General features: G+C 37.3%; 59 protein-coding genes and 1 riboswitch (2 of these 60 cut by a window edge). Of the genes, 14 read left to right on the plus strand and 45 right to left on the minus strand.

Annotated features, from left to right (window positions below; all coding sequences use genetic code 11):
- A protein-coding gene (gene rpsO / locus RV17_RS05615; RefSeq protein ID WP_010734375.1) for a 30S ribosomal protein S15 crosses the window boundary here: on the minus strand, positions 1–99 show its 5' end (the start). Its footprint begins 171 nt before the window's first position; only the first 99 of its 270 coding nucleotides appear in the window; it begins with the start codon at positions 97–99; its stop codon lies off the left edge, out of view.
- A 251-nt stretch (positions 100–350) separates the two neighbouring features.
- On the opposite strand from rpsO, the gene def reads away from it, so the two are divergent.
- From def to rsiV, 3 genes are all read left to right on the plus strand, one after another.
- Positions 351–914, plus strand: a complete 564-nt coding sequence (gene def / locus RV17_RS05620) for a peptide deformylase (protein ID WP_067483402.1) — start codon at positions 351–353, stop codon at positions 912–914.
- 256 nt (positions 915–1,170) lie between these two features.
- A complete protein-coding gene (locus tag RV17_RS05625; protein WP_067483404.1) occupies positions 1,171–1,674 on the plus strand; it encodes an RNA polymerase sigma factor in 504 nt (167 codons plus the stop codon).
- Between the two features lie 18 nt (positions 1,675–1,692).
- Positions 1,693–2,580 carry an anti-sigma-V factor RsiV gene (rsiV, locus tag RV17_RS05630; RefSeq protein WP_071868730.1) on the plus strand — a complete coding sequence of 296 codons (888 nt, stop codon included), beginning with the start codon at positions 1,693–1,695 and terminating at the stop codon, positions 2,578–2,580.
- Between the two features lie 65 nt (positions 2,581–2,645).
- On the opposite strand, the gene RV17_RS05635 is transcribed toward rsiV, so the two are convergent.
- From RV17_RS05635 to RV17_RS05645, 3 genes are read right to left on the minus strand one after another with little or no spacing between them, the layout of a single operon-like run.
- Positions 2,646–3,167: a transcription repressor NadR gene (locus RV17_RS05635; RefSeq protein ID WP_067483408.1), complete on the minus strand. Its 522-nt coding sequence runs from the start codon at positions 3,165–3,167 to the stop codon at positions 2,646–2,648.
- Positions 3,168–3,169: 2 nt separating this feature from the next.
- Positions 3,170–4,015 (minus strand): chorismate mutase, encoded by an 846-nt coding sequence (locus tag RV17_RS05640; protein ID WP_071868731.1) that lies wholly within the window; start codon positions 4,013–4,015, stop codon positions 3,170–3,172.
- Positions 4,002–4,733: an NAD-dependent protein deacylase gene (locus RV17_RS05645; RefSeq protein WP_067483413.1), complete on the minus strand. Its 732-nt coding sequence runs from the start codon at positions 4,731–4,733 to the stop codon at positions 4,002–4,004. The genes RV17_RS05640 and RV17_RS05645 overlap by 14 nt, the downstream gene beginning before the upstream one ends.
- A 323-nt stretch (positions 4,734–5,056) precedes the next feature.
- Between RV17_RS05645 and RV17_RS05650 the strand changes: the two genes are divergently transcribed.
- The 4 genes from RV17_RS05650 to RV17_RS05665 all read left to right on the plus strand — a co-directional run bounded on the left by RV17_RS05650 (position 5,057) and on the right by RV17_RS05665 (position 9,914).
- A complete protein-coding gene (locus RV17_RS05650; protein WP_071868732.1) occupies positions 5,057–5,350 on the plus strand; it encodes a hypothetical protein in 294 nt (97 codons plus the stop codon).
- A 282-nt stretch (positions 5,351–5,632) separates the two neighbouring features.
- A riboswitch (Lysine riboswitch) is annotated at positions 5,633–5,807 on the plus strand.
- 147 nt (positions 5,808–5,954) lie between these two features.
- Positions 5,955–7,547: an ABC transporter permease subunit gene (locus tag RV17_RS05655; protein ID WP_071868733.1), complete on the plus strand. Its 1,593-nt coding sequence runs from the start codon at positions 5,955–5,957 to the stop codon at positions 7,545–7,547.
- A gap of 12 nt (positions 7,548–7,559) precedes the next feature.
- Positions 7,560–8,300, plus strand: a complete 741-nt coding sequence (locus RV17_RS05660) for an amino acid ABC transporter ATP-binding protein (protein ID WP_067483419.1) — start codon at positions 7,560–7,562, stop codon at positions 8,298–8,300.
- Positions 8,301–8,561: 261 nt separating this feature from the next.
- Positions 8,562–9,914 carry an amino acid permease gene (locus RV17_RS05665; RefSeq protein WP_067483421.1) on the plus strand — a complete coding sequence of 451 codons (1,353 nt, stop codon included), beginning with the start codon at positions 8,562–8,564 and terminating at the stop codon, positions 9,912–9,914.
- Positions 9,915–9,960: 46 nt separating this feature from the next.
- Here RV17_RS05665 and RV17_RS05670 read toward each other — a convergent pair whose 3' ends face one another.
- Positions 9,961–10,569, minus strand: coding sequence for a TMEM175 family protein (locus RV17_RS05670; RefSeq protein ID WP_071868734.1), 609 nt, complete (start codon positions 10,567–10,569; stop codon positions 9,961–9,963).
- A 152-nt stretch (positions 10,570–10,721) separates the two neighbouring features.
- Between RV17_RS05670 and brnQ the strand changes: the two genes are divergently transcribed.
- Positions 10,722–12,083 (plus strand): branched-chain amino acid transport system II carrier protein, encoded by a 1,362-nt coding sequence (brnQ, locus tag RV17_RS05675; protein WP_071868735.1) that lies wholly within the window; start codon positions 10,722–10,724, stop codon positions 12,081–12,083.
- A gap of 276 nt (positions 12,084–12,359) precedes the next feature.
- On the opposite strand, the gene RV17_RS05680 is transcribed toward brnQ, so the two are convergent.
- The 7 genes from RV17_RS05680 to treR all read right to left on the minus strand — a co-directional run bounded on the left by RV17_RS05680 (position 12,360) and on the right by treR (position 17,026).
- Positions 12,360–12,734 carry a hypothetical protein gene (locus RV17_RS05680; RefSeq protein ID WP_071868736.1) on the minus strand — a complete coding sequence of 125 codons (375 nt, stop codon included), beginning with the start codon at positions 12,732–12,734 and terminating at the stop codon, positions 12,360–12,362.
- Positions 12,735–12,865: 131 nt separating this feature from the next.
- The gene (locus RV17_RS05685; RefSeq protein WP_067483424.1) at positions 12,866–13,333 is read right to left on the minus strand and encodes a low molecular weight protein-tyrosine-phosphatase; all 468 of its coding nucleotides are present in this window, start codon (positions 13,331–13,333) and stop codon (positions 12,866–12,868) included.
- 37 nt (positions 13,334–13,370) lie between these two features.
- On the minus strand, positions 13,371–13,952 hold the full coding sequence (locus RV17_RS05690; protein ID WP_071868737.1) for a TetR/AcrR family transcriptional regulator: 582 nt from the start codon (positions 13,950–13,952) through the stop codon (positions 13,371–13,373).
- A 37-nt stretch (positions 13,953–13,989) separates the two neighbouring features.
- Positions 13,990–14,991 carry a Holliday junction branch migration DNA helicase RuvB gene (gene ruvB / locus RV17_RS05695; protein ID WP_067483426.1) on the minus strand — a complete coding sequence of 334 codons (1,002 nt, stop codon included), beginning with the start codon at positions 14,989–14,991 and terminating at the stop codon, positions 13,990–13,992.
- Between the two features lie 12 nt (positions 14,992–15,003).
- Positions 15,004–15,606 carry a Holliday junction branch migration protein RuvA gene (gene ruvA / locus RV17_RS05700; protein WP_067483428.1) on the minus strand — a complete coding sequence of 201 codons (603 nt, stop codon included), beginning with the start codon at positions 15,604–15,606 and terminating at the stop codon, positions 15,004–15,006.
- 177 nt (positions 15,607–15,783) lie between these two features.
- Positions 15,784–16,233 (minus strand): peptide-methionine (R)-S-oxide reductase MsrB, encoded by a 450-nt coding sequence (msrB, locus tag RV17_RS05705; protein WP_067483430.1) that lies wholly within the window; start codon positions 16,231–16,233, stop codon positions 15,784–15,786.
- Between the two features lie 79 nt (positions 16,234–16,312).
- Complete coding sequence (gene treR, locus RV17_RS05710) at positions 16,313–17,026, minus strand: trehalose operon repressor (protein ID WP_067483432.1); 714 nt, start codon at positions 17,024–17,026, stop codon at positions 16,313–16,315.
- Positions 17,027–17,259: 233 nt separating this feature from the next.
- Between treR and treP the strand changes: the two genes are divergently transcribed.
- The gene (gene treP / locus RV17_RS05715) at positions 17,260–19,242 is read left to right on the plus strand and encodes a PTS system trehalose-specific EIIBC component (protein WP_067483433.1); all 1,983 of its coding nucleotides are present in this window, start codon (positions 17,260–17,262) and stop codon (positions 19,240–19,242) included.
- Positions 19,243–19,320: 78 nt separating this feature from the next.
- On the opposite strand, the gene RV17_RS05720 is transcribed toward treP, so the two are convergent.
- The 7 genes from RV17_RS05720 to RV17_RS05750 form a co-directional block, all read right to left on the minus strand.
- On the minus strand, positions 19,321–19,881 hold the full coding sequence (locus RV17_RS05720) for a Maf family protein (RefSeq protein WP_071868738.1): 561 nt from the start codon (positions 19,879–19,881) through the stop codon (positions 19,321–19,323).
- Positions 19,882–19,902: 21 nt separating this feature from the next.
- On the minus strand, positions 19,903–22,005 hold the full coding sequence (gene mutL, locus RV17_RS05725; RefSeq protein ID WP_071868739.1) for a DNA mismatch repair endonuclease MutL: 2,103 nt from the start codon (positions 22,003–22,005) through the stop codon (positions 19,903–19,905).
- A 17-nt stretch (positions 22,006–22,022) separates the two neighbouring features.
- A complete protein-coding gene (gene mutS / locus RV17_RS05730; RefSeq protein WP_071868740.1) occupies positions 22,023–24,641 on the minus strand; it encodes a DNA mismatch repair protein MutS in 2,619 nt (872 codons plus the stop codon).
- A complete protein-coding gene (locus RV17_RS05735; protein WP_067483441.1) occupies positions 24,589–25,008 on the minus strand; it encodes a YlbF family regulator in 420 nt (139 codons plus the stop codon). The genes mutS and RV17_RS05735 overlap by 53 nt, the downstream gene beginning before the upstream one ends.
- A 9-nt stretch (positions 25,009–25,017) precedes the next feature.
- Complete coding sequence (locus RV17_RS05740) at positions 25,018–25,815, minus strand: TIGR00282 family metallophosphoesterase (RefSeq protein ID WP_067483443.1); 798 nt, start codon at positions 25,813–25,815, stop codon at positions 25,018–25,020.
- 186 nt (positions 25,816–26,001) lie between these two features.
- Positions 26,002–26,775, minus strand: a complete 774-nt coding sequence (locus tag RV17_RS05745) for a Cof-type HAD-IIB family hydrolase (RefSeq protein ID WP_067483445.1) — start codon at positions 26,773–26,775, stop codon at positions 26,002–26,004.
- Between the two features lie 19 nt (positions 26,776–26,794).
- Positions 26,795–27,433, minus strand: coding sequence for a DNA alkylation repair protein (locus RV17_RS05750; RefSeq protein ID WP_071868741.1), 639 nt, complete (start codon positions 27,431–27,433; stop codon positions 26,795–26,797).
- 391 nt (positions 27,434–27,824) lie between these two features.
- On the opposite strand from RV17_RS05750, the gene rpsD reads away from it, so the two are divergent.
- Both rpsD and RV17_RS05760 read left to right on the plus strand, forming a co-directional pair.
- Positions 27,825–28,436: a 30S ribosomal protein S4 gene (gene rpsD / locus RV17_RS05755; protein WP_067483447.1), complete on the plus strand. Its 612-nt coding sequence runs from the start codon at positions 27,825–27,827 to the stop codon at positions 28,434–28,436.
- A 142-nt stretch (positions 28,437–28,578) separates the two neighbouring features.
- On the plus strand, positions 28,579–29,130 hold the full coding sequence (locus RV17_RS05760; RefSeq protein ID WP_071868742.1) for a biotin transporter BioY: 552 nt from the start codon (positions 28,579–28,581) through the stop codon (positions 29,128–29,130).
- A gap of 115 nt (positions 29,131–29,245) precedes the next feature.
- Here RV17_RS05760 and RV17_RS05765 read toward each other — a convergent pair whose 3' ends face one another.
- The 7 genes from RV17_RS05765 to RV17_RS05795 all read right to left on the minus strand — a co-directional run bounded on the left by RV17_RS05765 (position 29,246) and on the right by RV17_RS05795 (position 34,138).
- Positions 29,246–29,683, minus strand: a complete 438-nt coding sequence (locus RV17_RS05765; RefSeq protein WP_071868743.1) for an SLATT domain-containing protein — start codon at positions 29,681–29,683, stop codon at positions 29,246–29,248.
- 148 nt (positions 29,684–29,831) lie between these two features.
- A complete protein-coding gene (locus RV17_RS05770; RefSeq protein ID WP_071868744.1) occupies positions 29,832–30,341 on the minus strand; it encodes a QueT transporter family protein in 510 nt (169 codons plus the stop codon).
- A gap of 134 nt (positions 30,342–30,475) precedes the next feature.
- Positions 30,476–31,237, minus strand: a complete 762-nt coding sequence (locus RV17_RS05775) for a 3-oxoacyl-ACP reductase (protein WP_071868745.1) — start codon at positions 31,235–31,237, stop codon at positions 30,476–30,478.
- Positions 31,234–31,455 carry a DUF2829 domain-containing protein gene (locus RV17_RS05780; protein WP_071868746.1) on the minus strand — a complete coding sequence of 74 codons (222 nt, stop codon included), beginning with the start codon at positions 31,453–31,455 and terminating at the stop codon, positions 31,234–31,236. The genes RV17_RS05775 and RV17_RS05780 overlap by 4 nt, the downstream gene beginning before the upstream one ends.
- Positions 31,445–32,980: a helix-turn-helix domain-containing protein gene (locus RV17_RS05785; RefSeq protein WP_067483455.1), complete on the minus strand. Its 1,536-nt coding sequence runs from the start codon at positions 32,978–32,980 to the stop codon at positions 31,445–31,447. Before RV17_RS05785 ends, RV17_RS05780 begins: the two co-directional genes overlap by 11 nt.
- Before the next feature lie 62 nt (positions 32,981–33,042).
- Positions 33,043–33,744 (minus strand): LrgB family protein, encoded by a 702-nt coding sequence (locus RV17_RS05790; protein ID WP_067483457.1) that lies wholly within the window; start codon positions 33,742–33,744, stop codon positions 33,043–33,045.
- Positions 33,737–34,138, minus strand: coding sequence for a CidA/LrgA family protein (locus RV17_RS05795; RefSeq protein ID WP_067483459.1), 402 nt, complete (start codon positions 34,136–34,138; stop codon positions 33,737–33,739). The genes RV17_RS05790 and RV17_RS05795 overlap by 8 nt, the downstream gene beginning before the upstream one ends.
- Before the next feature lie 317 nt (positions 34,139–34,455).
- Between RV17_RS05795 and RV17_RS05800 the strand changes: the two genes are divergently transcribed.
- Positions 34,456–35,190 (plus strand): MIP/aquaporin family protein, encoded by a 735-nt coding sequence (locus tag RV17_RS05800; protein WP_067483461.1) that lies wholly within the window; start codon positions 34,456–34,458, stop codon positions 35,188–35,190.
- Positions 35,191–35,474: 284 nt separating this feature from the next.
- On the opposite strand, the gene RV17_RS05805 is transcribed toward RV17_RS05800, so the two are convergent.
- Genes RV17_RS05805 through RV17_RS05815 form a run of 3 tightly spaced genes read right to left on the minus strand, consistent with a single transcriptional unit; the run spans position 35,475 to position 37,346 of the window.
- The gene (locus RV17_RS05805) at positions 35,475–36,374 is read right to left on the minus strand and encodes a metallophosphoesterase (RefSeq protein ID WP_071868747.1); all 900 of its coding nucleotides are present in this window, start codon (positions 36,372–36,374) and stop codon (positions 35,475–35,477) included.
- 28 nt (positions 36,375–36,402) lie between these two features.
- Positions 36,403–36,759, minus strand: a complete 357-nt coding sequence (locus RV17_RS05810) for an iron-sulfur cluster biosynthesis family protein (RefSeq protein ID WP_071868748.1) — start codon at positions 36,757–36,759, stop codon at positions 36,403–36,405.
- A 17-nt stretch (positions 36,760–36,776) separates the two neighbouring features.
- Complete coding sequence (locus RV17_RS05815; protein WP_067483700.1) at positions 36,777–37,346, minus strand: GNAT family N-acetyltransferase; 570 nt, start codon at positions 37,344–37,346, stop codon at positions 36,777–36,779.
- Between the two features lie 231 nt (positions 37,347–37,577).
- On the opposite strand from RV17_RS05815, the gene RV17_RS05820 reads away from it, so the two are divergent.
- On the plus strand, positions 37,578–37,874 hold the full coding sequence (locus RV17_RS05820) for a hypothetical protein (RefSeq protein WP_067483467.1): 297 nt from the start codon (positions 37,578–37,580) through the stop codon (positions 37,872–37,874).
- Positions 37,875–38,111: 237 nt separating this feature from the next.
- Here the strand turns inward: RV17_RS05820 and RV17_RS05825 are convergent, their stop codons facing one another.
- The 4 genes from RV17_RS05825 to RV17_RS05840 are packed head-to-tail and all read right to left on the minus strand — an operon-like array spanning position 38,112 to position 41,739.
- Positions 38,112–39,059 (minus strand): siderophore ABC transporter substrate-binding protein, encoded by a 948-nt coding sequence (locus tag RV17_RS05825; protein WP_071868749.1) that lies wholly within the window; start codon positions 39,057–39,059, stop codon positions 38,112–38,114.
- Positions 39,060–39,083: 24 nt separating this feature from the next.
- Entirely contained in the window at positions 39,084–39,839 is a 756-nt protein-coding gene (locus tag RV17_RS05830) for an iron ABC transporter ATP-binding protein (RefSeq protein WP_067483471.1), read from the minus strand.
- The gene (locus tag RV17_RS05835) at positions 39,836–40,795 is read right to left on the minus strand and encodes an iron chelate uptake ABC transporter family permease subunit (RefSeq protein WP_071868750.1); all 960 of its coding nucleotides are present in this window, start codon (positions 40,793–40,795) and stop codon (positions 39,836–39,838) included. The genes RV17_RS05830 and RV17_RS05835 overlap by 4 nt, the downstream gene beginning before the upstream one ends.
- Positions 40,792–41,739: an ABC transporter permease gene (locus tag RV17_RS05840; RefSeq protein WP_071868751.1), complete on the minus strand. Its 948-nt coding sequence runs from the start codon at positions 41,737–41,739 to the stop codon at positions 40,792–40,794. The genes RV17_RS05835 and RV17_RS05840 overlap by 4 nt, the downstream gene beginning before the upstream one ends.
- 147 nt (positions 41,740–41,886) lie before the next feature.
- Between RV17_RS05840 and RV17_RS05845 the strand changes: the two genes are divergently transcribed.
- Positions 41,887–42,333 (plus strand): YueI family protein, encoded by a 447-nt coding sequence (locus RV17_RS05845; protein ID WP_071868752.1) that lies wholly within the window; start codon positions 41,887–41,889, stop codon positions 42,331–42,333.
- Between the two features lie 68 nt (positions 42,334–42,401).
- Here the strand turns inward: RV17_RS05845 and gshAB are convergent, their stop codons facing one another.
- From gshAB to plsX, 12 genes are all read right to left on the minus strand, one after another.
- The gene (gshAB, locus tag RV17_RS05850) at positions 42,402–44,699 is read right to left on the minus strand and encodes a bifunctional glutamate--cysteine ligase GshA/glutathione synthetase GshB (protein ID WP_071868753.1); all 2,298 of its coding nucleotides are present in this window, start codon (positions 44,697–44,699) and stop codon (positions 42,402–42,404) included.
- A 182-nt stretch (positions 44,700–44,881) separates the two neighbouring features.
- A complete protein-coding gene (gene ftsY, locus RV17_RS05855) occupies positions 44,882–45,883 on the minus strand; it encodes a signal recognition particle-docking protein FtsY (RefSeq protein ID WP_067483481.1) in 1,002 nt (333 codons plus the stop codon).
- An 11-nt stretch (positions 45,884–45,894) separates the two neighbouring features.
- Positions 45,895–46,704 carry a Cof-type HAD-IIB family hydrolase gene (locus RV17_RS05860; RefSeq protein ID WP_067483482.1) on the minus strand — a complete coding sequence of 270 codons (810 nt, stop codon included), beginning with the start codon at positions 46,702–46,704 and terminating at the stop codon, positions 45,895–45,897.
- Between the two features lie 9 nt (positions 46,705–46,713).
- Entirely contained in the window at positions 46,714–50,292 is a 3,579-nt protein-coding gene (gene smc, locus RV17_RS05865) for a chromosome segregation protein SMC (protein WP_071868754.1), read from the minus strand.
- A gap of 16 nt (positions 50,293–50,308) precedes the next feature.
- On the minus strand, positions 50,309–51,001 hold the full coding sequence (gene rnc, locus RV17_RS05870; protein ID WP_067483701.1) for a ribonuclease III: 693 nt from the start codon (positions 50,999–51,001) through the stop codon (positions 50,309–50,311).
- A gap of 301 nt (positions 51,002–51,302) precedes the next feature.
- Positions 51,303–53,081 carry an oligopeptide ABC transporter substrate-binding protein gene (locus RV17_RS05875; protein WP_067483487.1) on the minus strand — a complete coding sequence of 593 codons (1,779 nt, stop codon included), beginning with the start codon at positions 53,079–53,081 and terminating at the stop codon, positions 51,303–51,305.
- 23 nt (positions 53,082–53,104) lie between these two features.
- The gene (locus RV17_RS05880; RefSeq protein WP_067483489.1) at positions 53,105–54,019 is read right to left on the minus strand and encodes an ABC transporter permease; all 915 of its coding nucleotides are present in this window, start codon (positions 54,017–54,019) and stop codon (positions 53,105–53,107) included.
- Positions 54,020–54,048: 29 nt separating this feature from the next.
- Positions 54,049–55,011 carry an oligopeptide ABC transporter permease gene (gene opp4B, locus RV17_RS05885; RefSeq protein WP_067483491.1) on the minus strand — a complete coding sequence of 321 codons (963 nt, stop codon included), beginning with the start codon at positions 55,009–55,011 and terminating at the stop codon, positions 54,049–54,051.
- Positions 55,011–55,955, minus strand: a complete 945-nt coding sequence (locus RV17_RS05890; protein WP_067483493.1) for an ABC transporter ATP-binding protein — start codon at positions 55,953–55,955, stop codon at positions 55,011–55,013. The genes opp4B and RV17_RS05890 overlap by 1 nt, the downstream gene beginning before the upstream one ends.
- Positions 55,956–56,960, minus strand: coding sequence for an ABC transporter ATP-binding protein (locus RV17_RS05895; RefSeq protein ID WP_067483495.1), 1,005 nt, complete (start codon positions 56,958–56,960; stop codon positions 55,956–55,958).
- A gap of 301 nt (positions 56,961–57,261) precedes the next feature.
- Complete coding sequence (gene acpP, locus RV17_RS05900; protein WP_067483497.1) at positions 57,262–57,504, minus strand: acyl carrier protein; 243 nt, start codon at positions 57,502–57,504, stop codon at positions 57,262–57,264.
- A gap of 122 nt (positions 57,505–57,626) precedes the next feature.
- A protein-coding gene (gene plsX / locus RV17_RS05905; protein ID WP_067483499.1) for a phosphate acyltransferase PlsX crosses the window boundary here: on the minus strand, positions 57,627–57,671 show its 3' portion. Its footprint extends 957 nt past the window's final position; only the last 45 of its 1,002 coding nucleotides appear in the window; the start codon falls outside the window, past its right edge; its stop codon occupies positions 57,627–57,629.

Consider the following 57,671-nt stretch of genomic DNA (forward strand, 5'->3'; position numbering starts at 1 on the left):
AGTTAATACAGCGATTTGTACTTCTGGAGAACCAGTATCTCCTTCATGGCGTGCATAGTCTTTAATGATTTCGTTTTTACGTTCTTTTGAAATTGCCATTGTTTCCACCTCTTTCGAATATTTCCCTGTGACTGAGTAAAACGTTGGTGATTCGCTTAACCAAGTGACAGGACGCGTGCTTAAACACACAGCTATACTTTACCTGAAATGATGCTATAAATCAAGTAAAGAATCATTAAGAAAGAATAGTTTTCAAACAATCTAACTACTACTTTTTTTATTTTATGTTACACTATAGTGCGAAAAGTGACTTGTCATATTCAAGTCTTAGATGAAAGGAGTCATTTTCCATGATTACAATGGATGATATTATTCGTGAAGGCAATCCAACTTTACGTGAAGTAGCAAGCGAAGTTTCTCTTCCACTTAGTGAGGAAGACATCGCATTAGGAAAAGAAATGATGGAATTTCTAAAAAACAGCCAAGATCCTATTAAAGCGGAAGAATTAAACTTACGTGGAGGTGTTGGTCTAGCTGCACCACAATTAGATATTTCAAAACGGATCATCGCTGTTCATGTGCCTAGTGCAGATCCAGAAGTAGCCGAACCCACTTTAAGTACAGTGATGTATAATCCAAAAATTTTAAGCCACTCTGTTCAAGATGCTTGTCTTGGTGAAGGTGAAGGATGCTTATCTGTTGATCGTGAAGTTCCAGGTTATGTCGTTCGTCACGCAAAAGTAACGATTTCTTATTATGACGCAGACGGACAAAAACAAAAAATTCGTTTAAAAAACTACGAAGCTATTGTTGTTCAACATGAAATTGATCACATCAACGGGGTTATGTTCTATGACCACATCAATGAAGCTAATCCATTTTCTCTTAAAGAAGGCGTGCTTGTTATCGACTAAGATAGCAGATTTTAGCTAGCACTTCTTGCTTCAACAGAAAAATTTATCGTCGAAAAATAAACTCGCCTCACCTCATTTTTGGTTGACGAGTTTATTTTTTTGTCTTTTATTATCAAAGAACAAGTCTTTCTGTCCTAATGCTGCTTGGCCCGTTACATAGAATCAATTCAGCTTAAATAAAATGAAAAAATATGAAACTTTTTAGCAATCTAATTCGTCTATATAAATAGATGAGAAAGGAGGGTGACCCAGACACATGGTTTTCGATGGTTGGAAGAGAAGAAAATATATAAAAGCGTTAGAAGAACTGGCGGACACACAATATGAAAAAATGTATCGTCTAGCTTTTAACTATTCCCATTCAAAGGAAGATGCACTAGATATTATCCAAGAAAGTTTTGAAAAAGCATTGAAAGCTATTCAAAAGAAAAATTTCCATGAAATCGAAGAATTTAATGCTTGGTTTTTTCGAATCCTCATTTCTGTTTCTATTGATTTTTGGCGAAAAAACAAACGCGAAGCCGAATATCTCGATCAAAATGAACAGTCATGGTCTTTCTTGAACGACTCGCAACATAGTTATCTCGAAATAGAAGAAATCATCAATCAAATCAGCAGCCCTAATCGTGAAATTATTTTATTAAAATTTTTTGAAGGCTTTACCCTCAAAGAGATTTCTGTCATTTTAGCGCTGAATGAGAACACGATCAAAACAAAACTATATCGAAGCTTGAATGAATTAAGAAGCAAACTAGAATAATCAAAGGAGAAGATTTTCATGAAGGATTTTGTAAAAACCGTAATCAGAAATTTTTCCAAGCAATATCGTCAACAAACATTACCAGAAGACTTACACACACAAGTGACCAACCTCTTTCATAAAGAAAAGAAAAAATATTCCTGGAGACGTTTCCGAAATCGTGCCACTCAAAGTGCCTTAGCGCTCGCCCTGACATTTATACTGGCTGTCAACTTATTTCCGGGCGTTGGTGAAGCTGCTAGTGTCCTTCCAGGCTTCGATAAGTTAGTTCAGTTGGTTACATTGCAAACATTAACAGCAAAAAAAGAAGCTAGTGAGATAGCAATTGACGTACCAAAAATCGAAACAGCTACACCAACAAAAGTTGCTACTGCTTTAAACAAAAAATACTTGAAAGAAGCTCAAGCTGAATTTCAACAAGTCAAAAAACAATTCTTTGATGGCTCACGTGTTTCTGTTACTGGAGACTTTGAAAAAGTTGTGGATGACTCTCGTTTCTTAGTAGTCAAACGAACGTTGACTCAGATTCAAGGAAGCTCTGCCACAACGACCCAATACGATACGATTGATAAAAAGTTGAATGTCGTGGTTTCTTTACCATTGATTTTTAAAAATGAAGACTACCTTTCTGTAATCAGCGAGGAAATCAAGCAACAGATGAACGAACAAATGAAAGCTGATCCGAATCAAATTTATTGGTCTGAAGCAGCTGACCAACCAACTGATGTCCAACCATTCAAACAAATCAAGCCTAATCAAACTTTCTATATCAACACCAAACACCAATTGATTATCACTTTTGCGCAAGGCGAAATAGCTCCTTATTACATGGGAACACCTGAATTTGTGATTCCAACCAAAATTATCAAGCAACAATTGGCTTCACCTAATTATTTAAGTAATTAACAAAAAAGTTCGCTTAAAATCTCAACTTAAATAGTTGAGTTTAAGCGAACTTTTTTCATTTCTAACTAATCCTCATAAAGAATATGTGCAGTTGACAATGCACGTTTGATTTTTTTTAACGTGGCTTCATCAGGATAGCGAATGGTGTGTAGATGAATGCCTGCGGTTAGCTCTGATAGTAACGTTGCTTGGCTTTTTTCATAACGTTTCATGAAAGAAGCTATGTCTTGCTTCGTTTTTAAGTGCAACATACCTACAAGTTCACCATAAAGAGGATGCTCTACAATAACATCCACTACTTCTCCACCATGCTCAATGATAATTTGTAATTCCTCTTCCGTTTGTTGGCGCTCATGTTGTACAGCAATCTTGCTAACAAAGCCTGTATTTGTTTCATTTGATTCCAAAATGTACCCACGTGCTGTTGCAACCACCTCTTCTCCTGCTGCGCGGAGCAAGGCAATATCTCCTACGATGATTTGGCGGCTAACCCCAAATTTTTTAGCAAATTTGCTTGCACTAACTGGTTTTTCTGCACTTGCTAATGTCTGCATGATTTGTTGTCGCCGTAATTCTCCTTCTACCATTTTCACTCCTCCCCACGTAATTTCGCTTGATATCCGCGGGATTGCTGCATCAAATCAGTATACATAGCTACTGCTGTTTCTTCATAATCTGGATTCTTTACCCATTTTTTGACCTTTGCTAAAACTTCTCGTTCACGGCCCTCATCGAAAATGGCTTGCTGAGTTTCTTGTTTTAACTGACTGATTTCGGTAACTACATCCAATCGTTTTTCTAGCAACTCAATTAATTTTTCGTCGATAATATCCACTTGTTCACGTAAATTTGCTAATGACGGTGCTGCTTTTTCAATACTGATCGTTTTAATTACACGGGCAGGATTTCCCGCAATTACAACATCATCCGGAAAAGACTTGGTCACAACTGAACCTGCACCAACGACTACATTGTTCCCCAAAGTAACACCAGGTGTAATGATAACTCCTCCGCCAAGCCATACGTTGTTCCCAATTTTGATTGGCTTTGCGTACTCTAATCCACTATTTCTTTTGACTGGGTGTAGCGGATGCGTTGCCGTATACAGTTGAACATTCGGTGCAAACATACAATTATCACCAATTTCAATCGTACTTACATCTAAAAATGTATTATTAAAATTCGCATAAAAGTTTTCGCCAACAAAAATATTGTATCCATAGTCAAAGTTGACTGCTGGTTCAACGTAGATATTTTCACCTGTTTTACCAAAAGTTTCCTTAACTAATTGTGAACGGATCGCTGAGTCTTCTGCTTGATTAATTAATTTTGCTTGTTCTCGTGCAAAACTTCGATCTGCCACTAATTCAGGATCACCTGCAAAATAAAGTTCACCCGCAATCATTTTTTCTTTTTCTGTTTTAAACTCTGTCATTATTAATCCTCGCTTCATGAATTTTTTGAAATACTTTTGCGCCATCTTCTTGGATAAACGAATGTTCTGCGGAAAGTAAAATTGGTGTCTGGTTGATGACGATTATCTGAGCACCTTTTTTTCGGTATTGAATCAAATCACAAAAAGGATGTACTTGAAAACTTGTTCCTACAATAACGATTAAATCAGCTTGCTCCACAGCAAAAACGGCTGCGTCAATCGTCGCTTGCTGGAATCCTTCACCATATAAAACGATAGTTGGGCGAACTTGCCCACCACACGCTTGATGTCTGTCACTTTCTAAATAAGCTTGCCATGCCACATTCTTACCACACTTTCGACAATGACAATGATACAAGCTCCCATGAAAATTGACTAGCTGCTTGCTTCCTGCTCGCTCGTGCAAACCATCAATATTTTGTGATACAACAGCAACTTGCTTATTCGTCGCTAGCTGTGCCATTTCCAAATGAATAATATTAGGTTCTGCCTGAGGATGATATAATTTTTTTACAAACGAATAAAATTTTTCTGGCTCATGTTCCAACGCTTGAGTACTTAATAAATACTCTGGCTGTTCCATTCCTGCATACACACCTTTTAACGAACGGTAATCTGGAACTCCCGAAGGTGTCGAAACGCCTGCTCCTGTTAAAAAAGTAATCGACTGACTAGATAAGACTTCTTGAACTATTTTATCCATTATTTGGTCATTCATGTTCCTCACCTCATCTTTATTATACTGAATTCAACAAAAAAGAAAGCACGAGAAAAGAATGATTAAAAAATTTGTTGAATACTTATACCAACAATCATCTTTTTATCGATACACATCCGTTTTCAAAAATGTGTGCTTCTTTTATTTACAATTTGCTACATTTCACCTACCATTTTTTGATTGGTAAACAATTAAATTTTAACATGAAAACACGCACTAAAAGTAAAACGATTCCATTTCTTGCGAATTTTATCACAATGACAACTGACAAAGAAATGAAAACGTGCTACAATACAGGCTGTATAAAAGAGAGGTGAATCAATATGGTACCATTTTTCATTTACTGGGGCGTTATTTTAGCGTGCATCGCTTGGTTAGCCTTAAGCGTCTTTTTCTCTATCTTCTATTTCGTACGTAAAGAAAACGGCAATCTATGGGCATTCGCGTTATTTGACGTTATCGCTGCAATTGTTTTAGCCATTACATTAGCTGTTTATCGCACATGGGGTTGGGGAATCACTCAGTATTCTAGCCTGATTTATTTAGTGTTAGCAATTTATGGTGTAACAGTTATTTTACAAGCAATCTTAGGTCGCGAACCAAAAGCCGCAGCCTAACAATTGATAAACGATCAATTTAGTTTGACTAACTACAGCAATTTTCGTTTTTTGATGATTGCCGTAGTTTCTTTTTTGTCTCTTCCTATTCACTCATTGCATATTTATTCTCTTTCAACAACATACACCTTTCCTCCTCTTTTCATAAAACATTTAAATTCATCCTATATTCCCTATATTTATCAACAATTTTCAGAAAAATAATGGTAATTGATTGACAAAGCCCCCAGAATAACGTAAACTTCTTTTTGTATAAATAACTGAATACGGGATTACCTCAATCAATGAGGTAGAGGTCGCGAGAATCATTACCCCTGTGGAGTGAAGCAAACATGTTGAAACAGGACTAGGGAGGATCGCCGAAATGTACTCTTTTTTGCTTAAAGTTTACGTTGGGACGCAAGTTAACAGCTTGCGGACTGTCTTAGCAGTGATGCTAAGTTGCGCTATGGTTTGTGTGGGGTTTATCGACCGATAATTTTAACGACCATTTTGTATTTACAAGCTTGATGGTCGTTTTTTGTTTTTTTAGATAAGCAGCTGCAACTCATTGTTCAATCAGACCGCTCGTTCAAGATGTATCAGAAAGAAGAGGAGAAAGAACATGAATAAAAATTTTGTTTCAGTTACCGTATTATTTGCATTTATCTTTTCATTATTTAGCGTAAGCACATCTGCTTTTGCCGATGAAAAAACACCCGACAACGAATTTCGCGTTGGGATGGAGGCAGGTTACGCTCCATTCAACTGGTCTCAACAAACGGATAAGAACAACGCATTACCAATTGACGGACAAAAAAGTTACGCTGGTGGCTATGATGTTCAAATCGCAAAAAAAGTTGCTGACGGCTTAGGAAAAAATTTAGTTATCGTCCAAACAAAATGGGATGGTTTAGCCCCTGCTCTTCAATCAGGAAAAATTGATGCAATCATCGCAGGGATGAGCCCGACTGCGGAAAGAAAAAAAGAAATTGATTTCACCGACCCTTACTATGAGTCTCAATTAGTTGTGGTAGTTAAAAAAGACGGCAACTTTGCGAATGCAAAAAAACTAGCTGACTTAGAAAATGCGAAAATCACTGCACAATTAAATACCTTCCACTATAGTGTCATCGACCAAATTCCAAATGTTCAAAAGCAACAAGCAATGGATAATTTCTCTGCTATGAGGACTGCCTTAGCTTCTGGAATGATTGATGGTTACGTCAGCGAGCGACCTGAAGGTGTCACAGCTACTAGCGTGAATAAAGACCTAAAAATGTTGGAATTCACAGGCGAAAATGGTTTTGAAACAAATGCAGAAGATGTTCAAATTGCCATCGGGATGCGCAAAAATGATACTGATATTCAAAAAGTCAATGGAATTCTTTCAGGTATCTCACAAGATGAGCGTACTGCAATGATGGATCAAGCAATCAAGGACCAGCCTGCTTCAACTGACGAAGAAGAACAATCAGGAATCTTTACCGATTTCAAAAATATTTGGAACCAATATGGGGAAATGTTTCTTCGCGGTGCAGGTCTTACATTATTCATCGCATTGATTGGTACAATTGTCGGAACAACCCTTGGTTTATTGATTGGTGTTTTCCGTACAATCCCTGAATCAGATAATAAAGTTACGCAGTTTTTCCAAAAAATCGCAAACGGTCTGCTTTCAATTTATATCGAAGTTTTCCGCGGGACACCGATGATGGTACAAGCAATGGTTATCTTCTATGGATTAGCTTTAGCATTTGGTATTTCATTGAACCGGACAATTGCAGCATTATTTATTGTTTCAATCAACACAGGTGCTTATATGACAGAAATCGTTCGTGGTGGTATTTTCGCCGTAGATGAAGGCCAGTTTGAAGCCGCACAAGCAATCGGGATGACACATGGACAAACGATGCGTAAAGTTGTGATTCCTCAAGTCCTACGAAACATCTTACCAGCAACAGGTAATGAATTTGTAATCAACATTAAAGACACAGCTGTATTGAGTGTAATTGGTGTAGCAGACTTGTTCTTCCAAGGAAACTCTGCTTCCGGGGCAAACTTCCAATTCTTCCAAACCTTTACGATTGTAGGGATTATTTACTTAGTTATGACCTTTACAATTACGAGAATCTTGCGTTTTGTTGAAAAGAAAATCGATGGCCCTTCAGCTTACACAAAAATTGAAGAAGTCGAAAATTCAAACTTGCAAGAATAAGGAGGAAGAAACATGAGCGAAACAATTATTGAAATCAATCATTTAAGAAAAAGCTTTGGTGAAAACGAAGTACTAAAAGACATTAACGTGACGGTTAATAAAGGTGAAGTTGTAACGATTATCGGATCTTCTGGTTCAGGTAAATCAACCTTCTTACGCTGTATCAATCTTCTAGAAAAACCAACCGGTGGCGAAATTATTTACGAAGGTGAAAATGTCTTAGCCCCTAAATATAATTTGCCGAAATACCGTACACACTTAGGTATGGTGTTCCAATCGTTCAATTTATTCAATAATATGAATGTTTTAGAAAACTGTATGTCCGGTCAAGTGACCGTTTTAAAACGAGATAAAGAATCTGCACGAAAAATCGCCATTGAAAATTTAGAAAAAGTTGGCATGGATCGCTACATCGAAGCGAGACCCTCTCAACTATCTGGTGGTCAAAAACAACGTGTCGCTATCGCACGCGCGTTATCTATGGATCCGGATGTTTTATTATTCGATGAACCAACTTCAGCATTAGATCCAGAAATGGTTGGTGAAGTTCTAAACACAATGAAAGATTTAGCTCACACTGGGTTAACAATGATTATCGTGACACATGAAATGGAATTCGCAAAAGATGTTTCGGATCGCGTCATCTTCATGGATAAAGGGATCATCGCAGAAGAAGGCTCGCCTGAAGATATCTTTGTTCATCCAAAAGAAGATCGAACAAAAGAATTCTTATCACGCATTTTAAACAAATAAATCTTCAAACAAAAAACTAGGATCAAGCAAGATCCTAGTTTTTTTGTTGTCATCCTTCATTGAAGTCCAAAGATAGTTGATTAACCTGCGTTTTCATTTCTAACAATCAGAAAACTTTTTTGAATAGCTATACCCTATTTTGACGGAGCTTATTTGTTTATTTTAGGAACTTTTTTCCACCTATTTAGAAAACAAAGTTGTCATTTTCTGAAAACTCTCTTAAACTTAAGATAATTACTTTTTAGTTAGGATGATTATTTTATGGACGAAAATGAACAAGAACTACAGCGGGGACTTAAGAATCGGCATGTCCAACTGATTTCAATTGGGGGAGCAATTGGGACTGGCCTTTTCTTAGGTTCCGGAAAGACGATTCAGTTAGCGGGGCCTTCCATTTTACTCGCTTACTTGATTACTGGTTGTATTTGTTTTTTCATTATGCGTGCGCTAGGTGAGTTGCTTTTATCCAACACAAACAATCACTCTTTCCTAGATTTTATTGCAGAGTATCTTGGAAAAAAAGCGGCGTTTGTTACAGGATGGACTTATTGGTTTTGTTGGATTGCAATTGCTATGGCAGATTTAACCGCAATTGGGATGTACGTTCGGTATTGGGCACCTGGTGTTCCTCAATGGCTTCCAGAACTAATTGCTCTCATTTTACTGCTTGCTTTGAACATGGTCGCTGTCTCACTTTTTGGTGAACTAGAATTTTGGTTTGCACTAATCAAAGTGGTTGCCATTATTGCCTTCATTCTTGTTGGTGTCTACATGATTCTCACCCATTATCAAACAAGTGCTGGCCCTGCTGCTATTTCAACTCTGTGGTCACATGGAGGATTTTTTCCAAAAGGTGCAAAAGGATTTATTCTTTCCTTTCAAATGGTTACTTTTGCCTTCGCTGGTATCGAATTAGTTGGTTTGGTTGCTGGTGAAACAAAGAATCCGGAAAAAGTCTTGCCAGAAGCAATCAATAATATTCCAATTCGCATCATTTTATTTTATTTAGGTTCTCTATTTGTCATCATGTCAATCTACCCTTGGAACAGTCTAAACGCAAATGAAAGTCCGTTTGTGGAAGTATTTTCTGAAATTGGTATTACGATGGCTGCTTCAATCATCAATTTGGTCGTTTTAAGTGCTGCGGCATCTGCCTGTAATAGTGCAATTTATAGCACTGGACGAATGCTTCGTTCTCTTTCACAAGAAGGGAGCGCACCTAAACGATTTAAAAAATTAACCACTCATCATGTACCAGGACAATCATTGGTCTTTTCAACAATTATTATTTTTATTTCAGTTGTTCTTAATTACATTATGCCTAGTGAGGTCTTTACTTTAGTCAGTAGCATTGCAACCACTTGTTTCTTATTTATCTGGAGCATGCTTGTGTATACTCATTTAAAATATCGTCGGAGTATCTTAGGGAAGAAGTCACATTCATTCAAGATGCCTTTTTATCCGATTAGTAACTATCTTGTCTTTCTCTACATGTTATTCGTCTGTGGTGTATTGATCTTAGGTGAAGATACTCGACTGGCATTTTTCTTAACTCCAATTTGGTTTATTGCTTTATTAACCATTTATCATTTGAAATATGAACGAAAAAAATAAAGAAACTCTTTTTCCAAAAGAAATTAGATTTGGAAAAAGAGTTTCTTTATTTGCTCACTTCTTTTCTTTTGTGTAAAAAGATTTTCTGATAGTAATAGTCTGATTTTTTATAGGACAATACCCATAAACCAGATACAAGGAAACGTCCAAACAAGCCAATCAATGGTTGAAAAAAGACCCCAATAATTAAACCAATATTGATAATCATCGAAATCATGCTTCGATGATCCTTAGAAACTGTTTTGACTACATGAGAATCTTTGCTATTTGCTTTCAAAACTTGTTTGATTAAAATGCCGAAAGATAGACTCCACATTGTGTAAACAATGACATAAGACATCTCAGGCCAAAATGCTGTCGGATTTCTCCCGACCCAGCTTGTAACTGATGGACAAAGTGTCAGCCAAAACAGCCAAAAGATATTTGCCCACACTACTCGATAATTAATTTTATCTGCCATTTGAAAGATGCGATGATGATTAACCCAAATCACTGCAACAAAGAGAAAACTGATTGAATACGCAAGCAAAGTATTTCTAATTCCCCACAACGATTGAAAATTAGCAGGATCAGGAATTTCAATATCTAACACCAATACGGTCAAAACAATGGCTACCACACCATCTGTAAATGCCTCTAACCTTGATTTTGTCATTTTTTTCTCCTTTACTTCAACGCTGATTTCATTTTAGCACTGGTTCTGCAAAAATACTTACCAATAATACTGTATAAATTTTCAGAAAATTGTTGCGTACACACACAATTTCTGTTACCTTAAAAAAAATGAATTTTAAAGGAGACTCGTCTATGACAAAAAAACTGTCATTTAAAGAAAGTATATTTATTGGTTCAATGCTTTTTGGATTATTTTTTGGAGCAGGAAACTTAATATTTCCTGTTCATATGGGACAAGAGGCTGGCTCAGCCGTTTTTTGGGCAAATCTTGGATTCCTAGTTACCGGAATTGGCTTGCCTTTCTTGGGTGTTATTGCCATTGGTGTATCAAAAAGCTCTGGTGTTTATGAACTGGCCCAACGCGTGAATCGGAAATATGCAATTATTTTTACTATTTTACTTTATTTAGTAGTTGGCCCCTTTTTTGCTTTACCACGGTTAGCCAGCACTTCGTTTGAAATTGGCTTGGCACCTTTCATTGCACCAAAGCAGCAATCACTTTTTCTAGCACTTTTTAGTATCTTATTCTTCTTTACTGCTTGGTGGTTATCACGTAGACCAACCAAAATTTTAGATTACGTTGGTAAGTTTTTAAATCCAATCTTTTTAGTTTTACTAGGAATCTTACTTTTATTAGGATTTTTGAATCCACTTGGTTCCGTTGCTGATGCTCCAATCCAACCCCATTATCAAACACATGCCTTCTTCACTGGTTTCACTCAAGGCTACAATACGTTAGATGCACTTGCTTCTCTAGCTTTTGGAATCATTATCGTCACAACGATTCGTGGAATGGGCATTACCAAATCATCAGATATTGCAAAAGGTACAATCAAATCGGGTGCAATCAGTGTTCTTTTGATGGGAATCATTTATACTCTGCTTTCTTACTTAGGAACGATGAGTTTAGGTATGTTTCCTTTAAGTGAAAATGGCGGAATCGCTCTAGCTCAAATCGCTGATTATTATTTAGGAACTTACGGAAGTATCTTGCTAGCATTGATTGTCATTCTTGCTTGTTTAAAAACTGGCATTGGTTTAATCACGGCATTTGCCGAAACTTTTTCAGAACTTTTTCCAAAGAGAAGCTATTTATTTTTCGTAACACTAGCAAGTGTCCTTGCTTGCTTGGTTGCTAATGTCGGCTTGACAAAGATTATCCAGATTTCTTTACCTGTTTTAATGTTTATTTATCCTTTAGCAATGACATTGATTTTATTGGTATTATGCGAGTCTTTGTTCAAAAAACGAGCATGTGTTTATCGAATGACTACGTACTTTACTTTGATCGCATCTGTTCTTGACGCATTAAATGCGTCACCTGCTGTCATCAAGGATACACCGTTTGTTCAAACGATTTTACGATTTGCTGAAAGCTATTTGCCATTCTTTTCCTTTGGCATGGGCTGGATTGTTCCAGCAATTATCGGTTTCGTTATTGGATTAGGCTGGAGCTTTATAAAAAAAGAAACTGTCACATCAGTAAATGAGTAACACTTTTTTGATTACTTTACGTGCGAAATTAGAAAGACATTTTTTTATAGCTAAAACTTAACAACTTTCGAAAAAAATCGTCACAAAATATTCACAACTTCACTCTATTATATAGACATACCAACAAACAACCCTAACAACACTTTTTCATTTTTAACTCCTTTCCTGCTAGCCCCCCAGCTAGCAGGATCTTTTTTTATAAAACAAATCAAAAAAGAGCTTTTCTATCAGCTGATAGAAAAGCTCTTTTAGTTTCCTTAAAATAAAACACCAATCTTAACGTGATAAACGTTCTTGTTCTCCACTTGGCGATAAGCTCGTGATTTTTTCAATTTGCTCAATGGGAATCATCCGAATTTGTTGCTCTTCATTTCGTAAACGAATCATGACACGTTCTTTTTCAACGATTTTTGTCGCTACCCATCCAGATACTGTTTCATGCTTATTACTTAAACGATTTTCTCTCACTTGCAAAACAACTAGACTATTTTGTACCGCAGCTTTTTGAAGCTCAAGAACAAACTCTCCTTGTTTACGTACATTCTTGGCCTTTTCTTCTGTATCATTGACAAAAGAATCAAAAAACTGATACGACGTATGCGTCACTAACTTGGTAAGTTTCTTCATTGGTGATACTGTTTCCTCGTCCATCGAATGTACTCCTCCTTTTGCTAAGAAAGTAATGAATTAAGTAATTTTATTTTACCTAAATCTAATGGAAAAAACAAGAAAATAAGCTTTCTGATTAAAACCTTCTCGTTCGTTTTTTAATATACAACTTGTTATTTTATGTTTGCTTTTGATGTGAAGTTCCAATGATCTAATCCCTCATTAATCAACTGAAATGTTTCCTCAAAGTTATTTGTAAAGTAAGGATCAGGAACATCTTCCATTTCTTTTCCAGGGACAACACTCATAAATAATTTGATTTTATCTTGTGCATTTTCAGGTGCGATTCGTTGTAATTCTCGTACATTTTCTTGATCCATACCGATAATCCAATCAAACGTTTCAAAATCTTTTGGCGTAATTTGGCGAGCAATCATATTACTTGTATCAATCGCTTCTTCGTCAAGGATTCTTTGCGTTCCTGGATGCGGTGCAGAACCAATTTCATAAGAACTGGTAGCAGCAGAATCGATCAAAAATTCAGCAGCCTGTTTTGTTTTCTGTACTCGTTTTTGCAACAAACCTTCTGCCATTGGCGAGCGACAAATATTTCCTAAACAAACAAATAAAACTTTGGTCATTTTTTCCCCTCCATTTTATAAAAAGACAGCTATTTCTTTACTCATCCGACTCTGTTTCTTCCTGTGCATATAGACGGTAAGAATAGAGTTCCGTATCTTTTGCTAAGCGAAATAGTTGCATCGCGATTTCCATCGGTGTTTCCTGGTAATCATGCGTTATCCAATTGACTAAAACACCGCTGCAACCATAAGAGAAAAAGCGGGCATAAAAAAGTTTATCTTGTTGCGACAATTGTCTTTCTTGGTCCATTTGGTTAAAAATGCTGATAAACGATTGCTGGATGATTGTCGAAAATTCTTGGTGCAATACTTCTTGGTCTGACGCCACCGTATTGCTATAAAATTCTTTGCCATCAGCAATAACTTTCAGCATTTTTAGTGCCTGTTCTTCCCAATTATCTAATGATAAATTATGAGGATCTAAAAAGTGAAAGGCATCTTCAAAGTACACCCAACGAAGTAAGTCATACTTGTCTGTAAAATGATAATAAAATGTTTGACGGTTGATGTTCGCTTCATGCGCGATTTCCTGAACACTTATTTTACGAAATGTTTTTTGTTGGCATAGGTGAATCAATGCCTGTTTGATTACTTGTTTTGTGTGAATGGAGTCACCCATTTTTTCTCCTCCCATCTCAATAAACTTGTTACTTCGATTAATTATTATACGGATAACCAAAGTGCTCATAGGCGTATGCGGTAGCAATTCTTCCACGAGGTGTTCGCTTCAAAAAACCTTTTTGAATCAAGAATGGTTCATACATATCTTCAACCGTTTCACGCTCTTCTCCAATATTTACAGACAACGTGCTCAAGCCAACTGGTCCACCGCCATACAATTCAATCATCGTTCGTAATAATTTTTGGTCAACGTAATCTAACCCCGCATGATCGACTTGTAAAAGAGTCAGTGCTTGATCGGCGATATTTCGGTCAATTTTTCCATCTGCTTGGACTTGTGCAAAATCACGTACTCTTTTTAATAAACGGTTCGCAATTCGTGGGGTCCCTCGCGAACGACGTGCAATTTCAATTGCCCCGTCTTCGACAATGTCCGTTTGAAAAATAGAAGCAGAACGCTGAACGATTTCTCGTAAATCACCTTCATCGTAGTATTCCATGTGTGAAATAATTCCAAAGCGGTCACGTAACGGTGCTGAAAGCATTCCTGCACGCGTCGTTGCCCCAATCAATGTAAATGGGGGTAAAGGAAAATGTACGGGGTGTGCTGTTGGTCCCTGCCCAACCATGATATCCACGTAAAAGTCTTCCATTGCTGAATAGAGCGTTTCTTCTGCTACTCGTGGTAGGCGATGGATTTCATCAATAAACAATACATCCCCTGCTTCCAGTTCGTTCAAAATCGCGACCAAGTCACCCGGTCGTTCAATCGCTGGCCCGCTTGTGGTACGAATGTTTACAGACATCTCATTTGCAATCACCATTGCCATTGTCGTTTTTCCTAAACCCGGCGGACCATACAATAGAACATGATCGAGTGGTTCCTCACGGTTACGAGCAGCTTCGATATAAATTTGGAGTTCCTGCTTCACCTTATCCTGTCCAATGTATTGTGATAATAAATGTGGTCGGAGAGATTTTTCCAAACTAAGTTCATTCTCGCCAGTTTCTGGTGATAGAATATGTTCGTCTGTCATCATAGTTCCCTCCTATTTTTTCATCATCAATTTCAGTGCTTGGCGTAAGTATTCATCGGTAGTCAAGTTATCTTGTGCTTGTAATTGTTTTTCTACACGTTTCACTTCTTTGGCACTATACCCCAACGCATTTAAAGCTTCCATTGCTTCAGCTAATGCCGTTGTATCTTGCGTGTTTGCTTCATCAAATAAATTGATTGGTGCTTCAATACTGATTTCACCTAGTTTTCCTTTTAGATCCAGAATCATTTGTTGTGCAGTCTTTTTACCCACACCGGGAAACTTCGTTAAATAAGTGACATCACCAGACTCAATTGCATGAATCAAACCTGAATGATCATCGCTTGCCATGATTGCTAACGCACTTTTTGGGCCAATTCCTGAAACACTCACCAGTCTTAAGAAAAGTTGCTTCTCTTCTAAACTAGAAAAGCCATAAAGTAGATGGCCATCTTCACGAATAACCTGCTGGATATAAATAGTGATTTCTTGGTTCATCTTACTACTATAACGATAAGGATTTCCTAAAGCGATTTGGTAACCAATTCCTTGATTTTCTACCACAATATAATAAGGGCTGATAAATGTAACCGTCCCTTTTAGATATTCATACATTCCATTTTCCTCTTTCTTTCACACACATACGTTCGCTTTATTGTAGCACATTTCAACGGCCGAAAAAAGTAGCTTACTCTTAAGCAAGTTCAAACAAAAAACTGAAAAATGCGAATAAAAAAGAAACCTCGTTTGGTCTTACCTATTCCGAGGTTTCTCCTTCTTTCGTTAGTTGAATCATTCAACAAGTGATTTATATTTTTCGTAACCATTTTCAGCCATTTCATCATATGGAATAAATTTTAATGCAGCCGAGTTAATGCAGTAACGCAATCCACCTTTTTCTACCGGACCATCATCAAAAACATGACCGAGATGTGAATCGGCACTTTGACTTCTAACTTCTACTCTGTGCATTCCATGTGAGCGATCGGTTTTTTCAGTAATTTCCTCTTCACTAATTGGCTTACTAAAAGAAGGCCAGCCACAACCTGCGTCATATTTTTCTGTTGAACTGAATAAAGGTTTACCACTCACGATATCAACATAAATTCCCTTTTCATAAAAGTCATCATATTTTCCGCTAAATGGACGTTCAGTCGCATTTTCTTGCGTCACTGCGTAAGCAATTGGTGATAATTTTTGTTTTAATTCTTCATCAGGTACTGGATTTGTTTCTTTTGACATTGATGTCATCCCCTTTTTTGTCAATCTTACTGACTAACAACGAGAAGAGGCAACTAATCTGCTCACTTCTTGCTAAGAATTAAACTTTGCGGCGACGAGCAAATTCAACAAAACGAAATTTATCTAATCGATGAATTGATTCTGTGTATTCAAAGCAACGCGTGTCTTCCAGATGCACTAATCCTCGGACAATTACCACATACGGATCGTCTTTTAAGGTCATGGCTTCATGGATTTCTGGTGTCACAGGTTCTACTGTGATTTCTTTTTGGGCATAAGCAATCGTCAATCCAAGTTCATTTTCAAAATAATCATAGATAGATGCCTTTGCTTGTTCAATTGACAAAGTTGGTACGACTTCCTTTAGCAAGTAATCACGATCTAAAATGACAACTTCACCTGCAATTTTTCGTTGCCGAACTAAATGCCAAACTGGCGTCCCAATTTTCCACCCAGTAATTTCACTTAACTCCTTATCCACTTTTGTTTCACTTAGTTCTTGAACAATCGTTTCACTTGGAATATTTTGGGTTTCTTGCAATTCTTTATAACTCGTCAAACCAGAAATTGGAAAATCAAAACGACTTCGCTCTAAGACAATCGATCCTTTTCCCTGTTTTTTTTGAATATAACCTTCTGTTGTCAATAATTGTAATGCTTTTCGAATTGTTTCTCGAGAGACGCCATAAATTTTGATTAATTGATTTTCACTTGGTAAAAGTGTGTGCGGAGGATACTGCTTTGCTAAAATTTTTTTCTCCAGATCCAAAAAAATTTCATTAAATTTATTCATTGTTTTGATTCCTCCACCCAATTATTTTTTCGATTATTGCTTCACTATACTATAGCTTTGTTTTCATTTCAACGTTCAAAAAAGGCGAAAAAAGACGCATCTTAACAGAAAAGAAACCGATTCCGGCGACCAATGACAACATTCGGAATAAAACGCTTGCATTTTATTTTTGATTCCAGTATAGTTGACTCAAGAAACTTGCATAGACAAGTTGAACGAAAGGAGTTTTTCTTATGACAAAGTACCAAGCAGATGCCGAGAAATTATTAAAAGAAATCGGCGGAAAAGAAAATATTGCTGCAGTCAGCCATTGTGCCACTCGAATGCGTTTTGTTTTAAATGATCCAGCAGTCGCAAATGAGGAAGCAATAGAAGATATTCCAAGCGTAAAAGGAATGTTTACTAATGCTGGACAGTTTCAAGTTATCATTGGGAACGATGTAGCAACTTTCTACAATGATTTTGTTGCTGTATCTGGTGTAGAAGGCGTTTCAAAAGAACAAAGTAAAGCATATGCAAAACAAAATCTGAATCCTATTCAACGAGCAGTCGCTGTCTTAGCTGAAATTTTTACTCCATTGATTCCTGCAATTATTGTTGGTGGACTGATTTTAGGATTTCGAAATGTATTGGAAGGAATCCAATTTGATAGCCTTGGTGGAACAATCGTTGAGCACTCACAGTTTTGGAGTGGCGTGAATGCGTTTTTATGGTTACCTGGTGAAGCAATCTTCCATTTCCTACCAGTCGGAATTACCTGGAGCATCGCGAAAAAAATGGGCACTACGCAAATATTAGGAATTGTTTTAGGTATTACCTTAGTTTCTCCGCAATTATTAAATGCTTATGGCGTTGCCTCTACTGCAGCTGCAGATATTCCATTTTGGGATTTTGGGTTTGCACAAATTGATATGATTGGTTACCAAGCACAAGTTATTCCTGCAATGTTGGCCGGATTCATGCTTGCATACTTAGAAATCTTTTTCCGAAAAATTATTCCACAATCGATTTCGATGATTTTTGTTCCACTTTTCTCTTTAGTCCCAACTGTTTTAGCGGCTCATGTAATTTTAGGACCAATTGGTTGGACAATCGGAAGCTGGATCTCAACTGTCGTTAATGCTGGTTTAACTTCTTCAATCAGCTGGTTATTCAGTGCTGTCTTTGGTTTCTTATACGCACCACTCGTAATTACAGGACTTCACCACATGACGAATGCAATCGATATGCAATTGATTGCAGACTTTGGCTCAACAAATCTTTGGCCAATGATTGCTCTGTCGAACATTGCACAAGGTTCAGCCGTCTTAGCAATTATTTTCTTGCATCGTGGAAACGAGAAAGAAGAACAAATTTCGATCCCTGCTATGATCTCTTGTTACTTAGGAGTTACTGAACCTGCTATGTTTGGTATCAATTTAAAATATGTTTATCCATTTGTTGCCGCAATGATTGGTTCTGGTTTAGCTGGCATGTTTGCCACATTGATGAGCGTTCGCGCAAATGCAATTGGTGTCGGTGGCTTACCAGGAATTTTAGCAATTCAAGCAGAGTCTTGGGTACCGTTCATTATCGCAATGATTATCGCCATCTTTATTCCATTTGGTTTAACAGTTATTTTCAGACGCCAAGGAATCTTAAACAAAATTGATCCTGTTTCGCCAGCTGCTGAAGCTATCGGTGCACAATTTGAAACGGCAAATGGTACAACAGCTGTCCCAGAAAAAACGCAATTTGAAGCTACTACTACTGCACTTAAAACAGAAACATTATTTGCAGTTGCTGCAGGTGAACTAAAAGAAATCACTCACGTAGATGATCCAGTTTTCTCACAAAAAATGATGGGTGACGGCTATGCTATCGTACCAGCTAACAATAAAGTTTTCTCACCAGTTACTGGAACAATCACTAACATTTTTGAAACCAAACACGCCATTGGTATTCTTTCTAAAGAAGGCATTGAAGTTTTAGTACACATGGGCTTAGATACAGTTGAGTTAAAAGGCACTCCGTTCACTGTTCATGTTCAAGAAGGCGAGTTAGTAACACCAAGTTCACTGATTGCAGAAATGGCTGTCGAACAAGTAGAACAAGCAGGCAAGAAAACAGACATTCTTGTTGTCTTAACAAACACCGAAAAAATTGACAGCTTCTCACTTGATAAAACTGGACTTGTTCGCCCAGAAGAACAAGTTGGTCAAGCTGAAGTTCGCTAAGTCTTTCGCTCTTTGATTCATAAATAGTAAAAAAATAAGAGCCACGACAATTGTCGTGGCTCTTATTTTTTTATTTCTTTAAAACACAAATTTTTTCAGCGACTGATTAACTGCGCCAATTGGAAAACCAACAATGCTGTAGTAATCGCCTCTTATTTCTTTGACAAATGCACCCGCAAAACTTTGAATGCCATAAGAACCTGCTTTGTCTTGATAATCTCCTGTCGCCAAATACGTATCGATTTCTTGTTCTGTTAGTGGATAAAAGGTTACTTCTGCTTGTGCTAAAATCTTTTCTTCACGTTCTTTTGATTTTAAGACAACAGCAGTATATACCTGATGTGTTTCCCCACTTAATGATTGAAGCGTTGCTTTTGCATCCGCTAAATCTACCGGTTTCCCTAAAATTTGTTGTTGATGAACAACCGTTGTGTCACTAGCAATTACTAATGTTTGTTCCGTTTGCTGTTCCACTACTGCTTGTGCTTTTTCATATGCCATTCGCTGAACATACGTGACAGGATCTTCACCCTTAATCGGCGTCTCATCAATAGCAGCTGGTTGAATTGCAAACTCAGAAACTAAACGACCAAGCAATTCCTTTCTTCTAGGAGATTGAGAAGCTAATACTATTTTCATTTTCTGCCTCTTTCCTATTTTTTAATGTGGATCTTGGATACGTTTAAACATCCGTTCCATATCCGAATTAGTAAAATGGATCAATACTGGTCGGCCGTGTGGGCAATTGAAGGGATTTTCACATTGCGCTAAATCTTTTAGCAATACGCGAGCTTGTGCTTCATTCAAATAATGATTTGCTTTGATTGAACGTTTACAGCTCATCATGATCGCCGTTGCTTCACGGAATTTTTTCACGCTAACACTGCCTGTCGTCAGCAACATATCAATCATTTCTCGGATGATCGATTCTTCTTCTCCATTTGGATACCATGTTGGATGAGCCCGTACAATGAAACTATTTTGCCCAAATTCTTCCAAATAAATACCGGATTCTTCAAGTAAATGTTTCTTTTCTTTTAGCTTCAATGCATCATTGTTGGGATAGTCCAAAACAAAAGGTACCAACAATTCTTGCAAGTCATTTGACACTTCACCGATTTTTTCACGGAAATATTCGTACTTGATACGTTCTTGTGCCGCATGTTGATCGATAATGTATAAGCCCGTACTACTTTGTGCAAATAGATAAGTGCCATGCATCTGTCCAAAATATTCCAGTTGGGGAAAACGTTCAGTTACTTTTTCTGTTTCTAATTTTTGAATGGCTTGATCCAATGCCCGACTATTCCCTTGACCAAATTCTGGATGCAAGGCAAGCTCGTCTTCGTAAACTTGTTCTGAGGCGTTCATTTCAACAGTTGGGGATAGTTCTTCTTGAAATTCAACATTATCCACAGTGGATAATGTCTCTTCTGTAATTTTATCAACAGACTTTTCTACAAAGTTTTCCACAGAGTTCTCGTGTTTATCCACCGTTTTTCCACTATTTTCTGGATAATTTGTCAATTCTTCAGAAAACGGAGCAAAGTTTTCAACATTTTCCACAGAGTTATCAACAACTTTTCCAAAACTAGCTTGTTCGGTTTCTTTCACGTAAAAACTACTTGTTTCTCGATCAAAATTTAAACTTTGTGGTTTTTGTGGTTTTTCATCTTCAAACGCATAAGATAAATCAATTTCTGTTTGTTCAACTTTTGGCTGATCTGTTACTTTCTTTTTAAATCGTAAATTATCTGCAGCACTAGGAATCAAATTTTCTTGACTCAGTGCTTCTTGTATTGCATTTGCTATCAAATCAGTCAATTCTTTTTCTTTGGATAAGCGAACTTCTTGCTTTGTTGGGTGAACGTTCACATCAACTAATAGTGGATCCATTTTGATTTCTAAAACAGCAATTGGATATCGACCAACCATCAATTTTGAGCCATAACCAGCTACAATTGCTTTATTCAAAGCAAAGTTTTTGATATAACGTCCGTTGATAATCGTTGATAGATAGTTTCGGCTGGCACGAGTTACCTCTGGAAGCGAGACATAACCCAGCAGCTCAAAGTCTAAATCTTTTGCTTCAATTTTTAGCATTTTTTTGGCAGTAGCTAAACCATAAATACCAGCAATGGTTTGTTTGAGTTCCCCATTTCCCGCTGTTGCTAACATTTTATTGCCATCATGAACGAGGCGAAAAGCAATGTTTGGATGGCTTAACGCCAAGCGATTCACAATATCTCCAATATTTGCGAGTTCTGTATGCAACGTTTTGACATATTTGAGGCGAGCAGGTGTATTGAAAAAAAGATTGCTTACCGTAATCTTCGTTCCTTGGCGTAATGGTGCTGGACGATGTTCCATAATCTCGCCACCTTTTAGCGCTACATAAGTGCCTTGACTTTCTTCTTGATTAGCTGTTTCGATCGTTAATTCAGAAACAGAGGCAATACTTGGAAGCGCTTCGCCACGAAAGCCAAGTGTACGAATCCGAAATAGATCATCTCGATTATGAATTTTACTTGTTGCATGACGCTTAAATGCACTTTCAACGTCATCGGTCAAAATTCCCTCACCATTATCTATCACTTGAATTGTTCGCAGACCAGCTTCTTCCACTAAGATATCAATCTGACTGCTTCCTGCATCAATCGCATTTTCAACCAATTCTTTCACAACCGATGCAGGTCGTTCGACGACTTCACCGGCTGCAATCTGATTGGCTAAACGTTCTGATAGTTCTTGGATTTTCGCCATGGGTCTACGCCTTCTTTCTAAAGTTGTTTTTGCAATTCATATAATTTATTCAGTGCGTCCATTGGCGTCATTTCTAATAAATTAAGTTCTTTTAATGACGTAACAACCCCTTGTTCTTCATCAGTCAGCTCAGAGAATAGAGAAAGTTGCTGTGTTTCCTCATTCACTTGTGCTTTCGAAGTCTGTGCAGGCTCTTCCTGTACCTTCACAACAGATTTAATTGGTTCAACAGGGATTTGATGATGTTTTTCTTCCCCAGATTCAAGTGTTGCTAAAATCGTTGATGCTCGTTTCAACAAATCGATTGGTAGTCCCGCAATTTTCGCTACATGAATCCCATAACTTTTATCTGCTGGTCCTTCCATCATCTTATGAAGAAAGACGACTTCTCCATCTTTTTCGATTGCTCCTACATGAACATTTTTTAATTGAGATAATTCTTGGTCTAAGACTGTTAGTTCATGATAATGCGTCGAGAAAAGTGTTTTTGCCTGAACATTTTGATGAATATATTCAATGATTGCTTGTGCTAACGCCATCCCATCATATGTCGCTGTCCCACGACCAAGCTCATCAAATAGAATCAAACTATTGGGTGTAGCATTTCGCAATGCTTGATTGGCTTCCATCATTTCAACCATGAAGGTACTTTGGCCAGCAATCAAGTCATCACTTGCCCCAATACGAGTGAAGATTCGATCAAAAATCGGCAAAATGGCTTTTTGTGCCGGAACAAAGCAACCCATTTGTGCCATAATGACGGTTAATGCAAGTTGGCGCATATACGTGCTTTTCCCTGACATATTCGGTCCTGTGATTAATAAAATCATCTCTTGTTCATCCATCTCAACACTATTTGGAATATATTCTTGATGTCCCAGTACTTTTTCAACGACTGGGTGTCTGCCATCTTGAATGCATAATTGTTGACTATTATTCGTTAAGATTGGACGAACATATTGGTAACGTTCACTGATTGTTGCAAAGCTTTGCAACACGTCCACCGCACTGATTGATTTTGCCAACGTTTGTAAAGGTTGAATGGCTTTTTTGACCTCTTCGCGAACAGCTAAAAATAGTTGATATTCTAAATCAACAGATTTTTCTTCTGCTTCAAGGATTTGAGTTTCTAGTTCTTTCAACTCTGGCGTAATAAAGCGTTCTGCATTTGCTAACGTTTGTTTACGCTCGTACTTTCCTTCTTCTAAGTTTGCTAAATTTGATTTTGTAATTTCGATATAATACCCAAACACACGGTTGAAACCAACTTTTAAATTTTTGATGCCTGTCTCTTTTCGTTCACGGGCTTCTAGTTCGGCTAACCATTGTTTCCCGTTTTTCATGGCTGAACGATAGGCATCTAATTGTTCATTGAACCCATCGCGAATCACGTTACCTTCTGTGATTTGTAATGGAGGGTCTTCTTTTATTGCATGGCTGATTAGTTGAACTAGCCCTTCCATTGGTTGCATTTTTTCTAATAGCGATTGCCATTGTCCTTGGTCGATTCCTTCAATCAGTTGACGGATCATCGGCACTTGTTCAAGTGACGTCTTCAACTGAATCAAATCACGACCATTAACATTTCCAAATGCCACTCGGCCAGCTAAGCGCTCCAAATCATAAACTTTGGTCAAAGAACTTTGTAAATCAATTCGTTCAAAGTAGCTATCAACTAAGGAGGCCACCATCTCTTGGCGAGCGTTAATCGCATGCGATTGAATCAATGGTCGATCAAGCCATTGTTTTAGCATTCGGCCGCCCATTGCGGTCTTTGTTTCATCTAATAGCCACAATAAAGTGCCATGTTTTTTACCCGTTCGGATCGACTGGCTTAATTCCAAATTGAATTTGGAATAATAATCCATTTTTAAATAGTGATCTGGTTGATATTCCACCGCATTTTGAATATGCGCTAAGCTCCGCTTTTGCGTCACTGCCAAGTAAGTTAATAACTTACCTGTAGCTTCTTTTTCAAGACCATCCGTTATTTCGCGAGTCAAAAAATTAAATTCGGCATTTTCCTCTAGTGTTTCTTGAGAAGAAAAAACTAAGCCCAGACGAATACTTAGTTGTTCACGTAGGCTAGCAGAAATTTCTGTACCCAGAACTAATTCTTTTGTCTGTAATGCAGAAGTTTCATTTAAAACGCCTTCTTCATCAAAAAGATGCGCTGTTTTTAACTCACCTGTGCTTAAATCAACATAAGCAAAACCAAATTCATTGTCTTCTTGTACAATAGCAGTCAAGTAATTATTATCTTTTGCAGAAAGTCCCTTACTGTCCATGACTGTTCCTGGTGTAATTAACTGAACAACTTCACGTTTGACCATACCTTTCGTTGTTTTCGGATCTTCAACTTGCTCGCAAATCGCCACTTTATGTCCTTTTTCCACTAAACTGTCGATATACCCTTGGGCTGCATGATGCGGAACGCCACACATTGGGATCGGATCATCTGCGTTGCGATTTCGACTCGTTAGCGTTAGCTCTAATAGCTGTGAAACTTGGATTGCATCTTCATAAAATAGTTCATAAAAATCACCAAGACGATAAAACAAAAAAGCATCTTGGTATTGCGCCTTAATGCTTAGATATTGTTCCATCATTGGTGTGTTCTTCGTTTTTTGAGGCATCGTTTTCCTCCTCTAATAATTCATTGATTTCATCTTGAATCAACCCAGTTAAATGGTGCAAGAGATCATTTGCCTCGAGCAATTGGCGACGATAGGCAACCACTAAAGGGTGCTGTTCAAATGTTTTCGTCAATTGATTCGCCCGAGTGATTGCTGTTTGCTCAGCAATCACTTTTCCATAGTGACCAAATTGGACTGCCTCTTTTTGCGCCACTTTGATCTCTTCGGTCAATTCTTTTAAGTAATTATTTTGATGGACCTTTTCTTCTAACTCTTTATAGCGGATAATAATTTCATTGTTGCTTAGAAGTTTGGTCAGTTGCTCAACTGTTTCTTGTATCTCTGGTTCATTTTCTAAAAAAGCCATTGATCTGCCTCATTCCATAAATGGTCGGTCGTCATTGATTTGGATCAATTGGATATCTTTTGCTTTTCCAGTTGCATCATCAATTTCTAACAAACAACCACATAAAATAGCGCGACCTTCTTCCACAACTTCAAAACGTTTTGGCATTGCCGTTAAAAATTTTTCGATAATTACATCCCGACGCATTCCTAAAATACCATCATATGGTCCTGTCATACCGACATCCGTTAAGTACGCGGTTCCTTTTGGCAAAATCCGTGCATCATTGGTCTGGACATGTGTATGTGTTCCAACAACAGCTGACACTTCACCATCTAAAAACCAACCCATTGCTTGTTTTTCGCTAGTCGTTTCTCCATGGAAATCGACAAAAATGATTGGCGTTCTTTTTCTTGCTTCAGCAACTAATGCTTGCATTTTACGAAATGGGTCATCCAAATCCGTCATAAATGAACGAGCTTGCATATTGATAACAGCAAGTTCCACTTGATTGACTTTGACAAATACCATTCCTTGACCTGGTGTTCCTTCTGGAAAGTTTGCTGGACGAACCATTTTTTTCGCGTCATCAATAAATTCAAAAATATTGCGATTGTCCCATGTATGGTTTCCCATAGTCACAACATCCACACCATCTTGTAAAAGTTTTTTATAGATTTTTTCAGTGATACCTCTTCCAGAAGCTGCATTTTCACCATTCACGATGGTTACTTGTGGACGATATTTTTTCTTTAAACGAGGGACATATTCCGTAATCATTTCTCTCCCCATCGAACCCACTACATCACCAATAAACAATACCCGCACATTGATTCCTCTTCTCTTTTAACATCATTCTATTATTATAGTAGTTTTTTTTAAGAAAGAAAAGCTCTCTGAGAAGGTTGTAACTATGAGGCGTAAGACAAACGATTGAACAAAAAAAGTCCGAGACGAAAGAAAGTCTCGAACTTTTTTATCAAGGGTCAACAATCACGAATTGACTATTTGTGTTTAAATTACAGCTAATTTTTTCAGTGCTTTCCAAATGCCATCTTGGTCATTCGTGTCAGTTACCAAATTAGCTGTAGCTTGAACTTCTGCTGACGCATTTCCCATTGCCACACCAATCCCCGATTCACGTAACATTTCTCGATCATTCAGTCCATCACCAAAACTGATGATAGATTCACGAGGAATTCCAACTTGGTCTGCCAAATGAAGAATCGTTGCAGCTTTTGAACCATCGTGTGGTACAACATCTACACTGTTTTCATGCCAACGAACAAAACGAAGTTTGTCATATTTTTGAAATTGTGTGTCGTAGCTTTTATTGAAGAATGCTAAAGCTTGATAAATGTCTTGGTCTTCAACAAAAAATTGATCCAACTCAGGCAACACAGCGCCAAATGAATGCATCGCCTCTTCCATGATTTGAACATCATTAGAAGAAGATCGTTTCATATTGTCCAAACTAACAAAGGCTGTATCAATTTCTTTTGTCTGCGCTTCTTCAACAAACGTATCTAGCTGGTCACGATCCAACAGATTTTTGTAAACTTGTTCGTGATCCAAGAACCCAGCTGCACCATTACATAAAATATAATTTTCAAATTCTAACTCACGAATAATTTCTTGCGCATGAAAACGACTACGCCCTGTTGCAATTGTCACTAAATGTCCTGCTCGACGCAATTGTTGCAATGCCTCTTTTGTACTATCCAATGCTTGCTTGTTCGTGTCCAATAACGTTCCGTCAATATCAAAGGCAAATAAGCCTCGTTTCATGTCTGATCGTCTCGCTTTCTTATAAGTATTTACTGGCTTCTCTTTCTGCTAACTTACTTAATGCTTCTTGTTCTAATAAATCTTTTACCCAACCAGGATTCGTTTTGCTATAATCGCGTAATGCCCAGCCAATCCCTTTTTGAATAAAAAATTCTGTTGTTTCTCGATCTTGCAGGATTGCTTTTTTCAATAGCGACTGGTTTACCTTTTCTTTTAATCCCAGCTGTAAAGTAATTGCGATCCTTCGCAGCCAAAAATCTTCTTGTTGAATGAACAAGTTAAATACTTGCTCTAGCTGATCTGGGTGAGCTTTACACCACGTCGTGTATACTTTACGCCAAGAATCAATACTGTCCCACCACTCTTTTTCTTGCACGAGTGATAACAGCATTACCAAGTCAGAGAATGCCAGACGCCTTACATTGAGTTGAATCAACTCAATTGCTACATATTGATATTCTCTTTCTGCTTTTTGATAATATTTTTTTGCAAGTGACAAAACTTCTGTCACTTCTAGTTGTTTGCTTTGTACCAAAAACTTTTTTTGTAAACGCGCACGTTCCGGCTTTGGCACGCCCGCAAACGGAAAATGATTTTTCATATACTTTGCCATGGGCACAGCTTGTTCTTCATTCCTAGGAAAAATAAGTTCTTCCAAGTTAGCTCCTCCGCTCAAAATAATAAGCGATTTTCCTTTACCGTTCCCTTACCATTTCATGATTTATGCTTATTTTAAAAATTTTCTTTACTGTCAGCTAAATTGATTTGACAGACACCTTCTCATTTTATAGAGCATCTGATCGTTTGTAAAGCGTTTTTACGTGTTTATCTACTTGACACTTGCCATTTAAATCAACTATACTGTAGTTTGTGTAAAATAATGCAGCAGGAAAATAATAGCTCGTCCCTAGTTTGTTGCCCCGATTCGGGTTCAATTGTGTAACCGCGGCTGCAAAGGTGAAGATTGAAGAACAAACTAAACGAATATGAATTTTTTAACGGATTATTTTACTCCAAAAACTAAATTTAATTTATTGGAGGAAATCTCAATGTCTCGTTATACTGGACCATCATGGAAAATTTCTCGTCGCTTAGGTATTTCATTATCAGGCACAGGTAAAGAATTAGCACGTCGCCCTTACGCACCAGGTCAACATGGACCTAACAGCCGTGGCAAACAATCTGAATACGGTATGCAATTAACTGAAAAACAAAAACTTCGTCACATGTACGGAATGAACGAACGTCAATTCCGTAACTTGTTCGTTAAAGCTAGCAAAATCAAAGAAGGTAAACACGGTGTTAACTTCATGATCTTACTAGAACAACGTTTAGACAATGTTGTTTATCGTCTAGGTCTTGCAACTACTCGTCGTCAAGCACGTCAATTAGTTAACCATGGCCACATTACTGTTGATGGCAAACGTGTTGATATTCCTTCATACCACGTAGAAATCGGTCAAGTAATCGGTGTTCGTGAAAAATCACAAAACATCGTAACTGTTAAAGAAGCTGTAGAAGCTACTGTTGGACGTCCAGCATTTGTAAGCTTTGACGCTGAAAAATTGGAAGGTTCATTAACTCGTTTACCAGAACGTGACGAACTATATCCAGAAATCGACGAAGCTCTTGTCGTTGAATACTACAACCAAAGCCTATAATTCATGGTTTCAAAACCAAAGCAACTATCTTCGGATGGTTGGCTTTGGTTTTTTTTTGCAAAAAACACTTTACAAATTAAATTTTTTCTTCTAAACTATCGTTAACCAATATAAAAAACGAAGTTAACGAAAAGAGGAAATTATGAAAACGTCATTGAAGCCACTTATTATTGCTGCAGAATTTTCAGCTATTATTGCTATCTTATCTCAATTTACGATTCCATTAGGTATTGTTCCATTGACTGGGCAAACTTTCGCGATTGGACTAACGGCTACTTTATTGGGGCGACGTAGTGGGACACTTTCTGTCTTGATTTATTTATTATTAGGAATTATTGGACTACCTGTTTTCGCAGGACTATCAGGTGGATTGAGTATTGTTTTTGGACCCACTGGTGGCTATCTGATTGGTTTCATTTTTCAAGCATGGCTTACTGGCTACCTCGTTGAAAAAAATGTTTCTAGTTATACTTGGGTAATCTTTGCTAACGTGATTGGTTCATTTGTCACACTCATTTTTGGTGTCATTTGGCTAAAAGCTAGTGGCGATTTATCATGGAATACAGCCATAGTTAGCGGATTCATTCCATTTATTTTACCAGGAATCATCAAAGCAGTTGCTGCCGGTTACCTAGGAACAGTCATTCGTCATCGTTTACCAAAATATTTTTCATTTGAACAGCCACAGTCATAAAATAGAGGTTTTGCTTCATATCGTTGACTCAAAAAAGTTCAAAGCAGAGCAACTTTCAGCAGAAAAAAGAGTGGAACAAAACGGCTTAGCGTTTCGTTCCACTCTTTTTCTGTGTTTAATTTGAACTAGAATCAAGCATTTCATTAATTTGTTCGTCGTATAAGTTTTCAACGCTTTCGACAAATTTTTCAACCTCAGCTTTCGTACTTGTTCCCTCTTCCCACTTTACATAAAAGAGAAAATATTCTTTTTCCAACTCGTTGATAAACTTAGAGATAGCTAACGTCTGCTCCTCAAAATTTTTCCACGTTTGCAATCCCTGAAGTACAGCCACGATTGCACTGATAATTGAGATGACAGTTAATAGATACATGTGCTCAGGCACCATTGATGCTAGAACGGGTATACAGGAAGACAAAATCAATTTCGATGCATTGCTAACAAAGATGACTTTCTTCAATCGTTTTCTTTTTTTGCGTAGATGAATAATTGGTTGTTTGATTCTTTTCTCTATGTATTCATTGAAATTATCTTTCGCCTGATTTTTTTCCATACACAAAACTTCTTTCATTTTTATCCTGTCGTTCTATTTAGTATAACTTTAACTCCAAAATAAAAAAAGAGCTTAAGACACTCCCTTAAGCTCTTCACGTAATCGTCCCCACTGCAAGTTCCCATCAAACTCACAATAGACGAATCATTTATTTTGTTAAATCAATTTTTTTACTCACCCAATAGATAATCACACCGCCGACTGCCATTGACACCAACTCTCCTAAAGCAATGATAGCCCAGTTAAAGAAAAAGGGAGCTTGATAGAAAAAAGTCAACTGACCTGCCACCGTAAACATTGAAAAAGCAAAAATCAATGCAGTAATAACCATTTTTATTTTCATATTCTTGACACGTTTGGTTACTTGATAATTAATTAGCAAAACAATCAATGTACTGACACTTCCAACGACGACATCGACGAGTCCCAATGGCGAAGCCAGATTGGCCAAGGCAACACCAATAGTTACTGAAATAATATATTTCTTATTGTACAACGATAAATAATTAAACATTTCTGATAAACGAATTTGGATTGCACCAAAACTAATGACAGCTAAAAAGACGGTCACTGCCACATAAAGTCCAGTAACTAACGCCATTGTTGCCACTTCTGTCGTCGTCCAGCGACTAGCAGTCTGGCTATTTTTCTGTTCCATAATTGTTCTCCTTTGCAAGATCAACATCTTGGTAATAACTACGGCCAAAGGATGGGAATCTTCTTCCAACTGAAGTGCCGTAGTGCGGAAATTCCGCTACATTTATCATACAGGAATCAAGAAAAAACTCAAGATTATTTTAGCAACCAGCCACCATCAATTGGCACAACTGCTCCTTGGATATAACTCGCTTGGGGCGTCGCCAAGAACAAAGTCAGTTCTGCCACTTCTTCTGGTTTCGCCCAACGTTTAACTGGTGTTTCATCTGCTACCCACTGAGCCATTTCTCCTGTTCCTGCGAAATCAGCTGCGTTCATCGGTGTTTCGATTGCACCTGGCGCAATCGCCTTTATCCGAATCCCTTTTGCAGCATAATCTAAAGCAAGCTGTTTCGTAAAGCCAACGATTGCATGTTTGGCACTCGTATAAGCAATTCCACCGCCGCCAGCTACTAAGCCGGCAATGGAAGCCATGTTGATAATCACACCAGCTTGCTGGGCGAGCATTTCAGGTAACAATACCTTCGTCACGCGAAACATGCTTTTTACATTTGTTTCATAGATGTTTTCCCACAATTCTTCACTTGTTTCAAGTAGTGGTTTATAGTCGTCCAGAATGCCGGCAGTATTTAACAAAATAGTCACAGTGCCAAAATGCTCATGACATTGTTTAACTGCTTGTTCTACTGAAGCTTGATCTCTTATATCACCTACAAAAAAAGCAAACTGATCAGGGAAATGTTGCGCTACTGTTGCCATTTTCCCTGCTTGTCGATCAAACCCAAACACAAACGCGTCCTGCGCTAAAAAAGCGTGCGCTTGTGCTTCACCAATCCCTGAAGCCGCACCGGTGACAAAAACGACTTGTCTTGCTAAGTCCGGATACTGGTTGCTCATTCAACTATTTCCCAATCATCGGCTAAAATATCACACACAGTCGGTGCAAAACTTGAGAATCCTTCATCACTTGTCTTGATTAGAAAATAAGGCGTTACTGGACAACCATCAAATTCATCATCTGTGACTAAAACGACATACACCTCAAAGCCGCTCCAGCCTTTGCGAATCATTTTCGCACCTTGTTTCACTTTTGGTAAAATTTCTTCAAATGTCATTGTTGTACCCCTTCTCACTTTTTTCTTTTTGAATTGTCTGTAATTTTTGAGTCAACTGAATATAATCTGTCAACTGTAACTCTTGAGCAACAATAAAATAATCTAGGTCTGCCCAAGGTTTTTTATGCACCTTGCTCGTCGAAATCAGTAAATCAGCTTCTCGCCCACGATAATTCGCCGGTAGAAAAACCAGTCGATAATCATTACGGAAAAAATTATGAAGACTTGCCATCAACAATTCTTCTTCAAAAACGGGGAAATCAGTCATTAACAAAACAGTAATTTCTGGTAATTGTGTCATAAACGCACCTAACGTTTTCATGACCGTTAGATAACGAGCCATCAAAAACCCCTGATTTTGAAACGCTAAACTAGCTTCCGTTTCTCTTGCGTCTTCAAAAAAAGAGAGCAGCCATTGGTTTAATTTAGGATTTCTCACAATCAGATGATTATGAAAATCGCTACTGTTGCCATCAATCGTCGCCTTTGCATCTGGAAATAAAAAAGTAAAGATATGGCTACTAAATAAATAATTCTCTGCTTCCAATGACAAAGGTTCCTCAGGTAGATGCTGCTCTTTTTGATAAAGTAGCAAGGCACGCTCCGCTTCCCGCAAAGCTTTAAATGGCGGGGTTTCTGCTGAATGATGAAACGAGTAGATCATTTCTCTGATTTGAGGATTACAGTAGTACTCTTCCCTAGTCATCAACACTAAAAACAATGCACCTAATTCATCCTCAACTTGAAAATAATTTGGGAACACTGGTGCCATTGCTTGACAAAAACGTTTAAATAACAAATTGTTAGAAATAAGCTCGCGCTTCTTACGATTTAAAATAACAAAATGTTTTTGTGATTTCCGTAAAAAGAATGCACCTAGCATGTATTCGAGTCTTCTTTTTTTGATTTCATTAAGTTGAACGTGGAAAAAATCAATAATTTGATCTGCGATTTTTTTGACATCTGTTTGTGAAATTGTCTCAAATGGCCAGATTTTTCCGCGAAACAATTGCCAAAAAGTCATATGTAAATATAAGCGGATGATTTCTTCTTCCCCTTTTGCGACATAACTTCTCCGTTGTAACGTGATTCCATATGAATGTAACTCTTGTTTCCATTCATTGATTTTTCGGTGCGCTGTTGACTCACTGATATAATTTTTTTGAGCAAACTGGTACATCGTCCGAAACTCTTCAAAAAAAATGTCGTGCAATAACTGAAACTTCAGCGTACTTTGCACGAGATAGATTAAAAATCGTTCATGTTCTATCGGATCCAACGTCGTTGAAAAGTTGTAACCTGATCGCCGATTTTTACGAAAGAGCGCTTGTGTTTTTCCGCTGAAGCGCTGATAACTTTTTGTTAATTCACTTAAATATTTTGTGACACTCCGCGCGTCAAGCTGTACACTTTGTGCAAGCTGAGCCGCAGTGTGCCACTCATGATCCTCGAAGCTTTCCAGCAGGAGAATCTGATAATATAAGTCTTTATCAAACGTCTTGAGATAATCTGATGACAAATACATTTGCTATGCTCCTTTGTGCTAGAACTTTTTGGTTATTGTAGCACAAAACGCCATTTCCCGCATTAAAACCAACTAGCAAAGGGTTGGAAAATCAACGGTAGTAAGAAAACCGTGAGCATCCCGTTAACACAAATAGCAAGCCCAGAAATAATCCCTTCCACTTCACCAATCTCAATCGCTTTTGCAGTCCCAATGGCATGTGAGGTACTACCTAAAGCGACACCTCGTGCAACTGGACTTTTGATTTTAAACAAACGAAAGATGTGTGTTGCAATCAATGAACCAAAAATACCCGTTGATACAACAATTGCTAAAGTAACTGCGTTAACGCCACCCATTGTATGAGAAAGATCAACGGAGATTGCTGTTGTCACAGATTTTGGTAATAAAGAGATGACCATTTCCTTCTTCAACAAAAAAAGAGAGCCAATTCCAACACTAACTAAACAATTCGCCACAATTCCAGCCAGAATCGCTGAAATGACCGGAAAGAAATTTTCTTTGAGTAAATGTAGATTCTTGTATAAAGGAATCGCTAATGCAACTGTTGCAGGAGTAATTAACATCGTTAAAAAATTCCCGCCGACATTATAGTCTGCATAACTAATTCCTGTAAAATGTAAAAAGAAAATAATAACAACTATTGATAGCACTAAAGGATTGATAATCGGCAATTTGTATTTCCGCAAAAATTTATCTGATAATACATACACACCTAAAGTTAGGCTAAGACCAAACAATGGGTTTTTAAGAAACTCACTCAACTTGGTTATCCTCCACTTCATTTTTTTGAATTTTCCGCTCTTGTAAATAGTTGATTGCTGCTTCGACACCTTCTGCTGTTTTCCCAGCAGCAACCATCGTAACAATCGCACAAACAACTACTGCACCCAATAAGATAGGCCAGATGGTCGCAATATCATCATAATATTCCAATAATCCCACGCCAGCAGGTACAAATAAAATGGTCAGATTATTCAATAAAAAATCACCAGTTGCCCCAATTTTTTCAGGGTCTACTAATTTCATTTCAAATGCTAAAAACAAAAAGATAATACCTAAAATACTTCCCGGAATTGGTAGATGGGCAAACACTCGTATTCCCTCGCCTAAGACAGAGAAAAAAAGAATAATGAAAAACTCTTGAAAAAATTTCATGTAATACACTCCTTACGTCTGATTTTCATTTTACTAACAATCTTTTTCTGAAAGTTTCAAAACGTGTTGTTTCTAAGAAGCATCTTTTGAAAAAATAAATAAGTTTTCTTTGGTATATTTAAAAGTAAAGTTGGTGAGTTGTAGGGGACTTTTTTTCTAAAAAAAGGGTTAGCTTGTTCAAGTTGGTCGAAATCATTTTTTCTTTTGATTGATTGCACTTATTACGACCTCGAAGAATGACTAGCACGAGACACCGCACCTGCTTTTGTGTTGATGTTTCTTTTTTTTTGCACTTTTATAAATTTTTGGAGGTATATATGGATTACTCATTAATGACTCGTCTTGCGGCGGAAATGTTGGGTACAGCTTTATTGATTATTTTAGGTAATGGCGCTGTAGCAAATGTAGATTTAAAAGGTACAAAAGGTTATGGTAGTGACTGGATGTTGATCGCTGTCGGTTACGGCTGTGGGGTTATGATTCCTGCAATGGTATTTGGTGGAATCAGTGGAAACCACATCAATCCTGCGTTTACGATTTCTCTAGCAATGAACGGATTATTCCCTTGGGCAGAAGTTGCACCTTATATTGGCGCACAATTCCTTGGAGCAATCATTGGACAGTTAGTCGTTGTTGCTTGTTACAAACCTTACTACGATCAAACAGAAGACGTAAACCACGTGTTAGGAACTTTCTCAACTATCAATAGTGTTGGTTCTAAGTTCAACGGTTTCGTTAACGAATTCTTTGGTTCATTTGTTTTATTCTTTGGCGCTTTAGGAATTACCAAAGCACCTTTCTTCCAAGATAATCTTGGAACTGCTCACTTAGCACTTGGTTTCCTTGTTTGGACACTTGTAGCTTCACTAGGTGGTCCTACTGGTCCTGGATTAAATCCAGCTCGTGACCTTGGTCCTCGTTTGTTACATGCAATTTTACCATTGAAACACAAAGGCTCATCACAATGGAGCTATGCTTGGGTACCAGTCGTTGCACCTATCTGCGCTGGGATCGTTGCAGTATTCTTATACAAAGCATTATTTATGGCTTAATCTTATCTATAAAAAAACTCACGATGAAATTTTTCATTGTGAGTTTTTTTTTGAATCAAATGCGTTGATTTTTCAATATAAACAGTCCCACCTTTCCAAATTAGCTTCACTTTCTTGGCGTACATTCATCCTTAACAGAATCATTGCGCTAGAAACAAGCTAGCATTGCAAAAAAGCATGCGAACAATTGACACATTTCAATGAAGGTAGCAGTTTTGTTCATATTTATAACTAAAACGGATGGGACAAAGCAACTACTTGTCCCATCCGTTTTAGTTATCCAATTAATAATCAATGATTGTTAGTGCTCGCTCAAACTCTTCTTGCAAATGCTTTTTTTGATAGGCCAAAAAGGCTGGATAATGATCACGTAAAACACCACGCAATTTCATTGGATTATATTTTTCTACCAGCTTTTCTTGTAACACAAATTGCCTTGTCAGTTGCCATTCATAATAATAACCAAATGGCCGACAACTATATTTCGTTCCTTGAATGACCTGGTCTTCAAATCGACGATGGGTATGCCCAAAAACAACTTGTTTTACATTGGTATATTGATCCAAAAGTTGCCCCATTGAAGCAGAACCCAAAAAAGCATTTAATTTATTCCAACGTTCATAAGGCGCAGATTGATATACAATAAATTCTTTTTTGGGCACAAAATGCGTAGCCAATATGACATCTAATTTTTTTTGCGTAAGTGTTTCAAGGAGTTGCTTGGTTGCTACAAGCACTTGCTCATTGACTTCCAAATCGGTTCCTTCTCTTTCGATCATTCGGTCATACCAGTACAATCGCTTCATCCGCAAAATTTGTTCCTCATCCGTTAGCTCAGAAAACTGATAATCATACCAGCCATTCATTCCAAGTAGAACTGTGTGATCATTTAATGCAAGGTAACGTTCATTCAAAAAATGGTTATCTGGGAAATGATTCATCATTGGTTCACCCGTCACGTCTGCTAGTTCATGATTTCCAAAATTAAACGTCGTCGGCAATCCTTTCATTGCAAAAAAATCAACAACTGCCAAAGCCTGATTGACCTTATTTGCAATGTCACCTGCTAAATGCAGGCGAGTGATTTCTTTTTTTTGTAACACTTGCCACAAATCATTCATTTGCGACTCGCCAAATTTATTGATATCTACGTGTAAATCACTAATTACTGCCAATTTCCCCATTTTTTGTTACCTTCTTATTTGAAATTTTTCAAGCTTTTCGAACGACTGGTAAGTTCCCTTTTAATAAACCACTTGGCCCTTTCAATTGTAAACTTTGATAAGTTGGTTCTAAAGCTAAAGTTGTTGGATCATCTAAATACATCTCGGCACTTTTCTTGATACGAATTGTCCCTAGAGGTGTGTCTGCCAAAATCGAATACAAACTAAGATCAGCCGTTGACTCTTTCTTGAGAAAAATCAAACGAAAAGCTGTATCTAATTGACAAGTAATCCGACTATCAGAAAACGGCCCGTCACCATTTTCTAAATCCAGCAAAATTTGTTCATCTTTTTCCCGATGTTTTTCTAACCAGCTTTGTGCTTCCTTCGTCACTATTAATTCCATGCTTGTTCCCCTCTCATTCATTGATGAGCTGCTGCCCATTCGCTTTTCGTAATGCCTCTTAATATAACCGAAATTACTTTTTCTTTCCAACGTCGCGCATCAGGAATCATTCCTTCTTGTTTCATCCCAAGTTTTTCCATTACGCGACCAGAGTTTGGATTTTCAACATCATGATAAGCAAAAATGCGTACGAGATCTAACTTGGTAAAGCCCAAATCAAGTAAAGCTTCCGCTGCTTCTGCAATATATCCATTTCCCCAATAGTTTTTGTTCAGTACGTAGCCTAACTCAGCAACTGCCGCAACGTCTTCGATTCTCAAATCAATGGTGCCAACCATCTTACCCGTTTCTTTGACTTCGATGGCGTACTTTCCCAGCGGTTCATTCATAAAATAATTGGCGATGGAAATTCTTGTCTCTTCTAGTGTTTGATGGCGAACAAAAACAAAACGAGTCGTCTCTTCATCATTCGCGTATTCAAACATGTCTTTTGCATCCATAATTGAAACGGGACGCAACCATAGTCGTGCTGTTTCTATTTGTTGATGTTCAGCAAAAATCAAGTTTCGGTTTACTTTTAATTCCATTTGCAACACGCACCAATCTCTAGTTTTCTAATTACTGTAGCGAAATTTGCTGTAAGAAGCAAGTATTTACCTAACTATCCTTAGACCTTCCTTAAAAGAACAAGATGGAAAAGCAAAACAAGAAAGTTTTAATAACTAGTTGAAAAAGAATAATGATTTGTTCACAGTTTGTTAATATCTCTTAGTTATAGTTTTCTTATCAAAGCAAATCAAGTATTTGGAGGAACCATTATGAGCGAGCAAATCAAAAATATTTATTTTATTGAAGAAACTCAGAACATTGAAGGATCATATATTGAAGTCAAAACTCTTTTTGTCAATGAGGACAAAGAAACGGCTCTTCAATTTTACGAAACACAGGCAAAGAAACAACAAAAGTCCTTTGGTTTGACGTTAAGTGAATATAAAATCAAAGCTGAAGCAAGTTATTTTTATCAATTATTAAAACGCTGGAGTCATTTACCCGCCGACTTTTATCGTAAAATGAATATCGTTCAATACCAACCACTTGCAGAATACTATGCGTAAGGTAAGTTAAGCTTCCTTTAAGGTGAATCACCTATGATAGATTTACCCTAAAGGAGGCGATGAACGATGTTCTTACACTGGCTCGCAACTTTTTTAATCGATGAACCGCCGCGAATCAGTCCTTATGAGATTGATAGTGAATGCCTGTTACCAACTGATTTTACGGACTGAGTATGAAAATAGCAAAAAACCAAGGCAAAACGAATAATCGTTTTGCCTTGTTTTTTTCTTTCATCTTTATTCAAATGCTTGATTTACATCCTCTAACATCAATTTCATTGACTCTAATCCGCCACCGCTCAAATACCATACATCTGGTTGTAGTGAAATGATTTTTCCATTTTTACCTGCATTCGTTTGTGCAATCAATTCATTTTCTGCCAAATTATTTTGGCTGTCATCTCCACCAATTGCTTTGGTACGATCAATTACAAATAATAAGTCTGGATTTTTTTCTAACACATATTCAAATGAAACACTTTGACCGTGTGTTGAAGGTTCAATTTCATTATCTGCTTGCGGGAAGCCAAAAACATCATGTACAAATCCGAAACGTGAACCAGAACCATAAGCAGATAGTTGGCCTTCGTTAACTAAAACAACTAATGCTTTTTTATCAAGGTCACTTGCTTTGTCTGCTGTCTTTTTGATTTCAGTAGATAGTTCTTTGATTTGTTTCTTCGCTTCAGATTCTTTATCAAAAATTTCACCTAGCGTTAAGACATTTTGTTGAATTGATTCCCATGGTTTTTCCGTATCAACTGATAAAAAGAAAGTCGGCGCGATTTTACTTAGTTCTTCTTGAAAATCACTTTGACGACCAGAAATAATAATCAGGTCTGGCTTCATTTGATTGATTTTTTCTAAATCTGGTTCTTTGATTCCACCAGCAGATTCAACTTCTTTGTAACTTGATAAATAAGCAGGTAAATTTTGCGTTGCAGCACCAACAACATGGTCGCCTACGCCTAATGCGTCAAGTGTATCTAGTGACCCATTGTCAAAAACAACAACTTTCTGAGGATTCTTGGTTACATTTACCTCACCATTGCTGTCTTTGACTGTCAGCGTTGTTTCTTCGCTATTAGCAGTTTTTGTTGCTGTTGTTTCTTCTGATTTATTCCCTGTTCCACAAGCTGTTAACAATGATGCAACAACCACGAAACTAAACATCCATTTTTTCATTCCTTGTTCTCCTAACATTTATTTTTAGAAATAAAGACAGAATCTACGACCTTCAATTTCGCAAATTCGAATGTCCATTTCATATAATTCATCGAGTACAGCTTTTTGGATAATCTCATTGGTTTTTCCTTGCGTAAACAATTGTCCTTCTTTCATTGCCACAATTTCATCTGCATAACTAGCCGCAAAATTAATATCATGTAGGACAATTACGACTGTTTTGCCAAGCTCGGTCACCAATTTTTTTAAAATTTGCATGATTTGAACTGCAAAATTCATATCTAAGTTATTCAACGGTTCATCCAGCAAAATATAATCGGTATCTTGAGCTAAGACCATCGCAATATATGCACGCTGAAGTTGTCCGCCAGATAAGGTATGAACGAATTGATCTGTTAGCTTAGTTAACCCCAAATGTTTGAGCGCTTCTTCCACAAGTTGATGGTCTTCTTGTGTCAAGCGTCCTTTTGTATAAGGAAACCGACCAAATTCAACCAATTCTCTAACTGTAATTTGTAAATTCAATTCATTTGATTGACGTAAAATGGCTAATTTTTTCGCTAATTCATTTGACTTCCACGTCCGCACTTCATTATGATCTAAATAAATTTCACCTGTATCTTTAGGAACTAAACGGCTAACCAAGGAAAGCAAAGTTGATTTTCCCGCGCCATTTGGTCCAATAAAAGCCGTTAATTGTTGTTCTTGAATCGTCAAGTTGATATTATCTACCACTGACTTTCCTTGATAAGCTTTATTCACACCAGCTAAATCAATCATCCTGCTTGCTTCCTTTCACGAATTAATTTTAGTAAAAAGTAACTCCCCCCCAGAAATTCAATCACTACACTAATTGTTGTGTTCCAACCAAAAAGTTGTTCAACAAGCAACTGCCCACCTGTCAGTAATAGCATTGCCACTAAAAAACTACCGACAAATAAAACTTTGTGTTGATATGTTGCAAATAACCGGTAACTAACATTTGCTACGATAAACCCTAAAAAGGTCATAGGACCTACTAACGCTGTCGCTGTTCCCGTCAGTAAGCTAACCACAAACAGCACAAGAAATTGTAATCGTGCAACATCTACACCTAAGTTCATCGCTTTTTCTCTTCCCAAGTGAATAACATCTAGAAAACGATGTAAATAAAACAGCAGACACCAGCCAGCAACAATCAAACAAGTGGCTGGCAAGAGATATTGACTCTGAATATTCCCAAAACTTGCGAACAGCCGACCTTGTAACAAATCATATTCATTAGGATCCATTATGACTTGTAAAAACGTACTCATGCTGCCAAACAACGTTCCTAAGACCATCCCAGTCATCAATAATAAAAATAAGCTAGCTTGCATTTTTTTTAATAAAAAATAGAATAAACTCAAACTCAAGCCAACCATTAGACTAATTGTCAGCAAAAAAAAGACAAGACCTGTTTGCTGTAGCATCGTCACGCCACCTAACAAGAAAAATAAAATTGTTTGAACAAGTACATACAACGAATCTAGTCCCAAAACGGACGGGGTCAAAAATTGATTTTGACTGATTGTTTGAAAGCTAATTGTTGCTCCACTCACTGCTAGTGAAACCAAGAAAAAAGCACCAATTTTTTTACTTCTTAATGCCCAAGCAAACGACCAGTTTCCATAAGTGTTGATGATTAAATAACTTATCGTAACCAAGCACACCACACCAACTAATAACAATAAACGCCAGCGTATATTGTTTTTCATCGTTTCTCCCCCTTCACTAATAAAAAGAGGAAAATAATTCCGCCAATTATTCCAACAATGACACTCACTGGAATTTCATAAGGATAAATTAGAACGCGAGCCAAAATATCGCAAATTAATAAAAAAACACTTCCAAATAATGCAGTTATTCCTAAAGTTTGATGGACTTGATCCCCATACATTCTCGCCACTAAATTGGGAACAATAACGCCTAAAAACGGCATTGTTCCAACCATAATTAACACGACTGCACTAGCTAAAGAAACTAATCCGACACCTAACAACTGCATTTTGTGATAATTCATACCAAGATTCACCGCAAATGACTCACCCAATCCAACGATCGTAAATTGATACGCAAAATAATAAATAATTCCTAACAAAGGAATCGTTAGATAAAGCAGTTCATAATTGCCACGCAGAATGGTAGAAAAATTTCCTTGTAACCACGAAGACATATTTTGCACCAACTGATATTGGTAAGCAAAAAAAGTTGCGATGGAACCAATAATATTGCCCCACATCACACCAATCAATGGCAGCATCAACTGATTTTTTTGTGGAATCATTCTTGCAAAATAAAGAAACAATCCTGTCCCTAAAAAAGCAAATGCAAAAGCCGTTGCTGAACGTGTGACAATCGACGCATTCGGTAGAAAAAGCATTACAATCAAAATTCCTAAGCGTGCACTGTCCATTGTTCCAGCAGTCGTTGGTGAAACAAATTTATTCTGAGTCAAGTGCTGCATAATCAACCCACAAATACTACTTGTAGCTCCCACTAGCACAATACAAATGGTACGAGGCAAACGACTAATAAGAAATAATTGCGCACTTTGTGTATCTGCCTGAAAAAATTCTGTTAATTGGACCGATGACGCTCCTATCAATAGTGAAAGAAAACTGAGTCCCACTAAGCTGGCAATCAACCAGCGATAACGCATAAAACCCCTCTTTTCTAATTGAGAATGATTTTCATTCTTATTCTAAGTGAGAAGTTGAGCAAAAGCAACCGCTTTTTTACCATTTATCTTATTTCAAGTAATTTGTGTTATAATCGCTGTATCAATCGCTATAAAGGAGGGCTTCTTTTGCCACAAGATGAATTGCAAAGTCACTTGGACAAAGGTCGTTACGGGACACCTTTGGTCAACCCAGATGAACAACATAAATATCTAGGAACTTTTCGTGAGCGTTGCTATGTCAGTATGACCATTGGTGAAATGAAAAAAGCTGAGAATCAAGCAAACTTCACTAAGGAACTTGAAAAATACCCAGATGAACAAATTTTATTAAATGGCAGTATGCCTGAAGACCTTCAAGCACGCTATATCCAATTGGCAACAAGACAAAAAGTTCGTTTCACAGTTATCAATGATTTTGTTAAAAATGATGACGATAGTCTTGGTCTGATTTTAGCTGCTAAAGAAGCGGTCAATGAGCCCGTCATTGATATTGAAAAAAAATATCCAAAAGTTCAAGAACCTGAACAATCAGAAAAATCGAAAAAAAGTCTTTGGGACAAATTATTCCACTAATAAAGCAAAAAGCTCGTGTAAATTCATTAACGAATTTTACACGAGCTTTTTACTTTATTTAAATCAACTTATTTTTCTTTCTCGTTCCAATGGTTCAACGCCCAGACTTCCGGATACAAAAGTTTCAACACCGCTAAAGTTAATCGTCGTCCTGTCCCAGAAAATGGATAAACATGCATGTGCATTGCAGGATTAAAATTGGCTTCGATGATACCATAAGCCTTCTCATCTGTTGACGGATCAATTTCTTTGTCTGGAATAATCAAATCGATTCCGCTGACTTTTGCCCCCAACGCCGTAACGGCTGCGACTGCAATTTCTTTGTACGCATCAGAAAACTCAGCTGTTACATCAATTGAATCTCCACCAGTACTGATATTGGAATTTTCACGTAAATAAACGATTTGATTTTTCGCAGGAATAGAATCAATTGTTAATCCTTGTTCTTTCAACATCAATTGTTCAAGATCACCCAACTGAATTAATTCTAATGGTGCACGATGATTTGTCCCACGTAAAGGATCTTGATTTTTTTGAGCAACTAATTCCGTCACAGTTTGCTCGCCGTTGCCAATAACGTTTGCAGGTATCCGAAGTAAAATTGCTTGAACTTGTCCATCAATCACAAAAAAACGATATTCTGTTCCAGGTAAAAATTCCTCTACTAAAACGGAGGTATCTTCCCGAAAAGCAATTTCTAACCCTTTGTGATAATCTTCTTCACTCGCGCCCTCTTTAAAAATTGTGATACCTAATCCGTAATTTGTTGACTTTGGTTTAATGACAAATGCTTCCTTTGCAAAACGAGAATAGGCACGTTTTGCTTCAGCCATCGAAGTAAACTCCGCACCAGCAGGAACACGGAAACCTGCTTCTGCTAGAATTTTTTTGGTCACCGTTTTATTTTCCATAATCAAAGGCACAATGTAACTATCTTTACTTGTCATATTCGCATTTTTAACGTATTCGACATGATTTTCAAATTGCAAACGTAAAAACTGATCTGCTTCGTCAATCACTTTCACTTGAATTCCTTTTTGAATTGCATCAAATAAGAAAATTTGTGTGGATAGTTCCATCTCACGAAAGCCCGCCAATTGATATGGTCGCTCATGGCTTTCAGCATCGTATTTTCTGCCTAAGGCAACTGCAACAGCTTTTTGGCTATCACTTTGTGCTTCTGTGTATAATTGGGCAGCAATCGTCTGAGAAGGGTTATTTAAACGTTCAGCTAATTTGTCAATTGTAGGTAACAATTCTTCATGTTGCAAAGCTTGAACCATCTCTTTCATTTGTGTAAAGAGCATTAGACCTTCTTCGTACATCGCGGTTTGATCCAATGGTCCTTCCAAAGCAACTCGATTGTTGTAAAGCGTTCCTTCTTCCACCCACTCGTCGACAGATGATCCTTCGGGTGCCCAGAGCATAAATACTAAAAATAATTGTAAAAACTGGACTTGTTCTTTACTAATTCCTAAATGATGATACGGGTTCAAATCAATATTCCGCAACTCGATATAACGTACACCCATCTTTGCAACGTCCGCAACTCTTTTACCTCCACGGAAACGTACAGGTGCATAGAATTCTTTTTCTTCAGATAACTTGCCTTCTTCAATCATTTGTTCAATATCTGCTAAGTACTGCTCCATTGAGGCATAAGAAACTTTTACATTTGAATGATTAGTGTAGCCATATTCACTATTTCGAATACTACGAACAGGTTCATGAGGATGTAGTTCATCAACGAAATAATTTGCCTCGCTTAATGGAGAAGCTCCATATAAATACGTAATCAACCAGCGATAGCGCAAAAAGTTTCTTGCTACTTTTAAATACACTTCTGTTTTAAAAGCTGCAAACTCTTGAATCTCTGTTTGCTGAACAAACAGAGAACGAATTAATTCCTCACCAAATTCAAAATTAAAATGAATGCCACTGACCATTTGTTTTCGTTTACCATATTCTTTTGCTAAATAGCGACGATACAAAACATCTTCAAATGTTGCTAGTTTGGCAATCATGATTTCCTCATCTTTTTGTGGCAAAGCAGGTGGCATACTTAGTGGCCAAATCATTTCCTCATCTGACATTGACCGAGAAGTCACATCATAAATTGCATCTAAATATTGAAAAAGTTCATCAATGGAATCTGTTACTGGTGTAATCATTTCCACTTGAGTCTCACTAAAATCAGTTTGAATATATGGATGATACGTGCGATCACCAAAAATAGCTGGATGATCTGTTCTTGCTAACTTTCCGTCATGTGTTACCCGTTGTCCTTCACGTTCAATTCCAAATCGAGCTTGATCGATAAACGGTATCGCACTTGAATGTTCTAATAATTTTTTAAAGTTCATCATTACATGTCCTCCACTTCATACATTGACATTATAGTAAAAAACAATCAGAAAAAGAACGATCTTGCCTTAAAATGAGGAGATTATGAAAAACTGCACAAAAAAAGAAGTATACCAGTCTTTTTCCGGCATACTTCTTACATTTAAAACGTCATGTTCCCATGATTTGTTCATAAGTTAATTGATTATTCTTCTTTCAGTAATCCTTTAAACAATCCAACAACAAAATCATTTGGATCAAACGGTTCTAGATCATCTATTCCTTCACCTAATCCAACTAATTTTACTGGTAAATGCAATTCATTTCTGATAGCTAACACAATTCCACCTTTAGCAGTTCCATCTAATTTAGTCAAAACTAGCCCAGTTACATCTGTTGTTTCTTTAAATTGTTTTGCTTGAACCATTGCATTTTGCCCTGTTGTTGCATCTAATACCAATAATGTTTCATGTGGTGCATCTGGTAGTTCACGTTGAATCACACGTTTGATTTTTTCTAACTCTTTCATCAAATTCACTTTGTTTTGCAAGCGTCCAGCTGTATCAACAAGTAAAACATCTGCTTCTTCTGCTTTGGCACGTTCCAATGCATCATAAACAACTGCTGCTGGATCGCCACCAGCATTTCCGTGAACGACTTCCACACCAGCGCGTTCACCCCAGACTACTAATTGGTCAATCGCTCCTGCACGGAATGTATCAGCTGCTGCCATCAAAACTTTTTTGCCTTCATTTTTGTATTGATGTGCAAGTTTCCCAATGCTTGTCGTTTTACCCACACCATTCACACCAACAAAAAGCATTACCGTCAGTCCTTCTGGTTGGATATTCAACTCATTCACTTCATTAAGACCTTCTTGTTCGTACAAATCAACCAGTTTTTCAATGATGGCATTTTGAACTTCTGCTGGTTTCTTCGCATTACGCAACTTCACTTCTTGACGTAAAGACTCTGTAATTTGAATTGCTGTTTCAAAACCAACGTCCGCGCCAATCAATGTTTCTTCTAATTCTTCAAAGAAATCTTCATCAACTGTTCGGAAATTAGCAAACAATTCATTCATTCGCTCGCCAAAAGTTTTTCTCGTTTTTTCTAATCCTTTGTCATACTTTTCTTGGACTTCAACGACTTCTTCTGGTTGCTCTTCACCAGTAAACGCTCGCTTGATTTTGTCAAAAAATCCCATTTGATTCCCCCCTATACTAAAACAAATTTTTCAATTGCTTGTGCAACACCGTCATCATCATTACTTGCAGTCAAATAGTCTGCACTTTCTTTAACTAAAGGAACAGCATTTGCCATTGCGACACCCATTCCTGCATATTCAATCATTGGTAAATCATTTTCTTCATCACCAATTGCCATGACTTCTGCTTGGGTGATTCCTAGCTCTTCTGCTAATAAAGAAATTCCATACGCTTTAGTAACACCTTTTGGCATAAATTCTAGCAGCATACTACGTGTCTTGATGATTTCAAATTGTTCATGGAACACATTTGGAATTTCTTGAATTTTTGGATCTAATTCTTCTTGTGCATAAGCAATAACTGCTTTGTTCAAAACATCCGCTTTCTTAACATCCAGTAAAGTTCCAGGACGGAAATCCAAAACTTTATTCAGCACATTATAAAGCGATTGTTTTTCAGGAGCTGTTGGTAACTGATAAACAATCCCATCAGATAACACATCTAGTGGCAAAGACAACGCTTGTGCTAACTGGGTCAATTGCTCAACGTCTGCAATAGTCATTACTTTTTTCGCCATGATTTCGCCTGTGTCATTTTTTTGAACAAGCCCACCATTAAACGTAATGCTATAGTCACCTGAATCAAGCAAATCCAATTCCGTTAAATAATGTGCCATAGCCGCCAGTGGACGACCTGTACACAAAACAATTTTAACTCCTTGATTTTTTGCTTGCGCCAAAATTTCTTTATTTCTAGCAGAAATTTGTTTTTCTTCGTTTAGTAATGTTCCATCTAAATCAATGGCAACTAATTTAATCATATTTACTTCCTACTCTTTCACAACAAGATTCTCATCTTCTTTAAGATCTTCCATACGGACAGAAACGATTTTTGAAACACCTGATTCTTGCATCGTTACGCCATACAAAACATTCGCAGCTTCCATTGTTCCTTTACGGTGGGTGACCACAATAAATTGGGTATCATTTTGGAAATTACGCAAATAGTTCCCAAAACGTGTCACGTTTGCCTCATCTAAAGCTGCTTCTACTTCATCAAGAATACAAAACGGTACCGGACGCACACGAATGATTGAAAATAGCAAAGCAATTGCCGTCAATGCGCGCTCTCCACCAGAAAGTAGACTTAGACTTTGTAGTTTTTTACCTGGAGGTTGAACTTCGATTTCAATTCCTGTTTTTAATAAATCAGTGGGATCAGTCAAGACAAGTTCTGCTCGTCCACCGCCAAACATATTCGGAAAGACCACTTTGAATTCTTTGCGGATTGCTTCAAAAACTTCTTTGAAACGAGTGCGAACTTCATCATCCATTTCATCCATTGTATCAAATAACTGATTTTTCGCAGAAAGCAAATCATCTCTTTGAGTAGATAAAAAGGTATAACGTTCATTCACTTGTTCATATTGCTCAATGGCATTCAAGTTAACTGGTCCTAGTGCTTCAATACTTCGTTTCAATGTCGCTACTTTTTCTTTGCTACCGGAAACATCTACTGTTGGTTGATAATCAATCACAGCTTTCTCAAAAGTCATTTGATATTCTGTTTCTAAATACGTAACGTGCTGATCTAGTAGCATCTCTGCACGATCTTTTTTCACTTCAAGTTTTGATTGCTCAGTCAAGCGAACTTTGTGTTCTTGGTTTTGTTGTGCCAATACTTCTGCTAGCTGGTCAATTTCTTTTTGTGTTGTGTCACGGGTTGCTTTCACTTCCTGAAGTTCAGCTTGTAGCTGTTCACGTTGCACAGATAATTCACGAATTTTTTCGTCTAAGCTTTCTTCTGTCAACTCATGATCAGAAAAGTTTGCCGTTAACGCAGCTAGCTGTTGTTCTAAACTTGTCTGGCGTTCCATTGCCTCTGTTTTTTGGACACGTGCACCACGTAACTGGATCTGCAAGTGATTAAACTGTTCTTTTAATACGGCAAGATCCGCTTGTTCTTGCGCTTTTTGTCCTTGGATTTGCGCGCGACGAGCTTCCATTTGATCGCTTTCTTGACTTAAAGATTTGATTTCTTCGTCAATTTTCGTGCGTTGTTCTTCCAATTCTTGTTGCTTCGTTGCTAATTCTGTACGTTGTTTTTCATAAGTTTCGATAAATTGATTTAACTCACGTGTCTCAAAATTAGAAATCTGTTGTTCTTTTTCAAAACGTGTTAAATCATTTGAGATATTTTGAAGTTTATTTGCAACTTCTTGTTCTTCGAAACGCAACTGTTCCATAACACTTCGGGCAGCTTCGTATTCTTCACTAAGTGTCGTAACTTTTTCTTGTAAAGCTTGAACTTTCTTTTCTTGAACTTGTAGTTCTTGATTTGCTTGGTCAAACTCACTAGTCAATTGTTTCAATTCTTGATTTTGAGCGAATAAACTTCCTTGGTTTCCACGCTTATTGGCTCCGCCTGTCATTGAACCACCTGCGTTCATAACGTCTCCCTCTAAAGAAACCACACGATATTGATAATGAATCGTTTGTGCAATCGTATTAGCACTAGCTAGGTCTTTTGCTAAAAGGATCGTTCCCAATAAATTATTCACTACTGATTGGACTGCATCTGGGTAAGTCACTCGTTCACTTGCTACGCCTAAAAAGCCCTCGATAGTAGCTGCTTGTGCCGCAACATGAGCAGGTAATTGACGTGGTTTAATCGTTGTCAATGGTAAGAAAGTTGCACGTCCACCTTTTTGTTGCTTCAAATAAGTGATTGCTTGTCTTGCATCCACTTCATTTTCAACAATAATATGTTGTGCAGCTCCTCCTAATGCGGTTTCGATTGCTAAAGTGAAATCAGCTGGAACATCAATTAGTTCTGCGACTGCACCTACAACGCCAGATAATTGTTGCTTGTGTTGTAACACTAAACGTACACCTTGATAAAAGCCAAAATAGTTTTCTTGGATTTCTTGTAAACTCTTTTGTCGTGCACGTAATTGTTGCACCTGATTCATCAATTGATACATTTTTGGGTGTTCAGTATTCAACTGTTCTTGGAATTTCTTTCCTTCTGTCTGAATAGCTGTCACTTTTGTTTTTGTTTCTTCTGATGATTGAGTCAGTTTCGTTTGTTGCTCCACTAATTCTGCTTTTTTTGCCGACAATTCTGCAACAGTTGCTTGAACTTCTGTTTGCTTTGCCAATGTTTGTTGGCTCTTTGCTGTCTCTTGCTGATACTGACGTTCTAAGTATTTCAATTCATTTCCGACAGCTGCTTGTTCTTGCATTAAATCGACATATTGATCGCGTAATTCGGCTAATAATTCTTTTGTCGATTTTTGATATTTTTCAAGTTCCTGTTGGGTTACCATCAATTGTGCTTCTGCTTGCTGGATTTCCGCTTCTTTTTTATCAACATCTTTTGTTAAACTAGCTTGTTGTTTTTCAAAGTGTTGAACTTTTTTCTGTGCTTCCGCTAAAGATGCTTGATATTCTTGTGTACTTTGTTTGGTATGCTTTGAGCGTTCCAGTAAAACATCTTTTTGTCCTTCTGTTTGCTTTAGGCTTTCTGACAAAGCAAGTAATTTTTGCTGATTCTTTTCAATCAAACGATCAGCTTGCGCATTTTGTTTACGCCAAGTTGCCAGAGTTGATTCACGCACTTGGATTTGCTCGGTTACGGTCGCTAACTCTTGATTAAATTGCTTTAGTTCAGCTTCTCGTTGGGTCCACTCAGTTCTTGCCGCTTTGATTTCTGCAATCATTAGAGCAATATCTGTTTCGGTCAATTCTTCTTTTAAGCGTAAAAACTCCTTTGCTGCCTTACTTTGAGTAGCTAAAGGAGTTAGCTGTTCTTCTAATTCATAGATAATATCTTGAACTCGGCTAAGGTTATCTTCTGTTTCAAAAAGCTTTTGTTCTGCTTTTTTCTTACGTTGTTTATACTTTAAAACACCCGCTGCTTCTTCAAAGATTCCACGACGATCTTCTGGTTTGCTACTAAAAATCGCTTCAACTTTTCCCTGTGAGATAATTGAAAAAGATTCTTTTCCTAAGCCAGAATCTAAAAACAACTCTTGGATATCTTTCAACCGACAAGATTGTTTATTGATAAAAAAATCGCTTTCTCCTGTTCGACGGTAGCGACGTGTCACACTTATTTCATTGTATTCCAATGGTAGATAATGGTCTTCATTATCTAAAATGACCGTTACTTCTGCTACGTTTAGTTGTTTACGAGAATCTGAACCTGCAAAAATAATATCTGGCATTTTTCCACCACGTAAACTTTTTGCTGATTGTTCACCTAAGACCCAGCGAATGGCTTCCGTGATGTTACTTTTTCCGCTACCATTGGGGCCAACAACTGCTGTGACACTGTTTTCGAAGTCAATCACTGTTTTATCAGCGAATGACTTGAATCCAGCGATTTCAATTCGTTTCAAATACACGAAAGCTTTCCCTCACTTACTCTTCCAAGGCTGCTAATGCATTTTCAGCGGCAGCTTGTTCTGCTAATTTTTTTGATTTTCCTTGGCCCGTACCAATCAATTGATCATCAACATAGACTTCAATCCAAAAAATACGTTCATGGGCTGGTCCTTCTTCTTTAATCAAGCGATATTCAATAAAAACATCCCCTGATTTTTGCAAGACTTCTTGCAATTTGGTTTTGTGATCCATCTCATGTGAAAAAGCACCTGCTTTGACTTTTGGGAAGATAACTTGCTTGATGAATGCATGCGCTACTTCGAAGCCTTGGTCCAAATATAAAGCACCTAGAAAAGCTTCAAATAGGTCACATAATAACGCAGGACGTGTTCGTCCACCAGAGTTTTCTTCACCTTTACCTAACATGACGTGTTGATCAAAATGACATTCTTTTGCGAATTTTGATAAACTGTCTTCACGAACGATTGCTGCACGCATTTTTGTTAATTTTCCTTCTGGTAAATCGGGATACAAGCGATACAAATACTGAGAAACCATTAATTCTAACACTGCATCTCCCAAAAATTCTAAACGTTCATTGTCTGATAGGTGTAGATTGCGATGCTCATTCACATAGGATGAATGGGTAAAAGCTTGTTCAAGTAAATTTAGATCGTGAAAAACGATTGTATATTTTTCTTTAAGTTCTTTTGTCAGCTGATTGTCCATTTTCCACATTCCTTTTATAGGATATTTTTCATACTTCCTTATTATACTGGTTTTTTGATAATTTTGAAATGTTTGACTAAAAAGTAAGAAAGCTTTAAGAAAAAGGCTGTCGTTCAAAACGGGTTGCTTTACTAATTGGGATTTTTTAGAAAAGGTTGCTTAAATTTTTGAACAGCTTTGTTCTAATCTGTCACTCTTTTTTCCTTTTAGTATCCAACAAAAAAATAAGGTCAACCAGCAAGTGATTGACCTTATTCATTGTAAAATTATAAACGAAAATAGTTTCTGTTAAAAATTTTGATTAGCGTGAAGCATCTGTTACAGAAACTTCTGCCCAAGGATTACGTTCGTCGTATGCCCAGTTCCAGTCTTTTACGCGATCATTCACAGGTAAGACTTCATTACGGAATAATGTTGGAATTGCAAAAGCTTCTTTAAACGCATATTCTTGCCATTTTTGGTATGCTTCTTTTTGGAAATCTGCATCAAACGCATCACTTGAATTGATTGCATCAATTAATTTTGTGTTTTCTTCAGATTCGTAACGAGTGTAGTTGAATGCTGCATTTGGTCCCCATAGTCCACTTGGATTTGGATCAGTTCCTGTATTCCAAGCTGCTTGATAAACATCAATTTCAGGATCATCATTTTTTAGTTTGTCATAGAATGAGTTAAACTCAATTAGACGTCCAGTTGTGTATTCAACATTTAAACCAATTTGTTTCCATTGTTGTACATAGTAATCAGCTAATGGTTGTGCTGTTTCGCCACCTGACATTGAAGCAAATTTGATTGTGAATTCTTTGCCATCTTTGTCTTCGCGAATACCATCGCCATCAACATCTTTGAATCCTGCGTCATCTAATAATTTGTTTGCTTTATCAATATCTTGTGTATAACCTTTTAGTTTAGAATCATGGTAAGATTCGAACACTGGAGGAATCAATGACGTTGCGTTGCTTCTTAAACCAGCGTAGAATTTGCTACCAACAGAGTCATTATCTAAAGCGTAACCCATCGCTTGACGTAATGATTTGTCAGCCATTTTTGAATTAGGATCGTATTCAACTGTGCTTTCTTCGTTGTTCCATTTACCTAATTTAAATCCAAGGTAAGTGTATGAAGTTTGTTCACGCCCTAAGTTTGTATAGCCTTCAATATCTTTATATGTTTCGTAAGTATCTGTTGGCATTTGGAAAATCATGTCATACAACTTAGAGTTCAATGCTTCTGTTGCACTAGCTGTTTGCACTGACTTCATTGTGATTTTTTTCAATTTTGGTTTGCCATTCCAATAGTACTCATTTGGCAAGTATTCTACTGATTCACCAGCAACAATATTACTCATGTAATAAGGACCAAAAGTTACAGGGTGTTTACGAACTTGATCACTTGATTCCATGTCTTTGATTGCTACGCCTTCAAGTGTATGTTTTGGAGCAGCATATGAGTAAACACCACCGCCGGCTTGTAACATACTTGGCTCAACTTTTTTATATTCAATTTCAACTGTTTTGTCATCTACTTTTTTGATTCCAGAAATCGTATCTGCTTTGCCATCATGATATTCTTCCATACCAATTACATTACGGAAAGTATCGTCATAACGAATACCTGTATAGTCTTTGTGACCAATGATTTCGTAAGAGAAAATTACGTCATCCGCCGTAACGTCCACTCCGTCAGACCACTTCACATTGTCTTTCAGTTTGATTGTCGCAACTTTTTTATCTTGGTCTAAGTCTAAAGTAGCTGCTCCATCATCAGTGATTTTGAAATCTGTATCATTTGAGAATAATGCTTCATGTGATGGTGCCATGAATGCCGCATCAAACGCATCTTGATAGAATTCCCATTGGAACAACCCAGCGAATTGACTATCTGTTGCAACTGCGGCTTCTAATTCACCATCTTCAATTGCATCTTTATCATTTTTTGTTGCAAGTGGGAATGATAAAGCTTGGCTATCCCCTTTATCTCCTGAAGCATTTCCAGAAGAATCAGTACCGCTGCCGCCGCCACAAGCTGCTAGTGTTACGACAGATAACAATGTTACTACTCCAAAAATCGTTTTCTTCATTCCTATATCCCCCTTATTTCGTTCTATCCTAAACGTTGACGCGCATCAGCAGAACGCTTAAATGCTTGACCAACATAGTTTATACACAACATCAAAACTAGAATTAGCATTGACGCGGGTAACCAGATCCATTGACGATTTACTAACACTTCACCACTACTTGCGTAACCAATTAAAGTTCCTAAACTTGGTACATTCGTAGGTAATCCAAATCCTAAGAAAGTCAAAGTAGTTTCAATTCCAATATTTGCTGCAAAGTTCATCGTTAAGTTGGTAATAATCAATGAACTTAAATTGGGCATAATTTCACGGAACATGATTTTAAAATCACTTGTTCCCATTGTTTTCGATGCACTGACGTAATCACGTCTTGCTTCTGATAATGTTTTACTTCTAAAGAGTCGCGCTTTCGCTACCCAGTAGAATGCACTCATGATAAAAATGAATGACCAAACATTGTATTTAGGAATAATTGAAACAAATACGATAATAATCAGCATAATTGGTAAAATCATGACGAAATCAACGATTCGCATCAATATATTATCAATCATTCCACCGTAATACCCAGAAATGATTCCTAATCCTACCCCGATGATCGAAGTAATGATCGTAATCGCAAAACCAATTAAAACAGAGTTTCTAGCACCAATCACTAATTGACCGAATACATCTCGGCCACCTTCATCTGCGCCAAGCAAGAACTTATGACCTTGAGTAGAAATCGCTCCAGGTTCAGCGTATTTATCAAAAATACTTACATACATTACTTTATCTTGATCTGTTAAAATAGCGCCAATAAAGACAAACAATAATAAAAGAACTAACAAGCCCAATGAAAACATGGCTATTTTGTCTTTTTTAAATTCACGTGCAATCATGCGCAGGCCCATTGGTGGGACACTTTCTTGCGCTACGACATCTTTCTTTTCACTCATTTGACTCATCCTCCTTTTTTGATTGATTTTTATTGGATTCTAATACGTGGATCAACAATACTCATGATAATATCTGAAAGCAAGGTCCCCACTAATGTTGCAATCCCTAAAATCAATACTAAAGAAGTAATAACAGCATAATCACGTTGGCCAATAGCATCAATAAATAACTTACCAACACCTGGATAACCAAAAATCTTCTCGATAACCACTGAACCAGCAATCAACGAAGTAATTTCGTACCCCATCTGTGACGCCATTGGTAAAGCAGCATTTCTAAAGATATGACGACTGAAGACTTTCTTAGTTGGTACACCTTTCGAACGTGCTGTTCTTACAAAGTCTAATGATTTTGAATCAATTACTTCACTTCGAAGATACTGAATCGTAACCGCCGTAGCCAAAAATGCTTGCGTGATTGATGGTAATAAAATATATTTCATTCGATCGGCAAACTGAGCAAAGAATCCGCCACTTAGTCCTAAAGTCTGTGAACCACTTGTTGGGAACCAACCTAGACGGTAACCAAAAATGAATAACATGATTAGACCGAAAATAAACAATGGTACAGCAAAGCTGAAGAAGTTATAGATAACTACGACTTTGTCTAAAATCGAATTTTGGTAACGACCTGCTAACATTCCTAACGGTACAGCAATCAAATACGTTAAAATAACTGTCAAAATAGATAAGTACAACGTATTGACGATACGCTCACCAATCAAGTCAGCAACTGAACGTTTGTATAAGAAACTTTGACCAAAATCTCCATGCAATGCGTTTCCAATCCAACGGAAATATTGTTCGTACCACGGATCATTTAGTCCAGCAGCTTGTCGCATTTGCTCAATCACAGCTGGATCTTGGTTTGGATTGATTAATCCAGTAAATGGATCACCTGGCATCGCTTTTGCCAACATGAAAATTAAAACACTAAGAATAATAACTTGAGGAATCATCAATAACACACGACGTAGGATTGTTTTCCACATTAGCTAGCACCTCCATCTTTTAACGCTACTTTATGAGTAGTTGATAATGCACGCAAATCGTACACCCGACCAGTTGAATCGTAATAATCTTTTTGACTATTGATGTATTCTTGTTCAACTCTTCGGCGATTCTCTTTATGCAATTCGCGATTCTCAACATCGATTCGAGGAATTGCAGACAGTAAACGTTTTGTATAGATGTGACGTGGGTCATTGTAGATATCTTCCCTTGTTCCGATTTCAACGAAACGGCCTTTATACATGATAGCGATATTATCACACATGTGTTTAACAACACCTAAGTCATGAGAAATAAATAGATAACTAAGTCCAAATTCTTGTTGGATTCGTTTCATAAAGTTCAAAACTTGCGCTTGTACAGATAAATCAAGCGCTGAAACTGGTTCATCCGCTACAATCAATTTTGGATTTGTTGCTACGGCACGAGCAACACCTAAACGTTGACGCTGACCACCAGAAAACTCATGTGGATATTTGTATAACGCATCCTCTGGCATCCCAACAATGTCAAGTAAACTTTTTACTTTTTTCTTTTCTTCTTGATCACTTAAACGTTCAAAATTACGAATTGGTTCCGCAATAATATCTAATACCCGCTTTTTAGGGTTTAAGCTAGACATTGAATCTTGGAAAATCATTTGAACATCTTTGTTGTATTCGATTTTCTTGCGATTACTACGTTTTGTTACATCTGTTCCTTGATAAATGATTTGACCATCCGTCACTTTTTCTAGCCCAACAATCGCCTTACCCGTCGTTGATTTTCCTGAACCAGATTCTCCAACTAAACCATACGTCTTTCCTTTTTCAATAACGAAGTCGACGCCATCTACAGCATAAACATAATCATTTACTCGATTGAAAAAACCGCTGCGAATCGGATAGTGAACTTTTAAATCATTAATTGTGATTAATTCTGTCATCTACACCTCTCCTTTTTCGTCTCTAAAATGAAAATGCTTATAGCATGAGCAACGAACGAGATGGTTCGGTGCTACTTCATGAAGAATTGGGTCTTTCTCATGATCACTTTCTGGAATCCATGGAATCCGTGGAGCGAAACGACAACCCCGACGTGGCATATTTTTCAATGAAGGAACAACTCCTTCAATCACATGTAGTTCTTCTTCATGTTGTCCTTCTTGAGGAATTGAATTCAATAATGAACGTGTATATGGATGTTTTGGATTTTCAAACAATTCTTCAACTTCAGCAACCTCAACGAATTGTCCACCGTACATAACAGCTACGCGATCTGCCATTTCAGCCACAACACCTAAGTCATGGGTAATCAAAATAATTCCTGTTTTTGTTTCTTCTTGTAAGTCTTTTAATAAATCAAGAATCTGTGCTTGAATTGTCACGTCTAACGCTGTTGTTGGTTCATCAGCAATGACAATTGGCGGTTTACATGCAATCGCAATCGCAATAATTACACGTTGACGCATCCCACCAGATAATTCATGAGGATATTGACGTCCCACTCGAGTCGGATTAGGAATCCCCACTTGGTCTAACAATTCAAGTGCTCTTGCTTGACGCTCTTCTGCATTCATCTTTGTATGATAAGAAAGACCTTCTTTAATTTGGTCTTCAATTCTCATTAGAGGATTCAACGCTGACAATGGGTCTTGGAAAATCATTCCAATATCATTTCCACGAATCTTGTTATAAAGTGTTTCATTCAAATCAATTAGATTTAAATCATTATATAAAATTTCTCCTGTAATCTTGGTATTGTTAGGATCCAACAGCCCCATAATAGTAGTGGCTAATGTACTTTTTCCGCAACCAGATTCTCCAACGATTGCTAAGATTTCGTTTTTATCTAAAGTAAAAGAAACGTCGTCTACTGCATCGTAAAATTCATCTTTGATACGGAAGCCTGTGTGTAGGTTCTGAACATCTAATAATTGATTATCCGACAATCGAATACCCCTCTCTGCTCCCTAGATGGAAGTTTTTCATTAATAAAATAATACTCACACAGAATAAAATCATTTAAACCAATCCTATTCTTAACGAAGTATAATATTTTCTTAATAATTATATAGAAAACCGTTTTACTTTGCAAGCACAATTGAAATTGTTGCCTGAATTGTCTGAAAACTAAATCTACTACAACCGCTACCATTTGCATTAGATTAAAAAAGGTGCTTTTAAAATAAAAGAAAAAGACCTGAAAATCAACGAAGATTTTTAGGTCTTTTGGTTATACGTGGGTTTAACTTATTTTAGATGTTCTGAGATATAATTTACTGCGCCGCCCACCGTTTCAATTTGTTCTGCGTCTTCATCCGAAATTTCTGTTCCAAATTCGTCTTCAAGCTCCAAAACAAATTCCATGATACTAATTGAGTCAGCTTTCAAATCATCCTTGATATTCAAGTCATCTGTAACTTTATCTGTATCCATTTCAAAGTGGTTTGAAATAATTTTCGCTACTTTATTAAATATTTCTTCACGAGTCAATGTTTTCACCTCCAACAATCGAGACAACTGCCTTAACCAAGGCTAATTTTACTGACATTTTTTGAAAATGTCTACCTTTTTTTCATTATCTCATATTTCACATCGTTTACATTAAATGATAATTAATCTGCAGAGCTTTCAAATTGCTCAACTAACTGTCCAACAAC

Source organism: Enterococcus thailandicus, from assembly GCF_001886265.1.
Taxonomy (GTDB): Bacteria; Bacillota; Bacilli; order Lactobacillales; family Enterococcaceae; genus Enterococcus_B; species Enterococcus_B thailandicus.

What these genes read in the sequence shown, in the direction of transcription:
- def (WP_067483402.1), top strand. Translation starts at nt 351, where the DNA reads ATGATTACAATGGATGATATTATTCGTGAAGGCAATCCAACTTTACGT.
- RV17_RS05625 (WP_067483404.1), top strand. Translation starts at nt 1,171, where the DNA reads ATGGTTTTCGATGGTTGGAAGAGAAGAAAATATATAAAAGCGTTAGAA.
- rsiV (WP_071868730.1), top strand. Translation starts at nt 1,693, where the DNA reads ATGAAGGATTTTGTAAAAACCGTAATCAGAAATTTTTCCAAGCAATAT.
- RV17_RS05635 (WP_067483408.1), bottom strand. Translation starts at nt 3,167, where the DNA reads ATGGTAGAAGGAGAATTACGGCGACAACAAATCATGCAGACATTAGCA.
- RV17_RS05640 (WP_071868731.1), bottom strand. Translation starts at nt 4,015, where the DNA reads ATGACAGAGTTTAAAACAGAAAAAGAAAAAATGATTGCGGGTGAACTT.
- RV17_RS05645 (WP_067483413.1), bottom strand. Translation starts at nt 4,733, where the DNA reads ATGAATGACCAAATAATGGATAAAATAGTTCAAGAAGTCTTATCTAGT.
- RV17_RS05650 (WP_071868732.1), top strand. Translation starts at nt 5,057, where the DNA reads ATGGTACCATTTTTCATTTACTGGGGCGTTATTTTAGCGTGCATCGCT.
- RV17_RS05655 (WP_071868733.1), top strand. Translation starts at nt 5,955, where the DNA reads ATGAATAAAAATTTTGTTTCAGTTACCGTATTATTTGCATTTATCTTT.
- RV17_RS05660 (WP_067483419.1), top strand. Translation starts at nt 7,560, where the DNA reads ATGAGCGAAACAATTATTGAAATCAATCATTTAAGAAAAAGCTTTGGT.
- RV17_RS05665 (WP_067483421.1), top strand. Translation starts at nt 8,562, where the DNA reads ATGGACGAAAATGAACAAGAACTACAGCGGGGACTTAAGAATCGGCAT.
- RV17_RS05670 (WP_071868734.1), bottom strand. Translation starts at nt 10,569, where the DNA reads ATGACAAAATCAAGGTTAGAGGCATTTACAGATGGTGTGGTAGCCATT.
- brnQ (WP_071868735.1), top strand. Translation starts at nt 10,722, where the DNA reads ATGACAAAAAAACTGTCATTTAAAGAAAGTATATTTATTGGTTCAATG.
- RV17_RS05680 (WP_071868736.1), bottom strand. Translation starts at nt 12,734, where the DNA reads ATGGACGAGGAAACAGTATCACCAATGAAGAAACTTACCAAGTTAGTG.
- RV17_RS05685 (WP_067483424.1), bottom strand. Translation starts at nt 13,333, where the DNA reads ATGACCAAAGTTTTATTTGTTTGTTTAGGAAATATTTGTCGCTCGCCA.
- RV17_RS05690 (WP_071868737.1), bottom strand. Translation starts at nt 13,952, where the DNA reads ATGGGTGACTCCATTCACACAAAACAAGTAATCAAACAGGCATTGATT.
- ruvB (WP_067483426.1), bottom strand. Translation starts at nt 14,991, where the DNA reads ATGACAGACGAACATATTCTATCACCAGAAACTGGCGAGAATGAACTT.
- ruvA (WP_067483428.1), bottom strand. Translation starts at nt 15,606, where the DNA reads ATGTATGAATATCTAAAAGGGACGGTTACATTTATCAGCCCTTATTAT.
- msrB (WP_067483430.1), bottom strand. Translation starts at nt 16,233, where the DNA reads ATGTCAAAAGAAACAAATCCAGTACCTGATGAAGAATTAAAACAAAAA.
- treR (WP_067483432.1), bottom strand. Translation starts at nt 17,026, where the DNA reads ATGAATAAATTTAATGAAATTTTTTTGGATCTGGAGAAAAAAATTTTA.
- treP (WP_067483433.1), top strand. Translation starts at nt 17,260, where the DNA reads ATGACAAAGTACCAAGCAGATGCCGAGAAATTATTAAAAGAAATCGGC.
- RV17_RS05720 (WP_071868738.1), bottom strand. Translation starts at nt 19,881, where the DNA reads ATGAAAATAGTATTAGCTTCTCAATCTCCTAGAAGAAAGGAATTGCTT.
- mutL (WP_071868739.1), bottom strand. Translation starts at nt 22,005, where the DNA reads ATGGCGAAAATCCAAGAACTATCAGAACGTTTAGCCAATCAGATTGCA.
- mutS (WP_071868740.1), bottom strand. Translation starts at nt 24,641, where the DNA reads ATGCCTCAAAAAACGAAGAACACACCAATGATGGAACAATATCTAAGC.
- RV17_RS05735 (WP_067483441.1), bottom strand. Translation starts at nt 25,008, where the DNA reads ATGGCTTTTTTAGAAAATGAACCAGAGATACAAGAAACAGTTGAGCAA.
- RV17_RS05745 (WP_067483445.1), bottom strand. Translation starts at nt 26,775, where the DNA reads ATGAAACGAGGCTTATTTGCCTTTGATATTGACGGAACGTTATTGGAC.
- rpsD (WP_067483447.1), top strand. Translation starts at nt 27,825, where the DNA reads ATGTCTCGTTATACTGGACCATCATGGAAAATTTCTCGTCGCTTAGGT.
- RV17_RS05760 (WP_071868742.1), top strand. Translation starts at nt 28,579, where the DNA reads ATGAAAACGTCATTGAAGCCACTTATTATTGCTGCAGAATTTTCAGCT.
- RV17_RS05765 (WP_071868743.1), bottom strand. Translation starts at nt 29,683, where the DNA reads ATGGAAAAAAATCAGGCGAAAGATAATTTCAATGAATACATAGAGAAA.
- RV17_RS05770 (WP_071868744.1), bottom strand. Translation starts at nt 30,341, where the DNA reads ATGGAACAGAAAAATAGCCAGACTGCTAGTCGCTGGACGACGACAGAA.
- RV17_RS05775 (WP_071868745.1), bottom strand. Translation starts at nt 31,237, where the DNA reads ATGAGCAACCAGTATCCGGACTTAGCAAGACAAGTCGTTTTTGTCACC.
- RV17_RS05780 (WP_071868746.1), bottom strand. Translation starts at nt 31,455, where the DNA reads ATGACATTTGAAGAAATTTTACCAAAAGTGAAACAAGGTGCGAAAATG.
- RV17_RS05785 (WP_067483455.1), bottom strand. Translation starts at nt 32,980, where the DNA reads ATGTATTTGTCATCAGATTATCTCAAGACGTTTGATAAAGACTTATAT.
- RV17_RS05795 (WP_067483459.1), bottom strand. Translation starts at nt 34,138, where the DNA reads ATGAAATTTTTTCAAGAGTTTTTCATTATTCTTTTTTTCTCTGTCTTA.
- RV17_RS05800 (WP_067483461.1), top strand. Translation starts at nt 34,456, where the DNA reads ATGGATTACTCATTAATGACTCGTCTTGCGGCGGAAATGTTGGGTACA.
- RV17_RS05805 (WP_071868747.1), bottom strand. Translation starts at nt 36,374, where the DNA reads ATGGGGAAATTGGCAGTAATTAGTGATTTACACGTAGATATCAATAAA.
- RV17_RS05810 (WP_071868748.1), bottom strand. Translation starts at nt 36,759, where the DNA reads ATGGAATTAATAGTGACGAAGGAAGCACAAAGCTGGTTAGAAAAACAT.
- RV17_RS05815 (WP_067483700.1), bottom strand. Translation starts at nt 37,346, where the DNA reads ATGGAATTAAAAGTAAACCGAAACTTGATTTTTGCTGAACATCAACAA.
- RV17_RS05820 (WP_067483467.1), top strand. Translation starts at nt 37,578, where the DNA reads ATGAGCGAGCAAATCAAAAATATTTATTTTATTGAAGAAACTCAGAAC.
- RV17_RS05825 (WP_071868749.1), bottom strand. Translation starts at nt 39,059, where the DNA reads ATGAAAAAATGGATGTTTAGTTTCGTGGTTGTTGCATCATTGTTAACA.
- RV17_RS05830 (WP_067483471.1), bottom strand. Translation starts at nt 39,839, where the DNA reads ATGATTGATTTAGCTGGTGTGAATAAAGCTTATCAAGGAAAGTCAGTG.
- RV17_RS05835 (WP_071868750.1), bottom strand. Translation starts at nt 40,795, where the DNA reads ATGAAAAACAATATACGCTGGCGTTTATTGTTATTAGTTGGTGTGGTG.
- RV17_RS05840 (WP_071868751.1), bottom strand. Translation starts at nt 41,739, where the DNA reads ATGCGTTATCGCTGGTTGATTGCCAGCTTAGTGGGACTCAGTTTTCTT.
- gshAB (WP_071868753.1), bottom strand. Translation starts at nt 44,699, where the DNA reads ATGATGAACTTTAAAAAATTATTAGAACATTCAAGTGCGATACCGTTT.
- ftsY (WP_067483481.1), bottom strand. Translation starts at nt 45,883, where the DNA reads ATGGGATTTTTTGACAAAATCAAGCGAGCGTTTACTGGTGAAGAGCAA.
- RV17_RS05860 (WP_067483482.1), bottom strand. Translation starts at nt 46,704, where the DNA reads ATGATTAAATTAGTTGCCATTGATTTAGATGGAACATTACTAAACGAA.
- rnc (WP_067483701.1), bottom strand. Translation starts at nt 51,001, where the DNA reads ATGGACAATCAGCTGACAAAAGAACTTAAAGAAAAATATACAATCGTT.
- RV17_RS05875 (WP_067483487.1), bottom strand. Translation starts at nt 53,081, where the DNA reads ATGAAGAAAACGATTTTTGGAGTAGTAACATTGTTATCTGTCGTAACA.
- RV17_RS05880 (WP_067483489.1), bottom strand. Translation starts at nt 54,019, where the DNA reads ATGAGTGAAAAGAAAGATGTCGTAGCGCAAGAAAGTGTCCCACCAATG.
- opp4B (WP_067483491.1), bottom strand. Translation starts at nt 55,011, where the DNA reads ATGTGGAAAACAATCCTACGTCGTGTGTTATTGATGATTCCTCAAGTT.
- RV17_RS05890 (WP_067483493.1), bottom strand. Translation starts at nt 55,955, where the DNA reads ATGACAGAATTAATCACAATTAATGATTTAAAAGTTCACTATCCGATT.